We start from the raw sequence: 57,671 nt of genomic DNA, 5'->3' as shown, positions 1-57,671 counted from the left end.
GCATCGCGCTCGGTTAGCTCCGCGGCGGCCGGCCACCGCGCGCATCGCGGCTCGGTCGGCTCCGCGGCGGCCGGCCCGTCCGGCGCCCGGGTCCGGGGCCGGGCCAGGGCCGTCACCGGGCGGCGCCCCCGGAACGGGCCGCCCGGTCACTTCCGCAGTGCCGCGACGGCCGCCTCGGTACTGGGGTGGAAGGTGAAGACCTGGTCGAGGCCCACGACGCTGAAGACGCGCATCTGGTCCGGGTTGACCCCGGCCAGGCTGAGCGGGGCACCGGTGCGCTGCGACCTCTGGTAGGCGCCGACCAGCACGGTGATGCCGGTGGAGTCGCAGTAGGTCAGGCCGGACAGGTCCATGATCACGCCGGCGGCGTCGAAGGCGGCGTCGTCGACCGCCCGGGCCAGCAGCCGGGCGGTGTGGTGGTCCAGCTCACCCGTGACCCGCAGGACGAGGGGTCCCGAGGGGATCTGGTGCGGGGTGACGGCCAGCAGGTGTTCGTTCTCGATCACCGGTTCTCCAGAGTACGGGGCGCGGGGGGTACGGGTACGGAGAGGGCGAGCAGAGCGGTGTCGTCACTGACGCCGTCGCCGAGCCGCCGCAACAGTCCCTCGACCGAGTGCAGCAGCTCGTGCGCCGTGCGGGGGGCCGTGGCTGCCAGGTGACGCGTGAGACCGTCCTCTCCCAGCATGGTGCCCTCGGCGGTCCGCGCTTCCGTGAGGCCGTCCGTGTACAGCAGCAGGCTCTCGCCGGGTCGCAGCAGGGTGGTGGTCCGCACGAAGTGCGGGTCGGGCAGCATGCCGATGAGCTGGCCGCCCGCCGTGGAGATGGGCTCCACCGAACCGTCCGTCCGCAGGGCCAGGGCGGAGGGGTGCCCGCCGCCGGCCAGGGTGATGGCGTGGGAACCGTCGGGCAGGGACCGCAGGACACCGAAGACGGCCGTGCAGTAGCGGGGGTCGCTGCCCTGGTACTCGCCTTTGAGGACCGCGTCCAGGTTGGCCAGGGCGGCGCACGGGTCCGGGTCGTAGATGGCGGCGGCGCGCAGGGTGTAGCGGGTGAGCGAGGTCAGCGCGGCGGCGTCCGCGCCCTTGCCGCACACGTCGCCCAGGAAGAACGCCCAGCGGCCGTCGTCCAGGGGGAACAGGTCGTAGAAGTCCCCGCCCACCTCGTCCGCGGAGGCCGTGTGGTAGGCCGCCGCGGCGTGCAGGCCGGGCACCTCGGGCAGGGCGGGCGGGAGCAGGGTGCGCTGCAGGACCCGGGCGAGGCGTTCGGCCTCGGCGCGTCGCTCCCGTTCGGCCGCGACCGTGCGCATGGCGGACAGGCGCAGTTCCAGCTCGTCCATGACCAGGGCGGCCAGGTCCTGGAGGGCTTCGAGCTGGCTGTCGGTGGGGTGGCGGGGCCGGGTGTCCAGGACGTCGACGGTTCCCAGGCGCTGCCCGTCGGCCGTGGTGATCGGCGCCGCGGCGTAGAAACGGACCCCCGGCTCGCCCCGGACCAGGGGGTCGGCGAGGGCGCGCTCGTCGGTGCCGGTGTCGGTCACCACGTAGGGCTCGCCGTGGAGGATGGCGGAGGCGGACAGACCCGGTCCGCGGTCGATCTCGGTGACACCGTGGAGGCCGTGGGCGGCTTTGAACCACACCCGGTCCGTGTCGACGATCGCCACCGTCGCCATGGGCGCGTCGAAGACACGCGCGGCCAGGGAGGCGATCCGGTCGAAGGCGCCGTCGGGCGGCGTGTCCAGTATCCGGTAACGGCGGACGGCGGCCAGCCGCGCCTCCTCGGCGACGGACCGTTCCGAGGCGGTCCGCACGGGGCTCGCCGTCATCATCTCCCCCTGCGTCATCGTTCCGCGCTCTCCCCTGCCGTCGGCGAGCACCGCCGACTGGCCTATCCTACGGAGTCGTCGCAAGTGGCGGGCGGTCCCCCCGGGGTCCCGGGCCGCGACAGGGGCAGGGGCAGCGGCGGCCCGTGGGGTTCCTCCGCGGCGTTGTTCCGGAAGGCGGTGCGGGCACTCGAGAAGCCGGTCGGCGGGCGACCGCTGTCGCGGCTGCCCGCTCGGACGGTGCGAGGAAGAGGGTGTCCAGTGGGGCGTTCGGAAGACGCCGCGCACGAGATCGTGCCGGCGCCCGGGGCAGGCGTGTTCACCACCGACCAGGAGGTCGGCCCGGACCTCGCCCGGGTGGACTGGGCGGCGACCGGGCTGGGCCCGCCGCAGCAGTGGCCGCAGAGCCTGCGCACGGCGGTGAGCATCCTGCTGTCCTCCCGGTTCTCGATGTGGATGGCGTGGGGACCGGAGCTGACGTTCTTCTGCAACGCCGCCTACCGGCGCGACACCCTGGGCGCCAAGTACCCCTGGGCGCTGGGGCGGCCGGCCCGCCAGGTGTGGGCGGAGATCTGGAACGACATCGGCCCGCGCATCGACACGGTGATGAGCACGGGTGAGGCCACCTGGGACGAGGGTCTGCTGCTGTTCCTGGAACGGTCCGGCTACACGGAGGAGAGCTACCACACCTTCTCCTACAGTCCGCTGCGCGACGACGACGGCACCGTGGTCGGCATGCTCTGCGTGGTCAGCGAGGACACCGAGCGCGTCCTGGGCGAGCGCCGGATGACGACCCTGCGCGACCTCGGCTCCGACCCCAGCGTGGTCCGCACCGAGCAGGAGTGGCTCGCCTTCGCCAACCAGCAGCTGGCCCGGAACAGGCGGGACCTGCCCTTCACGCTGACGTACCTCCTGGAGGCCGACGGCAGTGCCCGGCTGGCGGACGCCACCGGACTGGCCGCGGGCCACCCGGCCGCCCCGCCGACGCTGCCGGCCGACGGCTCCGGCGTCTGGCCCGTGGCGCCGCTGGCGCGCGGCGAGTCCGTCCTGGTGCCGCTCGACGACGCCCCCTTCGCCGGCCACCTCCCGGCCGGTGACTGGCCGCTGCCCCCCGCGCGGGCGCTGGTGCTGCCGCTGCTGCAGCAGGGCGGCGCGCCCTACGGGTTCCTGGTGGCCGGGCTCAACCGCTACCGGGCCCTGGACGACGCCTACCGCGGGTTCGTCGAGCTGACCGCGGGCCATGTCGCCGCGGGGATCGCCAGTGCCCGCAGCCACGAGGCCCAGCAACGGCGGGCCGAGGAACTCGCGGAGCTGGACCGGGCCAAGACCGCCTTCTTCTCCAACATCAGCCACGAGTTCCGCACCCCCCTGACCCTGATCATGGGGCCGGTGGAGGAACTGCGCTCCCGGCTGGCCGGCGCCGATACCCGGGTACGGGAGGAACTGGAGGTCATCCACCGCAACGGACTGCGCCTGGGCAAGCTGGTCAACTCCCTGCTGGACTTCTCCCGCATCGAGGCCGGCCGGATGCAGGCCCGCTACGAACCGGTCGACCTGTCCGTGGTCACGGCCGACCTGGCCAGTGTGTTCCGGTCCGCCATCGACAAGGCCGGCCTGGACTTCCAAATCGACTGCGACCGGCTGCCCGAGCCGGTGTACGTCGACCGCGGCATGTGGGAGAAGGTGGTCCTGAACCTGCTGAGCAACGCGCTGAAGTTCACCTTCGACGGCTCGATCCGCGTCACCGTGCGCGCCGAGGACGCGCGGGCCGTGGTGACGGTCGCCGACACCGGCATCGGCGTGCCGGCGGCGGAGATACCGCGGCTGTTCGAGCGGTTCCACCGGATCGAGAACGCCCGCTCCCGCTCCAACGAGGGCAGCGGCATCGGACTGGCCCTGGTGAAGGAGCTGGTGGCGCTGCACGGCGGCACGATCACCGCCGACAGCGTCGAGGGGGAGGGCACCTCCTTCACCGTCCGCCTGCCGTTCGGCTCGGCCCACCTGCCCTCCGACGCCCTGGCCCCGGCCGAGGACGGCCGGGGGGCGTCGACCGCCGACCCCTTCGTGCAGGAGGCGCTGCGCTGGCTCCCGGACGAGATCACCGCGGAGGCGCGCGCGACGGCGACGGCGGCCGACCCGTCGGGTTACGCCACCGCCCCCGCCGTCGCGGCGCGGGTACTGGTCGCCGACGACAACGCCGACATGCGCGAGTACCTGACGCGGCTCCTGGACGGCGCCGGATACCGGGTGGACACCGTCGACGACGGCCTGGCGGCCCTGGAAGCCGTCCGTGCCGACGCCCCCGACCTGGTGATAAGCGACGTCATGATGCCGGGTCTGGACGGCCTCGGGCTCGTGGCGGCGCTGCGCACCGACCCGCGCACCATGTCGGTGCCGGTGGTGCTGCTGTCCGCCCGGGCCGGTCAGGAGGCGTCCATCGAGGGGCTGCGGGCCGGAGCCGACGACTACCTCGTCAAGCCGTTCGCCGCGGCGGAGCTCCTGGCCCGGGTGCGGGCCAACATCGAGCTGGCGCGGCTGCGCAACCACCAGGCGCGCTGGCGCAAGGCGCTGGTGGACTCCCTCCAGGAGGCGTTCTTCGTCTGCGACGAGGAGGGTGCCGTCGTCGAGATCAACACGGCCTTCGCCGACACCCTCGGCTACGGTCCCGACGGCCTGCCCTACCCGCCGGTCCACCCCTGGTGGCCGGATGCCGAGACCGATCCGGAGGGGCACCGCGAGGTCGGCGACGCCTTCGCGCAGCTGCTGAACGACCCCAAGGGCTCGTACACCATTCCCGTGACGCACCGGGACGGGCACCGGCTGTGGGTGACGGCCACGTTCAACCGGGCGCAGGACCCGGACACCGGACGCCAGGTGACCGTCGGGACCTTCCGTGACGTCACCGCCGAGCACTACGCGGTGCAGCGCAAGAGCGCCCAGGCCGCGCTGAGCATGCGGCTGACCCAGGCGACCAGTCTGCCGGAGGCCCTCGCGGGCTCGCTGGCGGAGCTGAAGGAGCTGTGGCGTGCCGAGCGCGTGCTGGCCGCCGTCGCGACCGCCGGCCAGGAGGTGTCGGTGACGGCGACCGACGCGGGCCTGCGCTGGCAGGACCTGCCCGCCGAGCGCCGGGAGCGGCTGTCCGCCTGGCTGGAGCAGCCGCTGCTGACGCCCGTCGAGGACGGCACCGGGGCGGGCATCACGGTCGGCCACCCCGAGGGCACCATGGTGGTGTGGCTCGACCTCGGCGGCCACCGGCCCTTCACCGGTGAGGACCAGCTGCTGCTGTCCCTGCTCGCCGGGCAGCTCTCCCAGGGGCTGTCCCGGGCCCACCAGATCGACCAGCAGCGCGAGACCGCCATCGCCCTGCAACGCTCCATCCTCGGTCCGGCCGACCTGCCCGACGGCTTCGCCGTCCGCTACGAACCCGCCACCCAGCCGCTGGAGGTGGGCGGGGACTGGTACGACACCGTCCGGCTCCAGGACGGCCGCATCGGCATCGTCGTCGGCGACTGCGTCGGACGCGGACTCGAGGCCGCCACCGTGATGGGCCAGCTGCGCAGCGCCTGCCGGGCCCTGCTGCTCCAGGACTCCAGCCCCGGGCAGACCCTGATGGCCCTGGACCGCTTCGCCGCCGGTGTCCCCGGCGCGATGTGCACCACCGTCTTCTGCGGCGTCCTCGACCCCGCCACCGGCTCCCTGACCTACTCCAGTGCCGGACACCCGCCGGGCATCCTCACCCACCCCGACGGCACCACCGTCCTCCTCGACCAGGGACGCTCCGTGCCGCTGGCCGTGCGCCCCGGCCGGCACCGGCCCGAGGGCACCTGTACCGTGCCCGCCCGCGCCACCCTGCTGCTGTACACCGACGGCCTCGTGGAACGCCGCCGCCGTCCGCTGACGGCCGGCATCGACCAGGCGGGTGAGGCCGTGCAGGCCGGCCGGGACGCCGCGGTCGACGAGCTCGCCACCCAGGTCATGACGCGGCTGGCCCCGGCCGGCGGCTACGACGACGACGTGGCGCTGCTGCTGTACCGGCACCCGGCCCCGCTCGACATGGCCTTCCCCGCGGAGTCCGCGCAGCTGGCGCCGGTCCGCAAGGCCCTGCGCAGCTGGCTCACCCAGTGCGAACTTCCCCCGCACACGGTCCAGAACGTCCTGGTGGCCGTGGGTGAGGCCTGTGCCAACGCCATCGAGCACGGCCACCGGGACGCCCCCGGCGACACCGTCCGCCTCCGTGCCGAGGCGCTCGTCGACGACCTGCGCCTCACCGTCGCCGACACCGGCCGCTGGAAGACCCCCCGGCCCGAGGCCAACGCCCACCGTGGCCGTGGCGTGGCGTTGATGCGGGCGCTGATGCAACAGGTCACCATCACCTCCGGCGCCGCCGGCACCACCGTCGACATGCACACGAGGATCGCCTGATGACCACGCTTCTGACCCTGACCTCCAGTCGTCGGCCTGACGGCGTCACCGAGCTGACGGCCGTCGGTGAGATCGACATGAGCAACACGGAGGCGTTCGCCACCGCGATCGAGACCGCGCAGGGCCCGCTGGTCATCGACCTGACCGGGATCGAGTACCTGGACAGCGCCGGCCTGAGCATCCTCTTCCGCCACGCCGACCGCATCGAGCTGATCGCCACCCCGCTCCTGGCGCCCGTGCTGGAGGTGTCCGGACTGGCCGACCTGACCACCGTGCACGGCGTGGGCGGCGCCTGAGACCACCGGCGGCACGGCCGCGGCGGCGCTCCCCCGTCGCCCGTGCCCCGGCCGAGGAGGACGGGGCCTGCCCGGCACCGCGCGCCGCAGGACGTCGCCGGGGAGGCCGCCGGCCACGGCGGCCACGGGCACCGGGAGGCAGGGGCCGACGAGGCGCTGCCGGTCCCGCCCGGGGTGGCGGGCCCCGCCCTGGGCGGCGGGCCCCGCGTCCGCCGCGGGGGAGGACGCCCCGGGGAAGCCCGCCACGGCGGTGCACCACCACGTGGCGGGTGCACCACTACGTGGCGGGTGCACACGACCACGTGGCGGGTGCGGCGGCGTCGAGACCGTACGCGCACGGGCGGCGCCGGCGGGTACCGGACACCCGGCCGTCCCGCCCGGAGTCCCGGCCGGGGCGGGGCTACTCGTCGCCGGGCGTGCGCAGTGCCAGCATGGCGATGTCGTCGTCACTGCCGCTGGGCCGGACTTCCTCCAGCAGGACGTCGCAGAAGGAATCCAGCGGGCGGTGGACGAGGGAGGCCGCGTGCCGGCGCAGCCGGTCCAGTCCCTCGTCGATGGAGTGGCGCGGGGACTCGATCAGGCCGTCGGTGTAGAGCAGGACGGTGGTGCGCGGCGGCAGGACGGTCATGGCGTCGGGACGGGGCCTGCCGGCTCCGGTCCCGAGCAGGATGCCGTGCCCGTCGGTGAGGTAGCGGGTCCGGCCGTCGTGGCTGACCAGCAACGGCGGCGGGTGGCCGGCGTTGGTCCAGCGCAGCCGCCACGCCGCGTCGTCCCCGAGGGCGAGCGTGGCCAGGATCACGGTCGCCATGGGCACCTCGGCGATGTGCTTCACGGCCTCGTCGAGCTGGTTGACGATGTCGCTGGTGGTGGCCTCGGGCCGGGACCACGCGAAGGCCCGGAGCATGTTGCGCACCTGCGCCATCCCGGCCGCCGCGTCGAGATCGTGCCCCACGACGTCCCCGATGACCAGGGCGTGCCCGCGGTCGCCGGTCAGGGCGAAGGCGTCGTACCAGTCACCGCCGACGGACGAGGCGTGCGGCGCGGGCACGTACCGCGCCCTCATCTCCACTCCGGGCACGGTGGGGAGCTGGGGCAGCAGGTGGCGCTGCATGGTCTCGGCGACCTTGCGCTGGCGCTGGTACAGACGCGCGTTGTCCAGCGCCAGGCCCGCCCGGCGCGTGATGTCCTCCAGCAGGGGCAGGTCGCCGGTGGTGAACGCGGCGGGGCGCTTCGCACGTCCCAGGGTCAGCGCGCCGAGCACGTCGCGCAGGCCCCGGATGGGCGCGATGACGGCGGAGTGCATGCCGGTCTCGGCGAACAGCCGGCGCTGCTCCACCGCGATCCCCGAGTCGGGCGGCCCCTGGTAGATGGCGGGACCGGCCAGGGAGGAGGCGGCGCCGCGCAGCGCCCGCGACAGCGGCATCGGGGACTCCTGCGGCACGGGCGGCATGGGGCCCTGCAGGTCCTCCCGCTCGACCAGGAGGCCGTTCCTGCACTCCATCACCAGGGCACGCCGCACCTCGTCCCGTTCGGTGATCAGGTCGATCACCGCCCAGTCCGCGAGCCGGGGCACCGTCAGGGCCGTCAGCCGGCGCAGCGCCTCCTCCGTGTCGAGGGTGGACGTCAGCTGGGTGGTCGTCTCCGCCAGCAGGGCCAGGCGGTCCAGCTCCGTGAGCGAAGCCGGGGCGTGCCCCGGCTCCTCGTCCGGTGCTCCCCCGTCCGGTCCGTACAGCAGCACCAGGGCGCCGTCCTGTCCCGAGGCGGACGCGTACGGCGTCACCAGCCAGGACAGCTGGAGCAGCGTGCCGTCCGCGCGGGTGAACCAGTCCGTGCCGCCGTGCTCGGTCCTCCGGGCGAGCAGCGCCTTGCGCAGGCGGCAGCGGGTGCGCGGCACGGCGTGCCCGTGGCTGTCACGGTGCAGCAGGTCGTGCGAGTCCTGCCCGAGGAGTTCCTCGTACGTATGGCCGAGCACACGCAGCGCCGGGCCGTTGGCCCCGACGACGAGGCCGTCGGCGTCGACGACGAGCGCGGCCTCCCGCAGCTCCTGCGCCGCCGCGCCGTACGGAGGGCCGGGCACCGTCTCGTGACCGGGCTCGGGCCGGTCTCCCGTGCCGGAACCGGTCACGTCCATGCCTCTCCTCCGCGGTAGCGAACCCCACCGTGTCTCCCAGGAAAATACCCACGTCCGCAGGCCGCCGCAGGAACGGTACCCCCGTCGACGGCGGTGAACGCGCGTGTTCCGGATCACCAACACCCGTCTCATCACGCTCGGGGGCGCTCCGGGCGGGGGTGTCCACGGCGCCGGGACGGTCTCGGGGCCGGTGCTCCTCAGGACGGCCCGTACGGACACGTCGGAGGTGCGCCGGCCGCGACCGCGGACGTGCGGCGGACCGCTGTCCGGGGGTCACCGGCCGCGGCCAAGCGCGGCCGAGCCGCCGGACCACACCGGCCCCGGCTGGTTCCCGACGGGCGTCCGGCCGGCGAGGTGGCCGGCCGTGAGGCCGGCCCTCGGACGGCTCGGGACGCCCGGGGCGGCGGCCCGCCGGCCGCCCTCGCGGCCGAGGCCCGTGGCCTGCGCGCGCCCGGTCGCGGAACCCTGTTCCGCTCCGGTTCCCGCGGCCGGCCGGTCCCCGGTGGGGCGTCGTCCGCCTCGGTCACCGCTTCGGCCCCGGTGCCCGGGCCGAGGAAGTACTCCTCCGTGGTCCTGGACGGCTCCGGGACGTCCGGGTTCGTCATGGAGCGGCGATCGCGGCCCTTTGACCGCACCGGGAACCCACCGTCGCCATACACGTTGACAGCGTCAACGGACACCTGACATCCTCGCCAACTGGCAACGGTATACGCTCCCTACGGGATGTACCTGCCAGGTATACGACGGGTGAAGGGGGAGGGCCGGTGGGGCTGGACACGGTCGACGGGCGGTTCCGGATCGTGGGGATCCTGGGACGCGGGAACATGGGCGAGGTGCACCGGGCCGAGGACCTGCGCGCCGCCGCGGACTCCCCGCACCGGGAGGTCGCGCTCAAGACCGTGCTGCGCGGCCGGACGGGTGTCGCCGTCGCCGCCTCAGGGGCCGGCAAGGAGATCGACCGCTTCCGCCGCGAAGTGCGGATCATGCGGATGCTCTCCCAGGGCCACCCGAACCTCACCCTGCTGATCGACGGCGGCGTGGACCCCGCACCGGGCGGCAGCGGCCTGCCCTACCTGGCCATGGAACTGCTGGACGGTCATCCGCTCGCGGACCTCATCGACGAGGAACCGCAACTGCCGGTCTCCTGGGTCGCCGCCATCGGAGCTCAGATCGCCGCCGGGCTCACCGCCGCGCACACCGCCGGGGTCGTCCACCGCGACCTGAAGCCGGCGAACGTGATGCTGACCGGTGACGGCACCGTCAAGATCCTCGACTTCGGCATGGGCTCGGTCGTGGACGACCCCGACCAGACGCGGCTGACGAGCACGGGCGTCAGCGTCGGTACGGCCCGTTACATGGCGCCCGAGCAGTTCCGCGCCGAACGGATCTCGGCCTCCGCCGACCTCTACGCGCTCGGCTGCATCCTGTACGAGTTGCTGATCGGACGGCCGCCGTTCTCCGCCCGGACCCCCTACGAGCTGTCTGAACAGCACCAGCACCAGAGACCCCCGCAGCTGAGCCTGGTCCGCCCGGACCTGCCCGCCGAGCTGGTCCGGCTGGTGGACCGGCTCCTGGAGAAGGACGCCGAACACCGCCCCGAGCACGCCGCCCTCGTCCGTGAGGCGCTGCTCCCGCTCGCGTCGGCGCCGGACGACACGGCCGCCCTGCTGGCCCCGCACTGGCAGGCGACGGACCCGGTGGCACGGCTGCGTGCCCTGCTTCCCGCGCCCACCGCGGCGGCGCCCGCGCCCGCACCGCGCAGGGAGCCGCGGCTGCCCGAGGCGATGGACGTCTTCGGCATCCACGCCGACCTGATCAGTGAGTACGAGAGTTTCACCAAGAGCGCCACGGTGATCCGGGACGCGCGTATCGCCGGCTTCGTCGAGGACGACCTGGCGGCGAAGTCGCAGTGGCCCGACCCGTGGCTGTCGCTGAACCCGTTCTTCGCCGACGGCGGCCAGGTCACCGACCTGGTGCGGGACGGAGTGCTGCACCCGAGATGCGCGGAGATCTTCCAGGCCGGCAAGACGCAGACGTCACCGCGCCCGGACGGCCGCCCCCTGACCTTCCACCTCCACCAGCGGCAGGCGATCGAGGCCGCGCAGGCCGGCGACTCCTACGTCCTCACCACCGGTACCGGCTCCGGCAAGTCCCTGTCGTACATCGTCCCGATCGTCGACCGGGTGCTGAAGGAGCGCCAGGCGGCGGGCCCGAAGGCGGGCAGCCGGGTGCGGGCGATCGTCGTCTACCCCATGAACGCGCTGGCCAACTCCCAGCTGGGTGAGCTGGAGAAGTACCTGCGGTACGGGTTCGGGGCGGGCCGTGAGCCGGTCACCTTCGCCCGGTACACCGGCCAGGAGTCCGAGGAGGACCGCAAGAAGCTGCGCAAGGACCCGCCGGACATCCTGCTGACCAACTACGTGATGCTGGAGCTGATGCTGACCCGGCCGGACGACCGGGACAGCCTGATCCAGATGGCCGAGGGGCTGCGGTTCCTCGTCTTCGACGAGCTGCACACCTACCGGGGCCGGCAGGGCGCGGACGTGGCGTTCCTGATCCGCCGGGTCCGGGAGGCGTGCCGGGCCTCGGCGACCCTGCAGTGCATCGGCACCTCGGCGACCATGTCCACCGAGGGCTCCTGGGAGGACCAGCGGCGCGAGGTGGCCAAGGTGGCCGGCCGGCTGTTCGGTACGACGGTGCTGCCGAAGCGGGTCATCGGCGAGACCCTGGTGCGGGCGACCGGGGAGGCGCCGAAGACCGTGCCCGCCGAGCGGCTGCGGGTGCCGTCAGCGCCCCGCTCGTACGAGGCGCTGACGAAGGACCCGCTGGCCCGCTGGGTGGAGGCCCGGTTCGGACTGGAGCGCGAGGAGGGCACGGGACGGCTGCGCCGCTGTGCGCCGGACACCATCGAGAAGGCCGCCGCCGAGCTGGCCGCCGAGTCCGGGGTGGCCGAGGAGAGTGTGCGGGAGGCGATCCGCACGACCCTGGAGGCGGGTGCGCAGGCCAAGCACCCGGTGACGGAGCGGCCGTTGTTCGCGTTCCGCCTGCACCAGTTCCTCTCCAAGGGCGACACCGTGTACACGACCCTGGAGGATCCGCTCGCCAGGCCGCTCACCCGCGTCTACCAGCTGGAGCAGCCGGACAGCGACGGCAAGCCGCTGTTCCCGCTGGCGTTCTGCCGTGAGTGCGGCCAGGAGTACCTGACCGTCTGGCGCACCGAGGAGGGCGGTACGTTCCGGTACGAACCGCGCCGGGACACCTCCGCGTCCGGCGGCCGTGCGGGCGAGGGGTACCTGTACGTGGGCGTGCCCGGGGAGGACTACGAGTGGCCGGCCGACCCGCAGATCGCGGTGGACGACCGGCGGCTGCCCGAGTCGTGGCTGGAGCAGGACGCCCAGGGCCTGACGGTCGTCAAGAAGTCCTACCGGCCCCGGGTGCCCAAGCGCGTCGTCGTGGACGCCCGTGGCGACGAGTCGGGCGAGGGCCTGGTGGCGGCGTTCGTCCCGGCGCCCTTCCTCTTCTGCCTGCACTGCCAGGTCTCCTACGAGCAGACCCGCGGTCGGGACTTCGCCAAGCTGGCCACGCTGGACCAGGAGGGCCGTTCGTCGGCGACCTCGCTGATCTCCGCGTCGATCGTGAAGTCCCTGCGGGCGGTGCCGAAGGAGAGCCTGGGCAAGGAGGCGCGCAAGCTCCTCACCTTCGTCGACAACCGGCAGGACGCCTCGCTGCAGGCCGGGCACTTCAACGACTTCGCCCAGGTGACCCAGTTGCGCGGCGCGCTGTACCGGGCCGCGGTGGACGCCGGTGAGGAGGGACTGCGGCACGACGACCTCGCCGAGGCCGTCACCACGGTGATGGGGCTGAGCCCGCGCGAGTACGCGACCGGCGCGGATCTGCCGCCGTCCCTGGAGCGCCGGGCCGTCAAGGTGTTCCGGGACGTCGTCGGCTACCGCCTCTACCGCGACCTGGAGCGCGGCTGGCGCGTCACGATGCCGAACCTGGAGCAGACGGGGCTGCTGCGAATCGACTACGAGGACCTGGACTGGGTCGCCGCCCACCCCGAGCGGTGGCGGTCCGCGCACGCCGTGCTGCGCGACGCCGACCCGGCGCTGCGCGCGGAGGTCTCCCGTACGCTGCTCGACTTCATGCGGCGCGCGCTCGCCATCGACGTGCAGTACTTCCGCGACGACTTCGACACCCTCCAGCGGGCCAGCGAGGAGCGTCTGACCGGACCGTGGGTGCTGGGTGAGAGCGACCGGCCGGCCGTCGGCACCGCCTACCCGTACGGTTCCCGGCCCGGCATGGAGCGCTCCGCGCTGTTCCTGTCGGCCCGTGGCAAGTTCGGCAAGTACCTGCGGCGGAACATGCCCGAACTGCGCGAGCCCAAGGGCTCCCTGGAGGACGTCCAGGCCGTCATCGACGATCTGCTGAAGGTGCTGCGCGACGCGGAGCTGGTGCGTGAGGTGGACGCGGCGCCGGAGCACTCCGGTCCGGCCTTCCGCCGCCGTGCGGGGCAGAGGCGCACCGGCTACCGGGTGTCGGCCGCCGCCCTGGTCTGGCGGGCCGGAACCGGTGAGCGGGGCGCGGTCGACCCGCTGGCACGGACCTACAGCAGCGGCGAGGGGCCGCGCGTCAACCCGTTCTTCCGCGACCTGTACCGGAGCGCCGCCGCGGAGCTGGCCGGCCTGTACGCGCGGGAGCACACCGCGCAGGTCCTGCCGGAGGACCGGCTGGAGCGGGAGAGGGAGTTCCGCACGGCGGACCTTCCCCTGCTGTACTGCTCGCCGACCATGGAACTGGGCGTGGACATCTCCTCGCTCAACGCCGTCATGATGCGCAACGTGCCGCCGACCCCGGCGAACTACGCGCAGCGCTCGGGCCGGGCCGGCCGTTCCGGTCAGCCCGCGCTGGTCACCACGTACTGCGCGACGGGCAACAGCCACGACCAGTACTACTTCCGCAAGTCCCAGGACATGGTGTCGGGGCAGGTGGCCCCGCCGCGCCTGGACCTCGCCAACGAGGACCTGGTCCGCTCCCACCTGCAGGCCATCTGGCTGGCGGAGACCGGGATGAAGCTCGGCACGGCGATTCCCGAGGTCATCGACGTCGCCTACGACCCGGACGGCGGCGACCGGCCCGACCCGCGGATGCCGCTGCCGCTCCTGGCCCACATCGGTGACAGGTGCTGGGACGAGGACGCCCGCTCCCGCGCGGTCGTCACCGCCCGCACCGTCCTCGCCCCGCTGATCGCCGACTTCGAGTCGACCACCTGGTGGTACGACGAGTGGATCGAGGACCGGGTCGAGCGGGCCCCGGGCGAGTTCGACGCCGCCTTCGACCGCTGGCGGGAGCTGTTCCGGGCGGCCGTCATCGATCAGTACGAGCAGAACCGGCGCGTCGTCGACCACACCCTGTCGCAGGGTGAGCAGACCCGGGCGCGCACCCGCCGCCGGGAGGCGGAGACCCAGACCAACCTGCTGCTGAACCGCTCGGTCGACAGCAAGTCGGTGATGAGCGACTTCAACCCGTACCGCTATCTGGCGTCCGAGGGCTTCCTGCCCGGCTACAGCTTCCCGAGGCTGCCGCTGGCGGCCTACATCCCGCGCTCCGGCAACCGCCGCAACGCCGACGGCGACTACCTGCAGCGCCCCCGCTTCCTGGCGATCCGCGAGTTCGGCCCCGGCGCGCTGATCTACCACGAGGGTGCCCGCTACCAGGTCACCCGGGTCCAGCTGCCGCCGGACGCCTCGGGCGAGCTGGCGACGGCGGAGGCCCGGCGCTGCGCCGGCTGCGGCTACCACTACGCGGTCAAGCCGGGCTCCGACAGGTGCGCGATGTGCGGGGAGGAACTGCGTGCCAAGCGCACCGGCCTGCTCCACCTGCACACCGTGTACACCACGCCGCGCGAGCGGATCTCCTCCGACGAGGAGGAGCGCCGCCGGGCCGGTTTCCGGCTGGAGACGTCGTACGCCTTCCAGGACCACGGGGTCCGCAAGGGCCGCCTCACCTCGCACGTCACCGACGCCGAGGACGCGCCCGTGCTCGACCTGGACTACGGCGACTCGGCGACCGTCCGCATCACCAACCTCGGCCGGGTCCGCGACAAGGAGGGCGAGCCGGACGGCTACTGGCTGGACCTGGGCGACGGCCGCTGGCTCAACGACCGGGCCGCCGCCGACGCCATCGAGGGCACCGGCATGCCGGTGGTCGACGAGGACGGCAACGAGAAGCGGCGCAAGAAGCGGGTCCTGCCCTACGTCGAGGACCGCCGCAACATCCTCGTGGTCACCCTGGACGAGCCGCAGCCCGAGCCGGTGGCGCTGTCGTTCCTGTACGCGCTGGAGCGGGGCATCGAGGCGGCGTTCGAGCTGGAGGACTCCGAGCTGACCGCGGAGCTGCTGCCCCCCGACGACGGACCGCGCCGCCGTCTGCTGTTCACGGAGGCCGCCGAGGGCGGCGCGGGTGTGCTGCGCCGCGTCCAGCACGACAGGGACGCCCTCGCCGAGGCCGCCCGGACCGCCCTGGAGATCTGCCACTTCGACCCGGTCACGGGCGAGGACCGGGGCGGCCCGGACGAGGACGAGAAGTGTGCCCGCGGCTGCTACGCCTGTCTGCTGACCTACGCCAACCAGACGCACCACCGCCAGCTGAGCCGGCACGCCGCCCGCCCGCTGCTGCTGCGGCTGGCCGGTGCCCAAACCGTCCGGGAGGACCGCGGCGAGTCCCGCAGCGAGCGGTTCCGCAGGCTGGCCCCGGCGGTGGGGAGCGCGTCCGCCGGCTCCGGCGGTGCGCCGGCAAAGAGCGCGGCCGGCGGCCCGGCGGCCGCGAGCGCGCCCACCGGTACGCCGCCCTCCTCGCCCACCCCCGTGGAGGCGGACCTGGCCGCTCTCGTGGCGCGGGGCGACCTGCTCGGGTGGCTGCGGGCCAAGGGGTACCGGCTGCCGGACGAGGCGGGCGTGCTCGTCCCGGAGGCGGAGGCCCGCCCCGACCTCGTCTTCCACCTGGACGGCGCCGACCTGGCCGTCTTCGTCGACGTGCCCGGCCGTCCGGCCGACTCCACCCGCGACGTCGAGGCCGGCTACCGGCTGGAGGACGCCGGATGGGACGTCCTGCGCTTCCCCGCGGACGCCGACTGGGACGCCATCACCGACCACAACGCGGCCTACTTCCACCTGCGCTGACGACCGGCCGCCCCCGATCGCCCCTACCTAGGAACCGAGAGATCTCATGAGCCTCACTTATCCAGCCGGCTCGCTGGTCGCCGCCCGTGGCCGGGAGTGGGTCGTCCTGCCGGAGAGCGCCCCCGACATGCTGGTGCTGCGCCCGCTGGGCGGCAGCGAGGACGACGTCGCGGCCGTCTTCCCCGCGTTCGAGGACGTGCGCTCGGCCGAGTTCGCGGCGCCGAGCCCGGCCGACCTGGGCGACCAGCGCGCCGCCGGCCTGCTGCGCACGGCGCTGCGCATCGGGTTCCGGTCGGGCGCGGGCCCGTTCCGCTCCCTGGCGTCGATCGCCGTGGAGCCGCGCGCCTACCAGCTGGTGCCGCTGCTGATGGCGCTGCGGCAGCGCACCGTGCGCCTGCTGATCTCGGACGACGTGGGCATCGGCAAGACGGTCGAGGCGGGTCTGATCGCCAAGGAGCTGCTCGCGCAGGGCGAGGCGGCCCGGCTGGCCGTGCTGTGCTCCCCGGCCCTCGCCGAGCAGTGGCAGTCCGAGCTGCGGGAGAAGTTCGGCATCGACGCCGAACTGGTCCTGGCCTCCACGGTGTCGCGTCTGGAAAGGGGCCTGCAGCTGGGCGAGTCGCTGTTCGACAAGCACCCGTTCACGATCATCTCGACGGACTTCATCAAGTCCACCCGGCACCGTGAGGACTTCGTCAAGCACTGCCCCGACCTGGTGATCGTCGACGAGGCCCACGCGTGCGTGGCCGCCGACGACGCCGGGCAGCACGGCGCGTCGTCGGCCTCGAACCAGCTCCGGTACGAACTGCTGCGCCGGATCTCCGCCGACGCCGACCGTCACCTGCTGCTGCTGACGGCGACCCCGCACTCCGGCAAGGAGTCCGCGTTCCGCAACCTGCTCGGCCTGGTGCGGCCCGAACTGGCGACGCTGGACCTGGAGACGGCGGCCGGGCGGGCGAGGCTCGCCGAGCACTTCGTGGCCCGCAAGCGCGCCGACGTCCGCGACTACCTCACCAAGGAGGACGGTCTCGCCGACGACTCCCTGGCCGAGCGGACCGCCTTCCCGTCCGACCGCTGGACCAAGGACGAGCCGTACAAGCTGTCCCCCGCCTACCGGGCGCTGCTCGACGACGCCATCGCCTACGCCCGGGACCGGGTCGCGGCGGCGGACGAGCAGGGCAAGCGGGAGGCCCGTATCGCCTGGTGGTCGGTGATCGCGCTGCTGCGTTCGATGGTGTCCTCGCCGGCCGCCGCCGCGCAGACCCTGAGGACCCGTTCGGAGTCGGCCGCCGCCCGCACCGCGCTCGAAGCGGACGTGCTGGGCGCTCCGGTGGCGGCCGACTCGGCGGAGAACGACCGGCTGGAGGGCATGGACGTCGCACCGGGCGCCGCCGAGTCGGAGGAGGCGGGCGCCCGGCTGCTGGAGCTGGCCGAGCGGGCGGAGGCGCTCGTCGGTCCGGCCGAGGACGCCAAGCTGAAGGCCCTCACCCGGCACCTGAAGAACCTGATCGCCGACGGGTACCACCCGATCGTCTTCTGCCGCTACATCCCCACGGCCGAGTACCTCGCCGAGCAGCTCGACGGCAAGCTCGGCAAGAAGACGAAGCTCGCCGCCGTGACCGGCACCCTGTCGCCGCAGCAGCGCCTGGCGCGCATCGAGCAGCTGGCCGCCGAGGCCGCCGGGGAGGACGGCGACCCGGCCGTGCGCCGGGTGCTGATCGCCACCGACTGCCTCTCCGAGGGCGTCAACCTCCAGCACCACTTCGACGCCGTCGTCCACTACGACCTGGCCTGGAACCCGACCCGGCACGACCAGCGCGAGGGCCGCGTCGACCGCTACGGCCAAAAGCGCGACCAGGTCCGGGTCATCACCATGTACGGCGAGGACAACGGCATCGACGGCAAGGTCCTGGAGGTGCTGTTCAAGAAGCACCGGCAGATCAAGAAGGACCTGGGCATCTCCGTCTCCGTCCCCGACGAGACCGCGTCCGGGGTCACCGACGCCGTCGTGGAGTGGCTGCTGCTGCACGGGCGGCAGGGCAGCCAGGAGAGCCTGTTCGACCTCGACACCCGGCAGGAGTCCTTCGACCGGATCGAGCGGGAGTGGACGTCGGCGGCCGAGCGGGAGAGGACGTCCCGTTCCAAGTACGCCCAGCGGGCCATCCACCCCGAGGAGGTGGCCCGGGAGGTCGCCGCCGTACGGGCCGCGCTCGGCAGCGCCGACGAGGTCCGCGACTTCGCCCTGGAGGCGCTGCGCGACCTGGACGCCGTGGTCCGCGACCCGCGCGACGGCACCGGCGACTTCACCGCCCAGGTCGGCGGCACCCCGGCCGGTCTGCGGGACGCGCTCGCCGCCGCGCTGGGCAGCCGGCCCGTGGAGGAGGACCGCGCGATCCCGTTCCGCACCACGCCGGCCACCGCCCGCGGCGAGGTCGCCCTGGTCCGCACCGACCCGGCGATCGGCGCCGTCGCCTCGTACGTCCTCGACGCGGCGCTGGACGCCGACGCCCTCGGCCCGCGCCCGGCCCGCCGCTGCGGTGTGGTGACCACGGACGCGGTGACGAGGCTGACGACCCTGCTGCTGGTCCGCTACCGCTTCCATCTGACGCTGCCCTCCCGCAGCGGGGAGAGGCAGATCGTCGCCGAGGACGCCCGGCTGCTCGCCTTCGAGGGCATGCCGGCCCGCGCCCGCTGGCTGGACGACGACGCGGCGGCCGCGCTGCTGTCGGCGCGGGCCACCGCGAACACGCACGAGCAGCGGGTCCGCAACCAGATCGGCCGCACCCTGGCCGGCCTGCCGGAGCTGTCCGCGCACCTCACCGAGTACGGCACCCGGCTCGCCGCCGAGCTGGACGCCTCGCACCGCCGGGTCCGCAAGGCCAACGAGGAGATCGTCCGCGGCCTGAAAGTCGTCCCGCAGGAGCCCGCCGACGTCCTCGGCGTCTACGTCTACCTGCCGCCCGCCGCCTCTACCGCCTCCGGAGCCGAAGCCTGATGTCCGCCGCCCCTCGCACCGCCCTGGCCTTCACCGCCGTCACCACGGTCGGCGGCCTCCTGCCCCCGGACATGCTGCTGCGCGTCGCCGAGGCACGGAACCTGCCGGGCACCAGGTCCGCCGACTACGGCCTGCCCGCCTCCGTCGCCGTCCGCGACGAGGCCGAGCGCGCCTGGGAGTACCTCAAGCCGCTCTGGCGCGACCTGCGCACCGCCCTGCCCTCCGACCCGACGACCGGCGCCCCCGCCGCCGACCCCACCGGCCGGGCCGGCACCGACTGGCTCGCCCAGCTCTTCCGCAAGCTGGACTTCGGCACGCTGACGGAGGTCGGCCCGGCGGGCGTCCCCGCCGACTCCGACCCGGACAAGTGCTTCCCGGTCTCCCACCGCCACGGTCCCGCCCTCCTCCACCTCGTCCCGTGGAACCAGGAGCTGGACAAGCGTCCCGCCCCCGGCCAGGTCCCGCCCCAGTCCATGCTCCAGGACTGCCTCAACCGCACCGAGGCCCACCTGTGGGCCGCCCTCACCAACGGCCGCCGCCTGCGCCTGCTGCGCGACTCGTCGTCCTTCGCCACCGCCGCCTACGTCGAGTTCGACCTGGAGGCGATCTTCGACGGCGAGCTGTTCAGCGAGTTCGTGCTGCTGTACTGCGTGCTGCACGCGTCGCGGTTCGAGGTGGCGGAGGGGACGGCGCCCTCGGGGTGCTGGCTGGAGAAGTGGCGGACGGTCGCCATCGAGTCCGGCAGCCGGGCACTGGACCACTTCCGCGACGGCGTCCAGGCGGCCCTCACCGTCCTGGGCACGGGCTTCCTGAGCCACCCGCGGAACACCCACCTCCGCGAGAACCTGGACGTCCACGCCTTCCAGACGGCCCTGCTCCGGCTCGTCTACCGCATGATCTTCCTCTTCGTCGCCGAGGACCGGAACGCCCTCCTCGACCCCGACGCGGACGACCTGACCCGCGACCGCTTCGCCCGCTACTTCTCCACCGCCCGGCTGCGCCGCCACGCCCTGCGCCGCCTGGGCACCGCCCACGACGACCGCTACCGCGCCCTGGAACTCCTCATCGAGGCGCTGGGCTCGGAGCAGGGCCGCCCCGAGCTGGGCCTGAAGGGACTCGGCGGCCTCTTCAACGACACCCCCGCCGACCGTCCCCTGCGCGGCGCGCGGCTGGCCAACCGCCACCTGTTCGAGGCCGTCAAGCACCTGGCCCGGGTCCGCGACGCGGGCTCGGCCCGCTGGCGCCCCGTCGACTACCTGCGCATGGGCGCCGAGGAACTCGGTTCGGTCTACGAGGCACTGCTGGAGCTGGTGCCCAAGCACAGCGCCGCCGACCGCACCTTCGAACTGGTCGACCGCATCGGCAACGACCGCAAGAAGACCGGCAGTTACTACACCCCGACCGCGCTCACCGAGACCCTCCTCGACTCCACGCTGAACCCGGTGATAGACGACGCCGTCAAGCGCGGGGAGCAGCGCGCGAGCGCCGAGGGCCGCGTCGACCCCGCCGACACGATCGTCGAGGAACTCCTCTCCCTCACGGTCTGCGACCCCGCCTGCGGCTCGGGCCACTTCCTGGTGGCGGCGGCCCGCCGGATCGCCAAGCGGGTGGCGGCGGTGCGCGAACGCAACCCCGAGCCCACGGCGGACGCGGTGGCGGACGCCCTCCGGGAGGTCGTCGCCCGCTGCCTGTACGGCGTGGACCTCAACCCCATGGCCGTCGAACTGGCCAAGGTGTCGCTGTGGCTGGAGGCCATGAAGGCCGGCCGCCCCCTCGGTTTCCTCGACTCCCACATCAAGCACGGCAACGGTCTGATCGGGGCGACCCCGGCCCTGATGCGGGACGGCATCCCGGACCGGGCGTTCAAGAAGACCGAGGGCGACGACGAAGGCTGGGCCCGGCAGCTGATGGCCCGCAACACGGAGGAACGCCGGGGCCAGGGCGGCCTGTTCGAGATCGAGACGGAGACCAGGGTCGCCAACGCGTCCTTCGCCCAGGGGCTGCGCCGGATCACCGACGCCCCGGACGGCGACCTCGCCGCCGTCCGCCGCAAGGAGGCCGACTTCCGGAAGTGGTCCGGCTCGGCCGAGTACCGGCACGCCCTGCACGTGGCGGACGCGTGGTGCGCGGCCTTCGTCTGGCACAAGCGGGAGGACGCCCCGCCGGCCATCACCCACAAGACGTTCCGGGGGCTGGAGGACCCGGAGGGCAACGCGGCACCCGAGTCGACCCACGTCGAGATCGAGCGGCTGCGGGACCAGTACGCCTTCTTCCACTGGCACCTGGAGTTCCCCGAGGTGTTCACGGTCCCGGAGGACGGCGGCGCGTCGACGGGTACGGGGGCGGTCGATCCGGTGACGGGGTGGGCCGGTGGGTTCTCGTGCGTGGTCGGGAATCCGCCGTGGGACAAGGTCGACTTCGAGGACAAGAAGTACTTCAGCGTCGTCAACCCCGACATCGCGGAGATCGCCGGCACGGCCCGGCGCACCCGCATCGCCGAGTGGGAGCAGGAGTACCCGGAGGCCGGGAAGCGGTACCGGGAGGCGCGGCGCGCGGTCAAGGGGACGTTCCATTTCGCGGGGGACTCGGGGGTGTTCCCGCTGTGCGCGAAGGGGCTGACGGTCAAGGGGGTCACCATGATCCAGACCGACACCCTGTTCGCCGAGCGGATGGCGACCGTGGTCGCACCCGAGGGACGGTTCGGTGTGATCCTGCCGACGGCGATCGCCACAGGTGCCGGGTCTCAGCATCTGTTCGGTGACTTCACGCGGCGGGGGGTTCTGGCCTCGCTGTACGACTTCGAGAACCGGCGACCGAAGTCACCCGCGCTACCCAAGGGCGGCAAGTGGTTCGAGAGCGTGGACTCCCGCTACAAGTTCTGCCTGCTCACCCTCACCGGCCGGGCCGCGCAGGCGGACGCCAGTCGCATCGGCTTCTTCCTGTCCGACGTCACGGACTTGGAGGACCCGAAGCGGGTCTTCGCCCTCGACCCGGAGGACCTCGCCAGGATCAATCCCAACACGGGCACGCTGCCGGTGTTCCGGACCCAGCGCGACGCGGACATCACTGCTGGCGTGTACAGGCGGGTGCCGGTGCTGTGGCACGAGGGTCGCCGGGACGGAAACCCGTGGTGCATGGCGTTCAAGGCGACCTTCTTCCACATGACCGACGACTCCGACCTCTTCCGCAGCCGCGAAAGGCTTGAGGACGAGGGGTGGGAGCTGCGGGGCAACGTCTTCGAGCGGGGTGAGGAGCGGATGCTGCCGTTGTACGAGGGCAAGATGGCCCATATTTTCGACCACCGCTGGAACTCCTACACCGGCACCGGCAACGAAGAACGCCGCCGCATCAACGCCTCTGAGAAAGCCGATCCCGCGGCATACGCTGATCCCCGGTACTGGGTCCTCGAAAATGGCCCCATCCCCACAGTGCGCAAGGGGAAGGACACTGAGGAACGCGGCATCGATGAGCGCCTGGCCGAGATGCACTGGCCGCACGGGTGGCTGCTCGGCTGGCGCGACGTGTGCCGAACGACGGATGAGCGAACGGCCATCCCCGCCTTCTTGCCGCGCACAGCCGTCGGACACACGTACCCTCTGATGCTGCCCCGCGTCGCCTCTCCGCTCGTCGCGGCTCTGATCGCCACCCAGTCCTCCCTGGTCTTCGACTTCGTGAGTCGTCAGAAGGTCAGCGACGCCCACATGAAGCTCTTCATCTGGAAGCAGCTCCCCGTCCCCACCCCTACCACCCTCGAACCCCACCTTCCCTTCCTCCTCCCCCGCGTCCTCGAACTCGTCTACACGGCGTACGACATGACCCCCCTCGCCCGCGACTTGGGCGACGAGGGCGAACCGTTCCAGTGGGACGAGACCCGCCGCGCCCAGCTGCGCGCCGAGCTGGACGCCTACTTCTTCCACCTCTATGGGATCTCCCGCGAGGACACCGACTACGTCCTGGAGTCCTTCCAGTCACCGACTGGCGGCCTCAAGAACAACGAGATCGCCAAGTTCGGCGAGTACCGCACCAAGCGGCTCGTCCTCGCCGAGTACGACCGCATGGCCGACGCCGGTCTGTCCCTGGAGAAGCCGCTCACCGACGCCGACGCCTACCGCTCCCCGCTCACCCCGCCCCCCGGCCAAGGCCCCCGGCACGGGTAAGGAGGGCGGCTGAAGATGGTTCGCAGAAGCCAGTCCAGTAACCCGCGCTCGGTCGTCGTCCTGACCTCGGGCGCGGACTGGGGTACCCGTGCGGCCGGGCAACGGCGCGGCAGTGGGGCCGAGTCGCCGATCCCCCGGCGCCAGCCCGCGAAGATCAAGGCGTTGCAGCGGACCATCGGGGTCGCGCGTGCGGCGATCAACAACAAGCGGTGGCATCAGGCGCGTTACGCGCTCAGCCGGGCCCGTGCTCTCGTCAACGCCCTTCCCGCCGGCGTGACCGTCCAGGAGCGCGAGCAGCTCTCGGCGCTCCGCAAGAAGTACGCGGCACGCAACACCCCGGCCGCGAAGAATGCCAAGCAACCGAAGCCGACACCAGGCGGACGTGCGAGGGGAAAGAAGCCCGTCCCGAAGAAGTCCACGGCGAAAAGCACGGCGCAAAAGCCCAAACCCGTTCCAGTACGCAACCTCGGCGACCGCTTCATCAACCGTGCGGCCCTCGGTTACGAACCGACCGACAAGGCGTGAGACAGCGGTGAAGCCGCCCGCCCCGAACCCCGAACTGCTCCACCCCGATCCCAGCGAGGAGCGCTCATGGAACCACGCGGCTACCGCATGGTGGTCTCGACCGAACTCAACTACGTCAAGGCATGCGGCATAGCGGAGCGCCAACTGCTCGACTGGATCCGCGGCAAGGGGTACGACCCGTCCGGGCTGGACGAGGGCCGGACCGAGATCGCGCCGCACGCCACCCTCGACCGTGACTCGGAAGGCGGCCGCAAGGGCGCCTACAGCCGGTGGCGCATGCGCGAGACACCCTCCGCGACCTCGGGTACCTGGCAGTCCACGCTCATCGTGCGCTCCGGTCTTGAGGAGGACGCGGGCCGTACGTGGGTGCAGGTCGACATCGAGCACCAGCCGCCCCGTGAGGGAGTCGCCCCCAAGCGCGCCAACACACCGAACATCGTCCGTTCTCTCCTGGACGCGCTGGAGGCACGGGACGCACAGGCCGATGTCACTGCCGCGCCCACCTTCATCGAGGTCGAGGACGTCGACGACGTCATCGAGGAGCTGTGTGACAGCAACCGGCGGATGCCCGTCGTCATCGCCACGGTGCCGTACGGGAAGGACCCCGACGACTGGTCGCGGACGGTCGTCGAACCACTCTTCCGTTATCTGCACGGACTGGCCGTACTGTACGTGCTCACGCCGGAAGCACAGGCCAAGTTCAACGCCGCGCTGGAGTACCACCCCGTGTTCGGCGGTGGCGTCCGCACCTACCTGCCGGGGCTTGACCCGGCCTGGAAGCCCGACGCGCAACGCCACCCCGTCATGTCGCGCCGCACCATCGAAGCCGACCCTCGCCGCGCCGCTTCCACACTCGCGGCCCTCCCCCAGCGCCTGTCCTCGCGGCAGCCGCTTCCCCCGGCGCTGCTCAGCATTCCGCGCCACCGCACTCGCCCCCGCTCGTCCTCGGACGGCACGGACATCGTTCAGCTCCGCTCCGACAACGCGGCGCTGACCGCCTTGCTGGACGAGGCGGAACGCGCGGAGGCCATCCGGGTCGACGAGATCAACGACCTGTACGCGGAACTGGCGAAGGCGGACCAGGCCAGCAACGAACTGCGCGGTGAGAACGAGGAACTGTACGACAAGGTCCAGGAGTCCCAGCGGCTCATACGCTTCCTGCGTGACCGACTCCAGGAGGCGGGGCAGTTCGCCGACTCCCACACGCCGGCTGTCGCCGCGGACATCACCTACCCGACGACCTTCTCCGAACTGCTGGAACGCCTGGGCGAACTGCCCGGCATCTCCTTCACCGGAAACCCCAAGATCACCCGGTCCCTCGACAGTCAGTCGGTGGACAACTGGCTGTACGTCGCCTGGGACGGGCTACTGGCCCTGGATCACTTCGCCCGGTCCTCCGCGGACGGCACGACCTCCGGTGACTTCCTGAGCTGGTGCAAGTCCGACGCCTCCAGCGCTTTTCCCTTCCCGGCGGCCAAGGTGGCCATGCGCGAGTCGGACACCGTCGCCCGCAAAGCGAAACTGCGCGTCGAGCGCGTCCTCCCGGTTCCGAAGGCGGTGGACCCCGACGGCCGGGTCTTCATGCAGGCCCACCTGAAGATCGGAGGAGGCAACACCATCGCCCCACGCCTGCACTTCTACGACGACTGCCCTCGCTCCGGGAAGGTCTACGTCGGCTACCTCGGCCCGCACCTGCGCAACACCCTCACCTGACGCGAGCGTAGAGGAGTTGCCGCCCGCCCACCGGACCCCCGGTGCGGCGGGCGGCACATCAGAGGCTCAGCTACCCGACACGAACCGCACGAAGGGCGCCCACTCCTCGCGCCCCACCGCGAACGCCGGGCGGGTGGTGTCCTTGGAGTCCCGTATGTGCACGGCCTGCTCAGCGATGGCGATCTCCACGCAGCTGTCGCCCTGGGTGCCGCTGTAGGTGGACTTGAACCAGGCGAGTTCCGTCGTACCGCTGTTCATAGGTCTCCTCGAAGTCGCTCCAGCAGGTCCCGGGATTCCTTGGGATTCAGGGCCTGCGAGCGCAGTGTGTCATAGCGGCGGCAGAGCAGACTCACCTCTTTCGGGTCGGAGATCAGCCGGCCGTTCTGCTGCCCCTCGGAGTAACCGAGCCTCTTGCCCTCCTTGGTCTCCAACACCTGCACAGGCCCGTCCAAGCACCCATGGAACTCCAACTCCAGCGGCACGACCTGAAGTGTCACATTGCGCGGCGCCGTGATGTCGAGCACCAGGTCGAGCATGCTGCGCTGCACCTGCGCGCCGCCCAGTCGCCGCCGGAACACCGACTCCTCCACGATGAAGCTGAACGGCACGGTCGACTGTTCCCGCATCATCGCCTGCCGCTTCATCCGGGCAGCGAGCTGGATCTCCGTCTGTTCCTCGGTCAGCAGCGGGATGCTGTTGTCGAACACCGCCCGCGCATACGCCTCCGACTGCAACAGCCCCGGCACCAGCCGGCACTCGTACGTGCACAGGCTCACCGCCTCCCGCTCCAGCCGGGCCCACTCCCGGAACCACGCCGCGAGCCCCTGCCCGCCCCGGCTGAGATGCCGTGCGGCCTTCCGCAACGCGCCCGTGTTGCCGAGGGCCGTGTCCGCGCGGTCCACGAAGATCTCGTCCGGCATCCGGCGGCCCAGTTCCACCGAGGCGACGGTGTGCTTCGAGTACTGGATCAGCGCGGCCAGCTCGGCCCGGCTGAGCCCCTGGAACTCGCGCAGGGCCTGGAGGAACGCGCCGAACGTGCGCAGACTCCCCGACCGGTGGGGCTCCCGCCCGCACTCCCCCGCCGCGACCGCCCGCTCGTCCTCGGCGCCGGCTCCGTCGATGATGTCCATACGCCACCCCTTTGACCATCCCTCGTCACGGCGATCTCACCGACCGCCTCCACTCACTCACCCAGGGTGACGCGCCATCCGCCGCACCGTCCGCTCCTTTCATTAATATGCTTACCCTCCGCATTGAACTCGCCAGTCGCACCCGCACGCTTGTGATGCGTTGACGTCGCCAACAGACTTCTCTACGGTGGCTGTTGCAGTGTCAGTTCTCAGGGGGGAGACGACAGACCGTGCGGGTGGACGACACCGGCGCTACCGGCCGGACCGTCACGGCGGATCTCCTGCTGGACACTGCCGAGCAAGCCTTTCTGCGGGCCGAGTTCGACGTCGTACGGCCGGTTCTCCGTCGCGTGCAGGACGAGTTCGGTACGCCCTCCGTCCCCAGGGACGCTGTGCGGTACCGCGCGTTGCGCGCCGCGCTGGCCGCGCGGGTCGGGAACTGGGACGAGGCCGTGCGGCAGTGTCCGGACCTCGGTGATCTGGACGCGGCGGAGACCGGAGTCGTGCACGCCCTCGCGCTGGCCGCCCTGCGTGCGCTCGGTGAGGAGGAGGGGAGCGGCGCCGGGCCCGGGACCGCGGCACTGGCGATCGTGCTGTGGGCTTACCTCCTGGACGAGGAGGACCCGGGGGACTTCCGCGCGGTGCTCACCGAACGGCGCGGCACCCCCGTGCCCGACGACCTCTGGGACGACGCGCGCCGCCAGCTGCTCGGACGCGTCACCGATCTGCTGCACGCCCTGGACGTCCGGGCCGGCCGGGACGTCCTCGCCGCCTGGGAGACGGCCTGGGAAGCCGAGTGCGACGCCCCTGCGGTCGATCCCACGGACGCGGGACCCGACGGCCTCCTCCCGGTCGAACGAGCCGCCTGGCAGCTCGTCGACCAGGGGCGTCACCTCGACCTTCTCCACGCCTACGCCACACGCCACCCCGACGTCGAGGCCTGGACCGCCGACTCTGTCGAACACCGCGCGTGCGCCAAGGCGCTGGGCCGGGCCCTGGCCGAGCGGGGCACCGCCCGTGTGCGGGCCCGCGAGTGGAGCCAGGCCCTCGCGGACATCGACCGGGCGGTACGGCTCGGGCACGCCCTCGGCGCCGGGGAGCGGGCGGACGTACTCAAGGCGGGAAACGAGGTGGGGCGGAGCCGCAACGGGTACGGCTACTCCCCCGTCACGCGGATCCAGGGCCTGGAGCTGGCCCACGCGCTGGTGCCGGAGGACCGCTCGCTGGCCGCCGAACTCACCGCCGAGCTGGTGCGGCAGGGCACCAAGGTCCTTGAGAGCAATCCCCAGGAGAGCCGGAACCGTTACCGCCGCGCCCTCGAACTGGCCCCCCGGGACCGGGACGCCCGGTCAGGTCTCGACAAACACCTGAAGGCGGACCTGGACCGGGCGCTCGACGGGACGCTGCGTGGGGAGAAGCCGCGCGTCAGCGACGTACAGGGTCTGCTCAGGCGCCACCCGGACCACGAACCGGCCCGGAGATGGCTCGTCGACCACTACATGACGCGCGCCGTGACCGCCGCGTCCCGGGGACGTGCCTCCACGGCGCGGTCCGCCGCACGCAAGGTGCTCCAGTACGAGGGCTACGACGGCCCGCACGCGGAGAGCCACGTCGACCAGGTGCTCGTCGACCTACTGGTCGACGCGGCCCGGCGCTCCGGTGCCGAGGAGACCCGGACCGGCCTGGAGCGCTGCGTCGACCTGCTGCGCACGGCCGTGACGTTCACCGAGCCGGTCCGCGGCGACGTCAGGAGAAGGCTCGACGCGGCGGTCCTCCGTCTGGCCGAGCACCTGGAGGCCACCGCGTCCCCTTCGGACGTCATCGCACTGTTCCTGCGGGACCTGATCCGCATCGGTGCGGGCGCGCGCTTCGACCGGACCGTGGAAGCCGCCTACCTGCGCCGCGCCCGGGCCCGGGAGGAAGCGGGGGACCTCGGCGGGGCGCGGCAGGATCGCGCGTGCGCGGAACGGATCGGGGCCGGGCTCCCGGACCAGGGCCTGCTGTTCGGCCCCGCCCCGAAGCGGCAGAACCTCGACGACACCGGACAGGAAGCCCTCTTTTGACCACCGACACGCCCGACGCGTCCACGCCTCGGGGCGAGGAAGCCGTACCGCTCCCGCTGCCCTGGTTCGGCCCCACGCTGTACGAACTCGTCCCGGGCCTCGCCCTCGGTGCGCGGTCCCCGGTGCTCCACACCACGGCGGCCCGGGCCATCGCCTCCGCCCGGCACGATCCGGTCCGGCGGGAGCACCTCCACCGTGCCGACCAGGCCTCGCACGGTGCCGTCGCCGCCCTGGTCGCCGAAATGCTCACCCCTCCACTGCCCCGCCCCGACACCGAGGACCGCCCGTGAACGGTGCCCATCCGGCGAGCCCCGCCGGTCCGCCCTCCGAACTCGACAGACTGCGGCGCAGGGTCGAGGCCCTGTCCCGCAAACGCGACGAGGCCGAGGACCGGCTGCGCGCCCTCCTGACGTCCCTGCTGCCGCTGGACGACCTGCTCGCCGACACCCGGCGCCGGGCGGGCGGCCTGCACGAGGCGCGCTCCGCCCGGGAGACGGCCTCGGTGGCCGTGGCGCTGGGCGAGCAGATCGAGGCGGCGCGGGTGATGCTGCGCGGCGAGTTGGCCCGGCACGACGTGGTTCCGATGGAGGTGGTGGGCAGGGCGGCCGATCCGGCTCAGATGCGGGTGGTCGACGCCGAGCCCCACCCGACCGTCCCGGACGGCACCGTGCTGAGGGAGAAGGCGACCGGTTTCCGTCTGGGCGCCTCCGTCCTGCGGCCCGCGCAGGTGGTCGTCGCGGTCCCGGGCCCCGCGCCGGAGTCAGGGCCGGACACCCCGGCGACAGGTGACGGCACGGAACCGGCGGCACCCGAGACCCCCCGCCCCACTCGCGGCGAGCGGACGCAGCCACGCCGTACCCCGCGCTCCCGGCGGGGTCTGCCCCGCAAGCCCTCCGCCCGCCGCAAGCGGCGCCCCCGGCGCGGCTGACGAGGCGGCGGCACCCGCACCGGCTCCGCCCGTTCCACGCCCACGCCCACTCACACTTCCACGACGATCGGGAAGCACCCTCCATGCACCGGACCCTCGGCATCGACCTCGGCACCACCAACTCCGTCACCGCCTGGCTGCACGACGGTATTCCCGTCGTCCTGCCCAACCGGTACGGCGAACAGGCCACCCCCTCGGCCCTCGGGGTCGGCTCCCACAACGCCCTGCTGGTCGGGCGGGAAGCCCTCAACTGGCGTGACGCGGCGCCCGCTTCCGTGATCACGGAGGTCAAGCGGCTGATCGGACGGCGTTGGGAGGACGAGTCGGTGCAGGAGGCGCTGAAGGCGCGTCCCGCCGACGCGCCGCCCGTCCGGGAGGGCGCCGGAGGCTCGGTGGAGATCCGGCTCGGTGCGCACTACCTCTCCCCGGTGCAGGTCTCCGCCATCCTGCTGCGGCGGCTCAAGCAGGACGCCGAGAGTGCCGCGGGCGTCCCGTTCGGCCGTGCCGTGATCACCGTGCCGGCGTACTTCGCCGAACCGCAGTTCGCCGCCGTACGGGAGGCCGGGCGGCTGGCCGGACTCCATGTCGCGCGGATCGTGGAGGAACCAACCGCCGCCGCCCACGCCTTCGGGGTCACGCCCGGTACGGGGGGCGCCGAGGACTACGCCACCGTGCTCGTCTTCGACCTGGGCGGTGGCACCTTCGACGTGTCGCTCCTGTGGATGGGTCCGGGCTACTTCAGGGTGGGCAAGCTGGGCGGCGACAACCTCCTCGGCGGCACCGATTTCGACGCGCTGCTCGACCGCCACCTGCGCGAGCGGCTCGGCGGACGGGACCACGGCGGCGAGGGCGACGCCTCCCGCATCCGGGCCGCCGCCGAGCGCGCGAAGATCGAACTTTCGGCGCGGGACGTTTCCGAGGTGACGCTCGCCCCACTCGGGCGCCGAGGAGGATCCTGGTCCGGTGTCGTGCGCCGCGAGGACTTCGAGCGCCTTCTCGCCACGCACCTGCGCCGGATGCGGGGGGAGGTCGAGTCGGTGCTGAAGGACGGCGACGCGCTGCCCGAGGACATCAGGCACGTGCTGCTGGTGGGCGGTTCCACTCGTGTCCCCGCCGTGCGGCAGGGCCTGGCGGAACTGTTCGGCGCGGACAAGGTGTCGCACGCGGTGGACCCCATGACAGCCGTCGCCCAGGGCGCCGCCGTGGAGGCCGGGCTCCTGAGCACCCTCGGCTGCCCCTCCGAGACCTGCACCGTCGAGGGCATCCCCGTCGCCGCCGACGCCTGCCCGTCCTGCGCCACCCCGCTCCTCGGGACGGCCACCGTGGACTGCCCGGTCTGCCACGTTCCCGCCCCCGAGCTGACCGCCGCCTGCCCCGTGTGCGCCACGGACCTGTCCGGCCTGCGCGCGGCGGCTCCGACGGCCGGACACGCGGAGTGCCCGGAGTGCGGCCGGGACGACAACCCCGCCTCGGCGGCGGTCTGCCTCGACTGCGACGCGCCGCTGGCCCCGGACGGGCTGAAGTGCCCCGGCTGCGGCATGACCAACGCCGCCGGTCTCGACTCCTGCTCGTTCTGCGGCGGACACTTCGGCACCGCCGTGCCCCAGCAGGTCACCGCGCAGCACATCGGACTCCAGCTCACGGACGGCACCGTGCACGTGCTCTTCCCCAGCGGCACGCCGTACCCGACCGAGCGGCACCGGGTGGACGACCTCGCGGTGCGGGACGACAGCGGCGGCCACGTGTGGTTCCGCCTCTGGGAGGGCCCGCACCTGCGCTCGGCGGAGCGCAACGAGTTCTGCGGCGGCTTCGCCCACGAGCGCACCGACGGTCTCCGTGGTGACGTACCGCTCACCCTTCGGGTGCGGCTCGACGCCGACCGGACCCTCGACTTGCAGTACCGGCTGGGTTCCGGCGACTGGGAGAAGGCCCGGCTGCGCCGCAGCACCGTCCCCGCCGCCGTCACGCGCAAGGCGTCCGAGCTCCACGCCGCGTACCTCGCGTACCTCAAGGAGTGGGAACGGGAGGTCACTCCCGCCGAGCTGGACGTCCTCACGGAGATCGGGACGGACCTGGCGGCGCTCACCAGAGGAGAGAACGTGGGCCGCTCCCTGGACGGACTGCTGGACGCGGCCCACGACACCCTGGACCTGTGTACCCGTGCCCGGGGCGCCGCCGCCCGGGCGGGCGTCGTCGCCGGGAGCGGACGCGGACTGCTGCCGCCGGGGCTGGTGGAGGACCTGCGGAAGGCCAGGGAAGCGGTCACGGACGCCCGCCGGGCCATGGGCATCGACGGACTGCGGGCCGCCACGGAACGGGCCGAGGAGCTGTGGACCGGGCTCGACCCGGCGGTCCGCACCTCGCTCATCACCGTCCGCCTGGCCGAGCAGGACTCCTACCCGGCGACGCTCCGCAAGGAGGTCCTGGCCGCCCGCGACGCGCTGCGGGACGCCGTGGAACGAGGTGACCAGGCCGCCCAAGACACCCAGTTGGTACGCCTCGGGCGCCTCGCCGAGCAGGGCCGCGGCCGGCTCGCGGAGGGGAGCGTTCCGTCCACCACCGGGAGCGTCCTGCCGTCGAAGCGCTGACCGGCGGCGTCCATGGCGCGGTGCAGGGCGTATGCGGTCCTGCACCGCCTTCGGTGACCCGTCTCCCGAGGAGGGGCGTGCTACGCGTCAGCCCCTGACCATGACTCCGGCGGCGGGCCGAACGCGCGACGGCCGGCCCGCACCGTCAAGGCGGCGAGTGCGGCGTTGCCACCGCCGCCGATCACGGCGCCAATGCCGAACGGTGCCACTCGGCCGAGAACGATGATGCCCTGCTTGGTCCCGTACTTGGTGATGAAGTTCTTCCCCAGGATCCCGTTGATCTGGCGCAACGTCTCGACAGGCACTTTGGCGACCACCTGTCGTCCCCAGTGCTGCCCCGTGCGCTCAGCGACCTTGCCGATGGTGGCGGAGCCGGACCCGCCGAGCATGACTCCCATCACGATCGTCCGGCGACGCTCCAGCTCGTCGAGGGGGACGCCGTGGACTTCGGCGAGCGAGAGGGCGAAGAGTGCGCTCAGTTCGAGGGACGAGAGGGTCTCGCCCGCCGACAGGGCCAGCGCCACTCCGGTGCCGACGCCCGGCGCGGCCGCGGCTCCGCCGACCGCCGCTCCCGTCCCGGTCAGGGCACTGACGTACATCCGTTCCAGGGTGCGGATCACCTGGGCCGGTGTCGCCTCGGGGTTGCGCTGACGGGCCCGGACGATGTTCTTGGTCACCAGCGGACTCTGGACGGCGATCGCCTTGTCCAGCAGGGCGAGGACTCGCTGCCCCCGCCCGGGCTCCGACTGCTCCGGCCCGTCAGTAGCACCTGTCGACATGCTTTGAACTCCTTGTGTGGTCATGTTCGGGTCATCACGTCGTGAAGGGGTCGCAGCGGGACACGCCCGCTGAAGGACTCGGTGGGCCTCACTCCGTCGCCACCCGGCCCCGTAGCCCTTCCAGGTGCCGCGGTAGCCTGCTGCCCTGCCACCCCAGCACCAGCCGCTCCCGGGCGCGGGTGATCATGACGTAGTACGCCATCCGCAGGCTCGCCGCCGTGGGGTCGGTGGCGGCGTCGGACTCCGCGTCGGGGATGACGACGGTGTCGAAGTCGAGGCCCTTGACGCTGGCGCGGTGGACGAGGACGACGCCGGGACGGGCCAGGTCGAGGTCGCGGTAACGGCCGGAGGAGGCCGCCGAGCTGTAGAGCTGGGGTTCGCGGGCGAGACCGGCGCGTTCCAGGCGGCGCATCAGGTCGGCCGACGTACGCAGCGAGTTGACGATGACGCCGACGCGGTCCCGTGGGTGGCGGGCCGCCAGGCCGGCGATGTCGTCGGTGAGGGCCTGGGCGCCGGAGTAGTGGCGGACGACGGGCAGTGTCCCGCCGCGGAAGGGCACGTCGGGGCGGGTGCCGCCCGTGCGGAAGTGCTCCGCGAGGGAGGCGATCTCGCGGCTGTTGCGGTGGTTCCCGGTGATCTCGATCCGGCCCGTGGAGCGGCCGAGGGCGCCGGTGATCTCGGTGAGGGTCGAGTTCGTCTCGGTGAGGCGCTGGCACTCGTCGGCGAAGACCGTGACGGAGGCGGCGGCGAGGCGGACCAGTCGGTAGAAGCCCGGTGACAGGTCCTGGCCCTCGTCGACGACGAGGTGGGGGGCGGTGGCCTCGTTCTCACCGAGGGTGGCGGCGGCCTGGTGGGTGAGGGCCGTCCAGTCGAACCAGCCGTCCTGGGTGCGCGGTGCGCCGTATCCGAAGTGGCGCAGGACCCAGCCGTGGACGGTGGCGGCCTCGACCGGTGTGCCGGGCACCGTGAGGCCCTGGAGCATGCCGCTCAGGAGCTGACGCAGGAGGTTGGAGCGGGACAGCAGCAGGGTGGGGCGGCCGGTGAGGGCGAGGTGGACGGCGCGGTGTGCGGCGAGCAGGCTCTTGCCGCTGCTGGGCGGGCCGCTGACGACATGGTGGCCCGTCAGCGGCAGTGCGTCCAGGCAGTCGCGTTGGGAGGGGGTGAGATCGGAGTGGAGCACAGGGGTGTTCTCGGTGGTCATGGATGTCACCCCTGGGCGATGACCGCGGCGGACTCGCGGCTCGCGGTGAGGACGTCGGTGAAGTAGCCGGGCACGCGGGCGGAGCCGACGACCAGGGCGCGGTCGAGCAGGGTGTTTCCGGTCTGGCAGCTGGTCTCGGGCAGCAGGGTGCAGGCGTGGCAGGCGGCCCGGTTGAGGTTGCCGAAGCCCTGCCCGGTGTGCTCCGCGCACAGCGGGTCGGCGGAGCACCAGGCGGCCGCCTCCAGCATCCGGATGAGCGTCTCGGCGAAGTGCGGTGCCTCGCCCTGCCGGACCAGGCCGCCGAGGGTGCCCTCCGCGTCACCGGCGGCCGTGTAGATCAGCAGTCCGCGCTGGCCGTACTCGGGGCGACCGTAGACGCGCTCGCGCAGGCTGGCGGTGGTGTAGCCGGAGTCGAAGGAGAGCTGGCGGATGAGGAGGTGGGCGACGGTGTGCAGGAGCAGGAAGCGGGGCGAGAGTTCGCTGCCGGTCGTCTCGGCGAGCTGTTCCTCGCGGAACGACGCGTCGAGGTCCGTACGGACACCGTGGACGTGGGCCCGCACGCGGGGGTCGTTCTCCCAGGCGGTGAGGCGCTGCTCGTCGAGGGTGAGGACGATGCCCTCGCCGTAGACCTCGGTCGCGGGCAGCCAGCGCAGGCGGCCGCTGGTGTCGGCGGGTACGAGGGTGCCACCCGGGGAGTGGCGACGGAAGCCGGTCAGCGCCCGCACCTCGCGGAGGCGGTCGGCGAGGACGACACCGCCGACGTGTGCGTCGAGGGCGGCCCAGGGCTCCTCCTGCTCACCGTCCAAACCGAGTCCACCGCGCCGGACCGCGAACTCGCGGGTGGGTTCCGGAAGGTACGTGGCGTCGAAGGCGTACCACTCGTCGCGGCTCAAGTCCGTCTTCTCGGGCTCTCCGGGCCCAGGCCGGTCGGGGGCCGACGGTACCGGGGCGCCCGTGGCCTCCGTGACGAGCTGGTCGATAAGGCTGTCGGAGGCGCCGGTGTCCTCCTTGATCATGCCGCGGAAGGTGTCGGCCCTGGGCGTGCCGAGTGCGTCGAGCAGGAGGGGCCAGAAACCGTGGCCCAGGACGGTCTCCGTCATGTTCCGCTCCGCGCGCGGGGCTTCGGCGGTCTGCGGGATGTCGAGGGCCGAGTAGACAGCCGGGTAGTAGACGTTCCCGGCGGTGCGCTGCACGATGTGCGCCTGCTGGCCGCAGGACGTCCTGGCGTCCCAGTGCTGCCAGGGGTTGCGGCCCGCGCAGTGTCCGCTCTGGGGGCCGAGGACGTCGAGCAGGTCGCGTTCGGCGCCGCAGGGCTTGCCGCCGTCCCTGGTCGCTCCGCAGCGCACCGAGAGCGCTTCGAGTCCGGAGGCGCGGTCGGCGACGCGGAAGCTGAGCCGGCGCGCCTTCCAGACGTGCTTCGACTCGGAACAGGACTGCCGCAGTTCGGGCGTGAGCTTCGAATGCGCCCAGTACCACCAGTCGACGTCGTCCAGGTGTCCGTCCGGGCAGATGCGGACGAACCTCATCGGGGTGAGACGGGGTGCGGCCGAGCAGGACGTGCAGACGGGCGGCTCACCCGGCTTCTCGTCTTCGCGCAGGAAGCGGACCATGGCCCGGCAGGAGCCGCAGAACAGCCAGCCGGGGAAGCGCACATAGGGGACGCCGGGGCGATCGGCGCTGTCGTAGCGGTCGTTGAGGGTGTGGGGAGCGGCGAAAAAGCCCTTGACGCCGAGGCGGGCGGCGAGCCGTTCGGAGGGGACGGGGGTCTTGAGGTCCGGCCACCTCTCGATGCCGGCGGCGGCGAAGGACTCGCCCTGGACGTCCAGTACCGCACCCACGCCGAACGGCAGCACGGTCTGCGCCTGACGGACGCGGAGTTTGCGCTTCACTTTCCTGCTCCCGTCACCGTGATCTGGCACTCGCGATCCACGCTGCGCATCGAATTGAGGGTCTCCCACAGGCCGTAGCGCTGCTCGAAGCCCTTGAGCAGGTTGTGCTGGCCCTTGCCCTGGCTGCGGTAGTAGAGGTCCTTGCCCTCGGCGGCGGCAATGCCGGCCTGCCGGTACCAGTCGTCCAGGAGGTAGCCGAGTTCCGCTCGTACGTCGGCGCGTACCGCCTCGGCGTCGGCTCCCGTGGCGCCGCGCTCGGCGGTCGCGGCACGCTCGGCGAGGGCGTCGGCGATCCGCGCCGCTTCCTTCTTGTGGCCGGTGATCCGTCCGGCGCTGTTCTCGGCGGCCAGGCCGAGCCGGTGGCGGACCAGGATGACGAGCGCGGCGTGCAGGGCACGGCGGCGAGCGGGCAGGGACCAGGGGGTGACGCTGGCGGGTTCGACGTAGCGGTAAAGCGCTCGGTGGTAGTCCATGAAGGTCTCGTAGTGGGACCGGTCGCGCGGACGCGTGGCGTTGAAGTAGGTGACGACGAGTCCGGGCACGTGGTGGCGGCCGACGCGGCTGGTGGCCTGGATGTACTCGGCGGTGGTCTTGGGCTGGCCCTGCATGAGCATGTACGCGAGCCGCTTCACGTCGACGCCGACGGAGAGCATGTTGGTGCACGGCAGGAACGACACCGACCGAGGGTCCGTCCAGGGCTTTTCGAGGCGGTCGAGGAGGATGGGCTGATCGGCGCGCTTCACACTGCTGTCGAGTTGCTGCACCTGCTCGCCGGCCAGTTCGCGGGTGCCGGCGCCCTCGTCGAGGCCGCGGAGCTGGGCGGGAATGTCGTCGCCGGCCGCGGTGACGGTACGGCCGAGTTCGCGCAGGCTGTGATGGTAGGCGACGAGGGTCCAGTAGTCATCGCGGTGTTCCTCGGGGAGCTGGTGGACGCCCTGGAGCATGGCCGCCGTCGTCGTGACGGCACCGCGGCCCGCGGTGTGGCCCTGTGCCATGACGCCGAGGTAGAGGCGGCCGGGGCGGCCGGTGTCGGGGACGGCGAAGAAGCTGTCACAGGCGTCGAGTCCGGACGGCGGAAAGAGCTGGACGTCCTGGTGGTGCAGGGCGCGGACCTGTTCGGCGGAGCGCCGGATGGTGGCCGTAGCGGCGACGATCTTGGGCGGGCGGCCGTCCGGGCCGGTGCACAGCTCCAGGACGGCCGCCTCGTAGAGGCCGACCGTGGTGCCGAGCGGACCGGTGAGCAGGTGCAGCTCGTCCTGGATGATCAGGGAGGGGGGCCGGTGGCCGGTGCCCGCGCCGAAGAGGCTGCCGGAGTCGGGCTCCCAGGCGAGCCGGGCGAACTTGTCGACGGTGCCCAGGACGAAGGTGGGCGGGTCCTGGTAGAGGTGCTGGTCGACGACGGCGACGGGCAGGAGGTCGTGGAAGGCGCACTCGTCGCGGGTGCAGTGGAAGGCGAACTCGTCCGCCCCGGCGCGGATTCCGTAGTCGGAGCGGACGCTGGACCAGGTGGGCGGCATGATGCGGGTGCCGCACCACGGGCAGCGGTCGAGGATGAAGACGTCCTCGGGGTGGCTGGCGTCGCGCTGCTCGTCGAAGGCGGTCTTGGCCGCCTGGAACTTGTTCGGGGTGGTGGTGTCGCCGACCCACAGGCCGATGGTGACGGGCTCACCGCCGAGGCCGAGTGCGGGTTCCGTGCGGCGAAGGTGTTCCAGGGCGCAGATCGTGGTGGCGGCGCGCTGGAACTGCTGGGTGGTGAGCAGACTGAGGGTGTAGCGGCTGAGCACGGTGGTGCCGCCGCCTTCGCCGCGGATCCGGCGCAGGGCGATGGTGAAGGCCGCCAGGAGCAGATACGCCTCGGTCTTGCCACCGCCGGTGGGGAACCAGATCAAGTCGGTGGTCTCCCGGTCGCGGTGTCCGGGATCGACGACGCCGTCGAGCGCGAGGAGGAAAAAGGCGAGCTGGAACGGGCGCCAGGTGGCCTTGGGGTCGACGGGCGGGTCGAGGGCCACGTCGATGTCGGAGCGAAGGCGCCGCTGTCCTGCCTGGTCGGGCGCGGAGTGCCGCATCTGGAGCAGCATGGCGCGCTGGGCGATGCGGAAGGCGTCGAGGAGTTCAGGGCGAGCGGGGTCGCACAGGGTACGGACGCCAACCTCGATGCGGGTGACTGCCTGGCGGACGCGGCCGAGGATGCGCTCCGCCGCTTCGCGGCCCCAGGGCGGCACCTCGACGGATTGCTGGCCCACGTACCAGGCGTGGTAGGAGGCGGCGAACTCGGCAAGTTCCTCTCGGAGTTGCTCCCGGTCGACGGCCGGGTCGGCCAGGTGGGAGAGCGTGAGCGCGGGGGCGTCGAGCGGGCCGCCGGCCCGGACGGCGGGCACCTCGGCGCGTGGCAGGACTTCACTGGCGAGGTGCTCGACACCGCCGTCCTCGCCGTGGTCCTCGCGGACGGCGCAGCCGTGGCCGACGGCGTGCGTGACGACGTGCCGGTACTGGAGGCGCAGTTCGCGTTCCTCGGGATCGCGACTGGCGAGCCGGACGCTGGGATACGGCAGCACGGCACCGCCAGCGGGGCGGACGCTGAGCCCGCACTGGAACAGCATGTCGTCCCAGTCCGGCGCCTTGTCGTGGGCGCCGTCGTGGTGCCTCTCGTTGACCAGGGCCACGGTGACGAGGGTGCCCGGGCCGTAGGAGCGGCGAGTCAGCTGGATCTTCGCGCGGCCGTCGAGGACGACCACCTCGTCCCGGTCGGGTCCGATGGTGTGTGTTTCCGGCGTGAGAGGGATGCGCTGCCAGCGCCGGCCGCGCCCGGGTTCGTTCCGCTGCGTCTCGTAGCGGGCGGCGGCGCAGCTGACCTGGACGTTCACGGCATCGGTGTAGAAGCTGATGCCGAGGGACGCGGGCAGCCAGCTGTTGGTCTCGGGCACGGGGTCGGCGGCCGGGGCCGCGTCGGGGGCGTCCTGCTCGGCGCCGGGAGCCTCGGGGTCGTCGGCTGCGAGGTCGAGCCGGCGCTGACGGTCCGCCTGTTGCGGGTAGAGCGTGCCCATCAGGTACTGCCGGTCCGGCGGCGCGTCGAGCACCTCGTGGTCACCGCCGACGGGGCCGACGAGCTGCCGGGTGAGGTAGTCGACCAGCTCCTGGCGCGGGTCCATGTGCGGGTTCCTTCGTATCAGGTGAGATGCGGCAGGTTCACTGGTGCGCCGGGATCATTCCGTGGCGGATCAGCTGGCCGCGGAACTTGGCCTTGGCCTTCGACTCGATCTGGCGGATGCGCTCGCGGGTGACACCGAAGACGACCCCGATGTCCTCCAGCGTGTCCGGCTCGTCACCGTCGAGTCCGGTGCGCCGGATCAGGACGTGCCGTTCACGCTCGGTGAGATGCTCCAGGACGTGGCGCAGGCGCGCTTGAAGTTCCTTGCGGAGCAGCACGGCCGGAGGCCCCGGCAGTCGGCTCGGCCCGATGATCAGATCGCCGAGGGTGGCGTCATCCCCGATGATCCGGTCCAGGGAGTCGGTAGGCCGGCTGATCCGGCGCACCTCCTCCACCTCTGCGAAGGTGAGGCCGGTCGCGTAGGCTACGTCGGCGACCGTTCTGGAGCGGCCTTCGTGCAGCAGCTTGCGCTCGGCCGTGGCGACCTTGCTGACTCTTTCGTGCATGTGTACGGGTATCCGGATCAGGGTGCCCTCGTCGGCGACAGCCCGGGTGATGGCCTGCCTAATCCACCACGTCGCGTAGGTCGAGAGCTTGTAGCCCTTGCCGACGTCGAATTTACGGATCGCGCGCATCAGTCCGATGGTTCCGTGCTGCACGAGGTCATCGGCGTCGAGTCCTCGGCCCTGATACCCCAGCGCGATTTTCCACACGAGCCGCTGGTTGTGCCGGACAAGACACTCGTAGGCACGCCACCGCTCACCGTCACGGGGCAACTTCGCGATCTCGTCCGCCGGGACATCGCGGCCGAGGCGGTCGGCGTCGTCGCGGAGGAGCAGGGCGAGGCCGACTTCCTCGTGCGCCGTAAGCAGTGTTCTGCCCGGGTCGCGGCGCCACCGGTCGGCTTCCAGAACGACCCGGGCCGCGCGGACGGCGTCCCGCAGTCCGTCATCCGTCACGGAAGCAGCGGAACGGGGCGCGCGCTTCTTGCCGGTCGGCGGCTTCGAGGACACCGACGAAGCGGGCGCGGAGGTCACAGAACGGCCCGACCGTGCATCGGTGCGCGTCCGGGCGGACGTGCGGGGTGACCGGGGACGGGTGATCGGGAAGTCCGCTGCCAGCTCCCGTGCTTCGGACGGGCCGAGCCCGTGGAGCCGTACGACGCCGTCGTGGGCAAGCTTGCCGACCGTGCCGTCGGCGTCGGCGTAACGGGCCAGCATCCGCCGGGCCCGGGCCAGGCGTCCGGCCGCTTCGCTGTGAGCGGGCGCGAGTTCGGGAGCGGAGTGCTGCCACCCGCCGGGGGGCGGCATGCTCCCTGCGGCTCGCGGAGCCGACACGGCGGCCGAATCCGCTTCGGAAGTCCGCAGTGCTTTCCCCCGCGAGGACCTCACCCGCAGGCCGACAGCGGCAAGCCCACTGCGGAGCCTCCGCTGCTGCTCGTCGCTCGTGAGCCCGAGCCGATTCGCCTCCAGGGCGAAGACCCGATGACTCACGGAACCCGAACGAGACGCGGAGCGCCTCAGCCTCTCGATGACCGACGGCAACTCCGCCTCAATCGTGCGCCGCCTGGCCTCGGCCGTCGGCTCCCCACCCATAGTGCCCCCCCACTTGAGCGTCCAGCACCCGGCCGCACCAGAAGGGCCAACCGGACACATCCGCACCATACGGCTGACACGTTTACGCCGTCAACAGGTTCACCATCGGTGTTCGAACGCCAATTGACAACGTCAACAGGTAAGGTACGGGGCGTTCGCGCCGACCTCACCGCACGGAAGGTCACCCATGCCGCAGCCCGACCGCCTCCCCGGCACGCCCGACTTCCACCTCAGGCTTCCCAAGGACGGCGGTGAGGCGCGCGGGCACCTGCTCGCCGAGTTCGGCGGCAACGGCACGTACAAGTTCCTCCTGCGGAAGGGTTCCGTGGTGGCCGCCGACGCGTGGCCCGGGCTCGGCGACCACGCCCGCCGCAACCGCGCGGACCTGCGTGCGAGCGGTGCCCTCGTCGAAGCCCCGGCCGATCCCGGCGTTCCGCAGGCGCCGCGCCGCCTGGTGGCCACCCGGGACATCGAGTGCAACTCCTCCTCGGCCGCCGCCGCGCTCGTGTACGGCTACGACGCCTCCGGCCCCGAGTCGTGGCGTACCGCGGAAGGCCATCCGCTCGCCGACTACCTCTCCACCGGCTGGCGCCCTCCGCGCAAGGCGTGGCTGGTACGCGGTTCCAACGTCTCCGGGCGCAACCTGGTGCGGCACCTGTGGCTGCGGGAGGGCTTCGTCTCGCTCGCGGCCGCGCATCTGCCGCCCCTGGAGGAGACCGATCCGACCAAGAGCGCGCTGCGCCGTTACGTCGAGGAGGGGTACGAGGGGGCGGCCTCGTACAACCAGAAGCGCGGCCTCGTCGACGAACTGCACGCCTTCCTCACGCAGATGCGCGTCGGCGACACCGTCGCCACCATCGGTGACGGACGGCTGCACGTCGGGCGGATCACCGGGAACGCCGTACAGACCTCGTCGCCGGACGGGCTGTCCAATGTGCGCAGGACCGTCGACTGGTTGCCGCGCAGCCACGCGTACGAGGACCTGCCGGAGGAAGTGCAGCAGAAGCTGTCCGTCCAGCACGACGTCGTCGACCTGACCGGAGTGCTGGAGGTGCTCGACGGACTCACCGGGCGGAACGAGCGCCCGGCTCCGGCGGAACCCGCCGCGGAGCGGTCGGCCCCGCGGGAGCTGTCGCTGCCGCACGTCACCGAGGCGCTCGCCGCCGACCTGCTCGTCCACGACCGCGCCTGGCTGGAGGAGATGCGCGAACTCCTCATCGACGAAAGGCAAATGGTTCTCTACGGTCCGCCGGGCACCGGCAAGACCTATCTGGCGATGAGGCTCGCCGAGTACTTCGGCGGCGGTCCGGAGCAGGTCAAGATCGTGCAGTTCCACCCCTCGTACGCCTACGAGGACTTCTTCGAGGGGTTCCGGCCCGTGGAGGACCCCGAGACGAGGGAGGTGGCCTTCCGGCTGACGGCGGGTCCGCTGCGGGAGCTGGCCGATCTCGCCTCGCGCGAGGGCAACCGGCACGTCCCGCACTTCCTGATCATCGACGAGATCAACCGCGCCAACCTGGCGAAGGTCTTCGGCGAGCTGTACTTCCTCCTGGAGTACCGGACGAAGTCGGTCCGCCTCACCTACTCCGGCGACGACTTCGCCCTGCCGCCCAACCTCTTCGTGATCGGCACGATGAACACCGCCGACCGGTCGATCGCCCTGGTGGACGCGGCGATGCGGCGCCGCTTCGCGTTCGTGGAGCTGTCCCCGCGTACCGAACCGACCGCCGGCCTGCTCGCGCGCTGGCTGGCGCGTGAGGGCAAGGACGCGGAGCCCGCCCGTCTCCTCGACGCCCTCAACGCCCGTGTCGACGACCCCGACTTCGCCATCGGACCGTCGTACCTGATGAAACCGGGCGTGTACCGCGACGGCGGCCTCGAACGGACCTGGCGCACCAAGATCCTGCCGCTGCTGGAGGAACACCACTACGGCGAAGGCCTCGACGTCACCGCGCGCTACGGTCTCGACGCGCTGCGCGAGCAGCACCCGTGACTGTGCCCGCGGCCGAGGTCACGCTGCACGAGTACGGGCCCGCCGTCTCCGTCCCGCTGGACGCCGCGGCCGGGCGGGCCCTGGCCGCCTCCGGCGTGCTCAGCGGCGCGGCCCCCGATCCCCACCGGAACGGGTACTGGCTGCTGCGCGCGGGCAGCCGGGTCGGCGCCGTACGCACGCCCGGCGGCCTGGTCGTACGGATCATGCCCAAGACGCCGGTGACCAGGCTGTTCTTCCTCCTCGGGTTCAGCCTCGACCCGGCCCGCGCTTGGCGTGACGGCGGGGAGGGGACGGTCGACACCGGCGCGTACGACGATGTCGTACCCGCACTCGCGCACGCGGTGGAGCGGCAGATCGACGCGGCGCTGCGGCTGGGAGTGCTCCAGGGCTACCGGGAAGCCGAAGAGTCGGCGCTCGTGGTGCGCGGCAGGGTGCGGGAAGCCGAGCAGATCCGGCGGCACTTCGGCCGTACGCCGCCCGTGGAGATCACCTACGACGCGTACACCGCCGACACCGCCGAGAACCGCATCCTGCGCACCGCCGTCGAGCGGCTGCTGCGGCTGCCGGACGTTCCCGGTCCCGTCCGGCGGCGTCTGGCTCGTCAGCGGGTGCGGCTGGCCGACGCGCTGCCGCTGACACGGGGCCGGGAACTGCCGCGTTGGCAGCCGTCCCGGCTCAACTCCCGCTACCAGCCCGCGCTGCGGCTCGCCGAAGCCGTACTGCGCGGCACCTCGCCGGAGCACCGGCCGGCCGGAGCCGAGCCACTGACCGTGGACGGCTTCCTCCTCGACATGAACAAGCTGTTCGAGGACTTCGTGACCGTCGGGCTGCGCGAGGCGCTCAGGGAGCACGGCCTGACCGCGCGTCTCCAGGACCCCCATTACCTCGACGTCGCGCGCCTCGTGGGCATGCGCCCCGACCTGGTCGTCCGCACGGGTGACGGCCGTACCCCGCTCGCCGTCGTCGACGCCAAGTACAAGGCCGGGAAGGCCGACGGACTCCCCAACGCCGACCTGTACCAGGCACTCGCGTACGCCACCGTGCTCGGTCTGCGCGAGGCACACCTGGTGTACGCGGCCGGAGGGCGGCCCGAGCGCTGCCACGAGGTGCGCGGGACGGCGGCGGGCCCGGATGGGCGGGGCGTGCGGATCCACCAGCACAGCCTCGACCTCTCCCATGAACCGGAACGGCTCCTCGCGGCTTTCCGGAAGATCACCGGGCGACTGGCGTCCGGGAGGAAGGCAGGGGCCTGATGCCTCCGGCCCGGCCTCGCCCAGAGCTTCCGGGCCGGCCACGCCACCCTGGGGAGGACCGGTTGGAGGCGCTCCAGCACCTCGCCGAGGGGTCCGGCCCGAAGGCGGTGTACCGGGGTGTCGTGGCCGTCCGCCGCCCCGTCCTCATTCCCCCGGTGCCAGGCCGCCCGTCGCGAGTCCGTCCCGGGCCACCTCGGCGAGCCGCCGGCTCAGCTCCTCGATCCCGCGCAGCTCCTCCTCGAACGTGAACAGGGCCCGGAAGGCCGAGCCGTAGCGGCGCTGGTCGCCGATGCCCATACGGGGGATGCGGGCACCCCTGCCGTCGAAGCGGTGGGTCCCGCTCGCGCTCGTGGACCTGCGGGCGTTGGCGGAGCTGCGCAGGAACCCCCGCAGGTAGTCCGTGTCGAGTTGCTCGCTGGCCGAGACCGGCTCCTGGCCGTCGTACGTCACGAGCCCGGCGCGGGCGAGATCCGCGACGCTGGTGGTGGCGCCGTCCAGCGAGCCCGGCCCGCCGCCCGCGGCCAGCTCGGGCAGGAGGGCGGCCAGCCGGCGGATCCGGTCCTCCAGTTCCCTGCGCAGGGCGGCGTACTCACCCGGGTGGTCGCGGTGTCGGGGACGGAGATGACTCCCGGGCGTCAGATCGACGGTGTCGTCGAGGAGTTCGATCGGCGACACGTCGGCGACCTGGTCCGGGCGCGGTTGCAGATCCCCGTCGGGACGGTTGTCCGTCAGGTCGACCATGCGCACGGTGCGGTGCGTGTCCGCACCCGCCGCGCTCTCGGGGCGCCGCAGGGACCACAGATGGACCGGCAGCGCGTGCGAGGTCGCCGTACCCGGCGGCAGGGCGACGACCTGACGCAGGATGCCGCGGCGTACGAGCTCCGCCCGGATACGACGGCCCGCCTTGCGGTAGGCGACCGAGGCCGGCATGACCATGAGCACGTGGCCGCCGGGCGCGGTGTGCGCGTAGGCGTGCTGGAGCCATGCGAGCTCGCCTTCGGCTTTGGAAGGGGTGCCGAGGTCCCAGCGGGAATCAAGCAGCAGTTCCTCCCGTCCCCACTCGGTCACGCCGGCCGGGGGGTCGCAGACGACCAGATCGGCCTTGAGGTCCGGCCATGCGTCCGCGCGCAGGGAGTCCCCCGCCACGACGCGTACGCCGGACCGGCCCAGGAGATCGGCACGGAGCTGTGCGAAACGGGCGCTGTCGGCGTCCATCTCCTGTCCCCGGCAACGCGTCCCGGCCGCCGGGGCGACGGACAGGAGCAGCACCCCGATCCCGCAGGCGGGGTCGAAGACAGTGGCGCCGGGCCGCAGTTCCGGAGCGAAGTGGCGTACGGCCCGCACCACGCGTTCGGGCGTCACCTGGTCGGAACCGGCGCGTCGGGCCGAGTCCATGAACCGCTCGGTCAGACCGTTCACCAGGTCGGCGGGCGATTCGGTCCGCAGCAGGTCCCGCACCCGGGAGGAGACGGCGTCCGGCACCTCGGCCCCGGCCTCTCCGGCCAGCGCCCCGGCGACCTGCGCCAGGCCCGCGATCATCTGCTCCCCGTGCACGGCGCGCAGCGCCTGCCACAACTCGACCTCGGGTGAGACCTCCTGGCCCTTGCGCTGCCTGTCCAGCCACGCCTGGACTTCCGCGAGCGCGTAGAGCGGACTGTTCGCGGCACCTCCGGCCGGCGCGGGGAAGTCGTCATGGCGCCGACGCCAGTTGGAGACGGCGGCCCGGGTGACTCCGGCCAGCCGGGCGATCTCGGCGCCGGTGACCAGGGGGCCGGCCGTTGAAGCGGCAGTGTCCGTCATAGCCCCAGCGTATACGGACGATCACTCCCCCTCCAGAGGACTGCCCGTTGGCGACGTACACATGTGGAGAGTGATGTTGAAGCGCACACGATTCGCTCACCGACCAGCGCTCACGACAACGCGTCGCGGCCCCGGCCCGCCCGTGGAGGCACTCCTCTTGGCACCGCTCACACCGGTACGCACCCTCTACTGTCCGTCCGGCGCCTCTTCCCCTGCGGAGGACATGCTCCGCGCCCTCGATCCCGCGCCACTGGAAGCACTCGACGCCGGGCCGCACGAACCCGAGGCGCGAAGGCCCTGACGGCACGCGGAGTGACGGTCGGGGCCGCCGGCGTCCCGGAAGGCCCGGTCGAAGGGCCCTCCCCGTCTTCGTGCGGCGCGGGGACGGGCGCGGACGTTCCCGGCGGACGGGTCCGGAGGACGCCCGGCGCCGCCTCCGGGACCTCGCTTCGGGCCGGGGGCCGGATGGTCGTCCACGTGCTCCGCGTCGCGCCCGTCCCCGCCCGGTGGGCCACCGGCGGCGCCTGAAGGCCGGCCCGTCCGGCTACCGCCCTGCCCGGTGCGGCCCCGGTCCGGGGTCCACCGCGTCCGCGGCTGCCTCCGGTATCTCCCGCGCCTCCTCGCGAGGCGGCCGGCGGCCGGGCAGGACCGCGAGGACGATCATCGCTCCGGCGGCCATGATGACGCCGCCGACGAGGCTGGTGTGGGCGACACCGTGGGCGAACGCCTCGTGCACCGCGGCCACCAGCGTCCGGGCCTGCTGGGCGCCGCCGGCCGGGTCCGCGGCGACCTGCTCGGCGACGGCCAGGCCGCTGCCCACCGAGTCCTGGGCCGCCTCCAGCGCCGCGGCCGGCAGCCGGCCGCCGACCAGGTCGCCCAGCTTGTCCCGGTACGCGGTGGCCAGCAGGGAACCGAGGACGGCGATGCCGAGGGAACCGCCCAGCTCCAGCGAGGTGTCGTTGGCGCCGCCGCCGACGCCCAGCTCGGACTCGGGGAAGGAGTCCATGATCGTGTCGGTGGCCGGGGAGACGCTGAGGCCGATCGCGAAGCCCAGCAGCAGGAGCGACGGCAGGAAGTCGCCGTACGTCGAGCCCGCGTCGATCCGGGTGAGCAGGAACACGGCCACGGTCCCGATCGCCATACCGGGCACGATCACGGCCCGCACCCCGAGCCTCGGGGTCAGCTGCCCGGTGGCCGCGGCGCCGGCGAACACGGCCCCGGCCAGCGGCAGCAGACGGACGCCGGTCTCCAGCGCGTCGTAGCCGAGCACGAACTGCAGGAACTGGGTGGCGTAGTAGATGGAGCCGAAGGTGCCGAAGAAGAAGAACAGCACCGCGAGCATCGAGCCGCTGAAGCCGCGCAGCCCGAACCTCCGCACGTCCAGCATCGGGTGCGGGTGCCGCAGCTCCCACAGGACGAAGGCGACGAAGCCGGCGCCCGCGACCACGGCCGCGGCGACCGGACCGGTGCCCCACCCGAAGTGCGGGCCCTCGATGATGGCGTAGACGAGCGTGCCGACGGAGGCGATCGACAGCAGACCGCCCACGTAGTCGATCCGGCCCATGCCCTCCGCCTTCGACGGCGGTACGAGGACGAAGGCGCCGACGACGGCGGCCACCGCGACGGGCACGTTGATCAGGAAGGTCGAGCCCCAGGCGTGCCGCTCCAGCAGCCAGCCGGCCACCACGGGGCCGACGGCGATGGCGAGACCGGAGGTCGCGGTCCAGGCGGTGATGGCCTTGGCTCGCTCGCCCTTGGGGAACATGGCCACCAGCAGGGAGAGCGTGGCGGGCATGACGACCGCGGCCCCCACCCCCATGACCGCGCGGGCGACGATGACCAGGTTCGTCTCGTCGACCACGCTGCCCAGCACGGAACCGGCGGCGAAGACCACCAGGCCCGTCACCAGGGCGCCGCGGCGGCTGTACTTGTCGCCGATCGCCCCGAGCACGAGCATCAGCGCGGCGTAGGGAACGGTGTAGCCGTCGATCACCCATTGCAGGTCACTGCTGCTCAGCCGCAGATCCCGGGTCATGTCGGGGGCGGCGACGATCAGGGACGTGTTGGCCATGACCACGATCAGCAGACTCAGGCACAGAACGCCCAGCGCCCACCAGCGCCGTGGGTAGGGCCCCGCCGTCCTGTCGGCAGGTGTGTTGGCCAGCAGAGGCACGGAGAACTCCCGAGGGGACGCGTTATTTGCACATTCATGAGCAGCGTAGTTGTCTGCACATCGGTGCGCAAATAACGTCGTCACATCTTGGTAATGGTCATGCGCATGACAAACAAGGCGGTGGCGCCGCCTGCTCGGCTCAGCCTTCGGCGACGGCCTGCGCGGCCATCAGGGAGACGGCCTCGTCGACCACCGCGCGCGCCCGCTCGTCCGGCACGCCGGCCGCGATCAGCGAGGCCGTGGTGGACCGGGTGCCGTCGTCCTCCAGCGTCCCCTTGTTGACGGCTTCGAGCAGCGCGACCGTGACCGCCTCCAGGCCGGCGCTCAGCGCCTCCGGCGGGAGATGCGTGTGGAAGACGCCGTCGCGCTGACCGCGCTCCAGGATGGCCGCGACCTCTTCCCGCGCGGGCCTGAGGATCTCGGCGACCCGCTCTTCGCCCAGGTCGCGACGGGCCAGCGCCAGGAGCATCCGGTAGCGGTCCCCCACCGGCCACAGTGACAACGTGAAGTACGCGAGGGCCAGTTCGGCACGGTCCGCCGGTCGCACACCGGCCGCCATGGCGTCGCGCAGGCTCTCGGTCGCCTCCTCGGCCAGCGCCTCCAACAGGGCCGCCCGGCCGGGGAAGTGACCGAACAGGGTGCGTCGTACGACACCGGACGCCCGCGCCAGCTCCTCGAGGGTGATGTCGGGGTTGCGCCCCAGTTCCTGCCGCGCCGTGGCCAGGATGCGCGCCCGGTTGGACCGCGCGTTGCGTCGCTGGGGAACGCGGGCGACGGGCTTGGGCACAGGGAGACCTCGATGGACGGCGGAACGGACGGCACGCCCATTTTGGCACGGCACGGGCACCGCGGCCCGGCGCGGAAAAGGGTTCCCGTCCCCCGCCGCGCCCGCCGGCCCGCCCCGTCACCGCCCCCGCCGGATCATTCGAGTGGACGCGGTGCGCGGAAGACGGTGTTCACCCGCGGGCGCGTCATGGCGGCAGCGGTCCGGCGGTGCCGCTCCCGCGCGGTCGTCCGCGCACGTGCGCGACCCGGCACCGGGTCGTACCGCTGCCGGGCGCGGCCGGTCACCCGGTGGTCCGCCCGGACCCGCGGGGTTGCGGCGCGTCCGACAAGCCGCCGACCGACGGGCGGCACGGTCCGTACTGCCGAGCGCGCTGTGGCCGGCTACCGCAGGCGCCGACAGACCGGAGACGGCAGACGGCAGGCCGACCGTTCGCGGTGCGGTGCGCGGCGCCGGTCCGTGACGCGGGTGCGCAGCACCGGCCCGCGACGCGGGTCCGCGGTACCGGATCGCCGTACCGCCCCGCAGTACCGGATCGCGGTGCGCGTCGGGGCGTCAGGCGTGCAGGACGACCTTTCCGGCGACGGTGCCGGACTCGGCCAGCCGCAGTGCCTCGGCGGCCCGGGTGAGGGGCAGCTCGGCGGCGATCCGGGCGGTGATGTCGCCGCGCCGGAGCGCTTCGAAGACCTCGGTGAGGTCGGCGCGCAACCGGGCCCGGAACCGGTCCTTGGACAGGGCACGGCCGGCCCAGACGTTGTAGAAGCAGGCGTGCCGGCGGTTGGGCAGGGCGTTCCACAGCCACACCCGGCCCAGCAGCTTGAGCACGGGCCACTGCTTGGAGCCCTCGTCGTCGCGGGTGGAGGCGGTGCCGTAGGAGACGAGCGTGCCGCCGGGCGCGAGCAGACGCCAGGAGTCGACGACGCCACGGCCGCCGACGTGGTCGAAGACGGCGTCCACGCCGCCCGGAGCCAGTTGGCGGACGCGGGCGGGGACGTCCTCGGTGCGGTAGTCGACCGGGGTCACTCCCCGTTCCCGCAGGGCGTCGTGGTGGCGCCCGGAAGCGGTGCCGATGACGTTCGCGCCCGCGGCGCGGGCGAGCTGGACCAGGACCGAGCCGACTCCCCCGTTGGCCCCGTGCACCAGGACGGTCTGCCCGGCGCGGACGCGGGCCTTGCGGTGCAGCATCTGCCAGGCCGTGACGCCGTTGATCACCAGGGTCTCCGCCTGCGCCGCGCCGATCCCGTCCGGCACCGGCACCACGTCGGCGGCGTCGACGACCACGTGGCTGGCCCAGCCGCCGACCTTCAGCAGCGCGGCCACCCGGGTGCCGACCAGGCTCGGGGCGACGCCGGCTCCGGCCGTGAGGACGGTGCCGACCAGGTCGTAGCCGGGGACGAAGGGGAACGGCGGCTGGTCGTAGTAGCGGCCCCGGCGCATCTGCTGCTCGGCGAAGGAGACACCGGTCGCCTCCATGCGGACGACGACCTGGCCCGGACCGGGGACCGGGACGGTTCCCCGCCGCACCCGCAGTCCTTCCGGCTCGACCTTGCCCGGCAGCACGATCTCGATCATTTCCCCGGTGTTCATGGCGGCTTCCCTCGACTCGTCACCATCGCCGGTTAGCGGCTAGTGCTTTCGTTAGAAGTTATAACGCCAACCCGTGTGACGGTCAAGAACTTTCGCTATAGGGTCTAACCATCAGCATGTACCGGACAGCTCGTACGGCCCCGGGAGCCGGTGAGCCGGTGATCCGACAGGGAAGGGACGAGCACATGACCGCCGTCGGCAAGGAGACCCCCCGCGAGCGCTACCGGGCCCAGCTCCGGGCCGAGATCAAGGAGCGCGCCTGGGAGCAGATCGCCGCCGCGGGGGCGCCGGGACTGTCACTGAACGCCATCGCCAAGCAGATGGGCATGAGCGGCCCCGCGCTCTACCGGTACTTCGCCGGCCGGGACGAGCTGATCACCGAACTGATCCGGGACGCGTACCGCAGCCTCGCCGACGCGATCCGCTCCGCCGCCGCCGCGCCGGACGCGGATCTGGCCGTACTGGGACACGCGCTGCGCGCCTGGGCACTGGACGACCCCCAGCGCTACTTCCTCGTCTACGGCACACCGGTCCCCGGCTACCGCGCGCCCGACGACACCACCGCGATCGCCGCGGAGATCATGGCCCCCCTCCTCGACGCCGCCCGGCGCGCGACCGGCACGGCCGCGGACACCCCGGCCGACGGCCACTCCGGCACCGGCTCCGGCACCGGCCTCGACGCCCGCCTGGAGGCCCACCTGGCCGAGCACCGGCACTGGGCCGCCGGCCACCCGGCGCCACCGGCCGCCCTGCGCCGCGCCCTGGTCTTCTGGACCCGCCTGCACGGCCTCCTCTCCCTGGAACTGGCGGGCCACTTCACCGGCATGGGATTCGACCCGGCCGAGCTGTACGAGAGCGAGCTGCGCCACCTGACCCGGTGAGCGCGCCCCAGGACGGGCACCGCACCCGCGGCCGGCCCGATCCGTCCCGGACCCGATCCGTCCCGAGTCCGATCCGTCCCGGACCGGTGTCGCGCCGAGCCGCCGCCGGAACGGACGGCTCGCTCCCGCGCCTCGGTGACAGGGGTGCCCGGTGCTCGACGGTGGCCGAACCCCACGGGCCGGCCGGGCCGGTCCCCGGTCAGCGCCGCACCAGGGTGACGTCCTGCCGCTGCCAGGCGTGGACGGCGGGCAGCGGGAGGAAGCCCAGGGTGCGCAGTTCCAGCACGGTCGCCTCGACCTGCGCCGGCCCCGGCTCCAGGGCCGGCGCAGCCGTTCCCGACGTGGGTCTGCCCGTGGCGGCCCAGGAATGCACCCGCCCGTCGCACACCGCGCGGGTGCCGCGAAGGCCGTACTGTACGGACCCGGCGTCCTGGCTGACCGAGGAGCCGATGAAGGTGGGGCCGCCGGTGGCGTCGCAGCGGTAGGTGCCGGAGACGGTGACGGTGCCGTCGGAGGTGATGCGGCCGGTCGGGTCGACCGTCACCGTGCCGCTGCCGGACGGGACGGTGACGGACGGGACGGTGACGGAGGGGGCGGAGGGGGCGGGGGCGGGGGCGGCCTGGGCCACGGGGGCGGCGGTCAGCAGGAGCAGGGCGGCGCACAGGGCGGGACGCGCCGGCGCGGACTTCGAGGACACGGGAACCTCCTGGAGGGTGGGTTCTCACTGGTACCCGCCGGGTGCGGCGCCCGGTACGGCCGTCACCCCTTCGGCGGCGCGTCCCGTGCGCGGGGCCCGCGTCGCCGGACCGTGCCGGTCGTGTCCCCGTGTTGTCACGGTCGGCCGCCGCCGGTTCCGGTGCGCGCGCGGCGCGGGCATCGTCTCCTCACAGGACGAGAACGGGCCCGGACGGACGGTCCCGTTCCTTCCTTCCGACGCGGAGGTGCGCCATGTGTTCCCACCGGTCCTCGTGCCCCGGCCCCGACACCCGTCCCGTGCACGTCGTCGCCGCCCGTCCCGAGCAGGGGTGGAGCCTGCTGTGCGACGGCACCATCGTCTTCGACGACAGCGGTGAACTGCTGCCCGACGGGCGGACCGTCGCCCCGCGCCGCGACTGCGCCGGCGCCGGCGTCCAGGCCGGCCGGCTGACGGTCGCGGCCTGAACCCCGTCCGCCCGGAAGGCGCTACGGCAGGACCGCGAACCCGTCCAGTTCCACCAGCGCCGTCTCGTCCCACAGCCGGGCGACCTCGACGACGGCCATCGCCGGGTAGGCGCGGCCCATCCGCTCGCGCCAGATTTGGCCCAGTACGGGGGCCTGGGCGCGGTAGGCGGCGACGTCGGTGGCGTAGACGGTGACCCGGGCCAGGTCGGCGGGGGTGCCGCCGGTCGCGCGCAGGGCCGTGAGCAGGTTGGCGAGCGCCGTGTCGAACTGCTCGGTCAGGGTCCGCCCGGTCACCTCCCCCGCCGTGTCCAGCGCGGTCTGGCCGGCCAGGAAGACCACGCGGGTACCGGTGGCGACGACGGCGTGCGAGAAGCCGGCGGGCGGGGCGAGGGCGGGTGGGTTCACGCGCTCGGCGCTCATGCGTCCCGCTCCGGTTCCGCGTACAGCTCGCGGGCGATGATGTCCCGTTGGACCTCGCTGGCGCCCTCGTAGACGCGGGGGGCGCGCACCTCGCGGTAGAGGTGTTCGAGGAGGTGGCCGCGGCGCAGGGCGCGGGCGCCGTGCAGTTGGACGGCGCGGTCGACGACGTACTGCGCGGTCTCCGTGGCCAGCAGTTTGGCCATCGCGGCGCGTTCGCGGACGTCCGGCGCCCCCGCGTCGTACGCCGTCGCCGCCGCGTACACCAGCAGGCGGGCCGCCTCCGTGCGCGCGGCCATCTCGGCGACCTGGTGGGAGACGGCCTGCAGGCCGCTGAGCGGGCCGCCGAAGGCGTCGCGGGCGCGGGTGTGGGCCACGGCGGCGTCCAGGGCGGCCCGTGCCATGCCGACGGCGAAGGCGCCGACGCTGGGGCGGAAGCGGTTCAGGGTGTCCATCGCCACGCGGAAGCCGCGGTCCGGCTCGCCCAGTACGTCGTCCTCCGTCACCGGTACGCCGTCGAAGGCGAGGGTGCCGACGGGGTGCGGGGAGAGCATCTCCAGGGGGGTGCCGGTGAGGCCGGGGCGGTCGGCGGGGACCAGGAAGGCGGTGACGCCCCGGGCGCCGGCGCCGGGGGTCGTCCGGGCGAAGACGGTGTAGAGGTCGGCCTCGGGGGCGTTGGAGATCCAGCACTTCTCGCCGCTCAGCCGCCAGCCGGCCGGGCCGTCCCGGTGGGCCGCCAGCGACAGCGCCGCCGCGTCCGAGCCGGCGCCCGGTTCGGTGAGGGCGAAGGCGGCGACCGCGCTGCCGTCGGCGACGCGCGGCAGCCAGTGGGCGCGCTGGGCCTCGGTGCCGTGCACGTGCACCGGATGGGCGCCCAGGCCCTGGAGGGCGAGGGCGGTCTCGGCCTCCGTGCAGGCGTAGGCGAGGGACTCGCGCATCAGGCACAGGTCGAGGGCCGGGGAGGTGAACAGGCGCGGGAGCAGGCCGAGGGAGCCGAGGGCGGCGACCAGGGGGCGGTTGACCCGGCCGGGCGTTCCCCGGTCGGCGAGCGGGCGCAGCCGTTCGGCGGCCAGGGCGCGCAACTCGGCGCACCAGGCGGCCTGTTCCGGCGCGAGCGCGAACGCCGTCATCGGCGGTCCCCCATCGGCGGTCTCCTCGTCTGTCTGCTCGTCTGTCTGCTCGTCTGTCTGCCGGACCCGTGGACTCCCAGGTTATCGCGGTGTATTGACCGCCGTCACCGAATCGATACGCTGCGAGGACGCGAGCCCACCACGAGCAGGGGGCGCACCGTCATGGATTCCCGGAGCACCGCCACCGCCCACGTCGACACCTTCGCCCGCGACCGGCTGCCACCGCCGGACCAGTGGCCCGAGCTCCGCTTCGACCTGCCGGAACTGCGCTACCCGGACCGGCTGAACGCCGCCCACGAACTGCTCGGCGGCGGCGAGGCCGGCCGCCCGGCCTTCCGCACCCCGTCCGGCGCCGTGTGGAGCTACGGCGAGCTGCGCGCCCGGGTGGACCGGCTCGCGCACCTGCTCACCGGTGACCTCGGTGTGGTCCCCGGCAACCGGGTGCTGCTGCGCGGCCCCACCACCCCCTGGCTGGCCGCCTGCTGGCTGGCGGTGCTCAAGGCGGGCGCGATCGCGGTGACCGTGCTGGCGCAGCAGCGGCCGTCCGAGCTGAGCCGGATGTGCGAGATCGCCCGCGTACGGCACGCCCTGTGCGACATACGGTGCGTGGACGACCTCGCCGGGGCGGGGGTCCCGGGGCTGCGGATCACGGCGTACGGCGGCGGTGCCCCCGACGACCTGCTGAACCGTCCGGCGCCCTTGACGCCGTACCCGGCCGTGGACACCGCCGCCGACGACGTGGCGCTGATCGCGTTCACCTCGGGCACCACCGGCCGCCCGAAGGGGTGCGCGCACCTGCACCGGGACGTGCTGGCGATCGCCGACACCTTCTCCCGGCACGTCCTGCGGCCCCGCGCGGACGACCTCTTCGCCGGCAGTCCGCCGCTCGGCTTCACCTTCGGTCTGGGCGGGCTGGTGGTCTTCCCGATGCGGGCCGGGGCCTGCTCCCTGCTGCTGGAGCGGGCCGGGCCGCGGGAGCTGCTGTCCGCGATCGCCGAGCACCGGGTGTCGGTGCTGTTCACCGCGCCGACCGCGTACCGCGCGATGCTCGCCGAACCGGGCGCCTACGACCTGTCGTCGCTGCGGCGCTGCGTCTCCGCCGGGGAGAACCTGCCCGCGGCCACCTGGCGGGCCTGGTACGAGCGCACCGGGCTGCGCCTGATCAACGGCATCGGCGCCACCGAACTGCTGCACATCTTCGTCTCCGCCGCCGACGAGCGGATCCGGCCCGGCACGACCGGCCTCCCGGTGCCGGGGTGGCGGGCCGAGGTGCAGGACGCGCACGGCCGCCCCGTGCCCGACGGGGAGCCCGGGCTGCTCGCGGTGCGCGGGCCCGTCGGGTGCCGCTACCTCGACGATCCGCGGCAGCGGGAGTACGTGCGCGGCGGCTGGAACATCACCGGGGACCTCTACGTCCGCGACCCCGACGGCTGGTTCCGGTACGTCGCCCGCGCCGACGACATGATCGTCTCGGCCGGGTACAACATCGCCGGGCCGGAGGTGGAGGAGGCGCTGTTGCGCCACCCGGACGTGGTCGAGGCGGCGGTGGTGGGGCGGCCGGACGCGCTGCGCGGACAGGTCGTGGTGGCCTTCGCCGTGCTGCGGGAGGGCGCCGAGCGGGACGCCGAGGCGCTGCGCGCCTTCGTGCGGGCGGAGCTGGCGCCGTACAAGTGCCCGCGCGAGATCGTGTTCCGCACCGCGCTGCCGCGCACGGCGACCGGCAAACTCCAGCGGTTCCGGCTGCCGCCCGGCACGGACGGCAGGGACACCGGGCCACCGCCCGGCACGGACGGCAGGGACACCAGGCCACCGCCCGGCACAGACACCGGGTCGCCATCCGGCACGGACACCGGATCGCTGTCCGGCGGGGAAACAGGGGGTGACCGGCGGTGATGTCGACGACCTAAGATGATCAACGTGTCCGACCAGCATGCACCACGGTCCCTGATCGTCACGCTCTACGGCGCGTACGGCCGCTTCGCACCGGGCCCGGTCCCCGTCGCCGAGCTGATCCGGCTGCTGGCGGCGGTCGGGGTGGACGCGCCGTCCGTGCGCTCGTCGGTGTCCCGCCTCAAACGGCGCGGCCTGCTGCTGCCCGCCCGCACCGCCCGGGGCGCGGCCGGATACGAACTGTCCGACGAGGCCCGGCAACTGCTCGACGACGGCGACCGGCGCATCTACGCCACCGATCCCCCGGCCGACGACGGCTGGGTGCTCGCCGTGTTCTCGGTGCCGGAGTCGGAGCGGCAGAAACGGCACGTACTGCGCTCGCGCCTCGCCGCCCTCGGCTTCGGCACCGCCGCCCCCGGGGTGTGGATCGCCCCGGCCCGGCTGTACGAGGAGGCCCGGCACGTCCTCGGCCGGCTGCGGCTGGACACCTACGTGGACTTCTTCCGCGGCGAGCACCTCGGGTTCGCGCCGACCGCCGAGGCGGTGGCCCGCTGGTGGGACCTGGCCACGATCGCCGAGCAGCACGAGGCGTTCCTCGACCGCCACGCGCGCGTGCTGCGCGACTGGGAGGAACGCCCGGACACCCCGCCCCAGGACGCCTACCGCGACTACCTGCTCGCCCTGGACTCCTGGCGCCGCCTGCCCTACTCCGATCCCGGCCTGCCCGCCCGCCTGCTGCCGGACGACTGGCCGGGCGTCCGCTCGGCCGCCGTCTTCCGGGCGCTGCACGAGCGGCTGCGGGACGCGGGGGCGGTCTTCGCGGACCTGTGACCCGGCCGCGTACTCCGGTGACCTGGCCGAATGCCTCCGTGACCTCTCGCACAACGCGCGTCACTCACGCAACCCTCAGGTTTCTCTGGGCCTCTTCTCAAGTTTCTTACCTACCGTCCGTGAGGTCGTCCACGGGGGCAGAGAACGAGAAGAGGACTGTTGCGCATGACCACCACGGCGAGACCTCTGGGAGCCACCGTCTGGCTCACCGGGCTGCCGAGCGCGGGCAAGACGACCATCGCCCGGCTGCTCGGTGACCGGCTGAAGGCGGAGGGCCGCCGGGTGGAGGTGCTCGACGGCGACGAGATCCGCCGTTTCCTCTCGGCGGGCCTCGGCTTCTCCCGCGAGGACCGCAACACCAATGTGCAGCGCATCGGCCTGGTCTCCGAGGTGCTCGCCCGCAACGGCGTGCTCTCGGTCGTCCCGGTGATCGCCCCGTACGCGGACAGCCGGGAGGCGGTCCGCAAGCGCCACGAGGCGAGCGGGACCCCGTACATCGAGGTGCACGTCGCCACGCCGGTCGAGGTGTGCAGCGAGCGCGACGTCAAGGGGCTCTACGCCCAGCAGGCCGCGGGCGAGCTGACCGGGCTGACCGGGGTCGACGACCCCTACGAGCCGCCGGCCGACCCCGCGCTGGTGCTGCGGACGCAGGAGCAGACGCCGGCGGAGTCGGCCGAGGCCGTGTACGCGGTGCTGGCGGAGCGGGGGCTGGTGTGAACGACTTCGCCCTCTCGCACCTGGACGCGCTGGAGTCCGAGGCGGTGCACATCTTCCGCGAGGTCGCGGGCGAGTTCGAACGGCCGGTGATCCTCTTCTCCGGCGGCAAGGACTCCATCGTCATGCTCCACCTGGCGCTGAAGGCCTTCACCCCCGCTCCGGTTCCCTTCTCGCTGCTGCACGTGGACACCGGACACAACTTCCCCGAGGTCCTCGAATACCGCGACCGCACCGTCGACAAGCACGGACTGCGCCTGCACGTCGCCTCCGTCCAGGACTACATCGACCGCGGCGTCCTCAAGGAACGCCCCGACGGCACCCGCAACCCCCTCCAGACCCTCCCGCTCACCGAGAAGATCCAGAGCGAGAGGTTCGACGCCGTCTTCGGCGGCGGACGGAGGGACGAGGAGAAGGCCCGCGCCAAGGAACGCGTCTTCTCCCTGCGCGACGAGTTCTCCCAGTGGGACCCCCGCCGCCAGCGGCCCGAACTGTGGAACCTC

Annotated in this window: 37 protein-coding genes (1 of these 37 running past the window's edge); 20 read left to right on the top strand and 17 right to left on the bottom strand. The window is 72.9% G+C overall.

The annotated features are described in order from the left end of the window. Window positions 1-17: the 3' portion of an ATP-binding protein gene (locus tag ACY1JF_RS20450; protein WP_462706610.1), read on the top strand. Its footprint begins 340 nt before the window's first position; only the last 17 of its 357 coding nucleotides appear in the window; its start codon lies off the left edge, out of view; the stop codon is at window positions 15-17. Between the two features lie 129 nt (window positions 18-146). Here the strand turns inward: ACY1JF_RS20450 and ACY1JF_RS20445 are convergent, their stop codons facing one another. Further along, the gene (locus tag ACY1JF_RS20445; protein ID WP_462706609.1) at window positions 147-506 is read right to left on the bottom strand and encodes an STAS domain-containing protein; all 360 of its coding nucleotides are present in this window, start codon (window positions 504-506) and stop codon (window positions 147-149) included. Beyond that, window positions 503-1,837, bottom strand: a complete 1,335-nt coding sequence (locus tag ACY1JF_RS20440; RefSeq protein ID WP_462706608.1) for a PP2C family protein-serine/threonine phosphatase — start codon at window positions 1,835-1,837, stop codon at window positions 503-505. The genes ACY1JF_RS20445 and ACY1JF_RS20440 overlap by 4 nt, the downstream gene beginning before the upstream one ends. 240 nt (window positions 1,838-2,077) lie before the next feature. Here ACY1JF_RS20440 and ACY1JF_RS20435 point away from each other — a divergent pair, with 240 nt between their 5' ends. Both ACY1JF_RS20435 and ACY1JF_RS20430 read left to right on the top strand, forming a co-directional pair. Then, the gene (locus ACY1JF_RS20435; protein WP_462706607.1) at window positions 2,078-6,238 is read left to right on the top strand and encodes a SpoIIE family protein phosphatase; all 4,161 of its coding nucleotides are present in this window, start codon (window positions 2,078-2,080) and stop codon (window positions 6,236-6,238) included. After that, window positions 6,238-6,534: an STAS domain-containing protein gene (locus tag ACY1JF_RS20430; RefSeq protein ID WP_462706606.1), complete on the top strand. Its 297-nt coding sequence runs from the start codon at window positions 6,238-6,240 to the stop codon at window positions 6,532-6,534. The genes ACY1JF_RS20435 and ACY1JF_RS20430 overlap by 1 nt, the downstream gene beginning before the upstream one ends. Window positions 6,535-6,934: 400 nt before the next feature. On the opposite strand, the gene ACY1JF_RS20425 is transcribed toward ACY1JF_RS20430, so the two are convergent. Next, window positions 6,935-8,665, bottom strand: coding sequence for a SpoIIE family protein phosphatase (locus tag ACY1JF_RS20425; protein ID WP_462706605.1), 1,731 nt, complete (start codon window positions 8,663-8,665; stop codon window positions 6,935-6,937). A 764-nt stretch (window positions 8,666-9,429) separates the two neighbouring features. Here ACY1JF_RS20425 and ACY1JF_RS20420 point away from each other — a divergent pair. From ACY1JF_RS20420 to ACY1JF_RS20400, 5 genes are all read left to right on the top strand, one after another. After that, window positions 9,430-15,846 carry a protein kinase domain-containing protein gene (locus tag ACY1JF_RS20420; RefSeq protein WP_462706604.1) on the top strand — a complete coding sequence of 2,139 codons (6,417 nt, stop codon included), beginning with the start codon at window positions 9,430-9,432 and terminating at the stop codon, window positions 15,844-15,846. Between the two features lie 46 nt (window positions 15,847-15,892). Continuing rightward, a complete protein-coding gene (locus ACY1JF_RS20415; RefSeq protein ID WP_462706603.1) occupies window positions 15,893-18,838 on the top strand; it encodes a helicase-related protein in 2,946 nt (981 codons plus the stop codon). Next, window positions 18,838-22,995 (top strand): Eco57I restriction-modification methylase domain-containing protein, encoded by a 4,158-nt coding sequence (locus ACY1JF_RS20410; protein ID WP_462706602.1) that lies wholly within the window; start codon window positions 18,838-18,840, stop codon window positions 22,993-22,995. Before ACY1JF_RS20415 ends, ACY1JF_RS20410 begins: the two co-directional genes overlap by 1 nt. A gap of 15 nt (window positions 22,996-23,010) precedes the next feature. Next, a complete protein-coding gene (locus ACY1JF_RS20405; protein ID WP_462706601.1) occupies window positions 23,011-23,520 on the top strand; it encodes a hypothetical protein in 510 nt (169 codons plus the stop codon). A 66-nt stretch (window positions 23,521-23,586) separates the two neighbouring features. Next, complete coding sequence (locus ACY1JF_RS20400) at window positions 23,587-25,233, top strand: hypothetical protein (protein WP_462706600.1); 1,647 nt, start codon at window positions 23,587-23,589, stop codon at window positions 25,231-25,233. A gap of 66 nt (window positions 25,234-25,299) precedes the next feature. Here the strand turns inward: ACY1JF_RS20400 and ACY1JF_RS20395 are convergent, their stop codons facing one another. Then, entirely contained in the window at window positions 25,300-25,491 is a 192-nt protein-coding gene (locus ACY1JF_RS20395) for a DUF397 domain-containing protein (RefSeq protein WP_462706599.1), read from the bottom strand. Then, entirely contained in the window at window positions 25,488-26,363 is an 876-nt protein-coding gene (locus ACY1JF_RS20390) for a helix-turn-helix domain-containing protein (protein WP_462706598.1), read from the bottom strand. Before ACY1JF_RS20390 ends, ACY1JF_RS20395 begins: the two co-directional genes overlap by 4 nt. Before the next feature lie 230 nt (window positions 26,364-26,593). Between ACY1JF_RS20390 and ACY1JF_RS20385 the strand changes: the two genes are divergently transcribed. The 4 genes from ACY1JF_RS20385 (at window position 26,594) to ACY1JF_RS20370 (ending at window position 31,942) form a co-directional block, all read left to right on the top strand. Further along, window positions 26,594-28,426, top strand: a complete 1,833-nt coding sequence (locus ACY1JF_RS20385; RefSeq protein ID WP_462706597.1) for a hypothetical protein — start codon at window positions 26,594-26,596, stop codon at window positions 28,424-28,426. Further along, on the top strand, window positions 28,423-28,716 hold the full coding sequence (locus ACY1JF_RS20380; RefSeq protein WP_462706596.1) for a hypothetical protein: 294 nt from the start codon (window positions 28,423-28,425) through the stop codon (window positions 28,714-28,716). The genes ACY1JF_RS20385 and ACY1JF_RS20380 overlap by 4 nt, the downstream gene beginning before the upstream one ends. Further along, the gene (locus tag ACY1JF_RS20375; RefSeq protein ID WP_462706594.1) at window positions 28,713-29,354 is read left to right on the top strand and encodes a nucleotide exchange factor GrpE; all 642 of its coding nucleotides are present in this window, start codon (window positions 28,713-28,715) and stop codon (window positions 29,352-29,354) included. Before ACY1JF_RS20380 ends, ACY1JF_RS20375 begins: the two co-directional genes overlap by 4 nt. An 83-nt stretch (window positions 29,355-29,437) precedes the next feature. Beyond that, window positions 29,438-31,942, top strand: coding sequence for an Hsp70 family protein (locus ACY1JF_RS20370; RefSeq protein ID WP_462706593.1), 2,505 nt, complete (start codon window positions 29,438-29,440; stop codon window positions 31,940-31,942). 80 nt (window positions 31,943-32,022) lie between these two features. On the opposite strand, the gene ACY1JF_RS20365 is transcribed toward ACY1JF_RS20370, so the two are convergent. The 5 genes from ACY1JF_RS20365 to ACY1JF_RS20345 form a co-directional block, all read right to left on the bottom strand. Then, on the bottom strand, window positions 32,023-32,619 hold the full coding sequence (locus ACY1JF_RS20365) for a hypothetical protein (RefSeq protein WP_462706592.1): 597 nt from the start codon (window positions 32,617-32,619) through the stop codon (window positions 32,023-32,025). 190 nt (window positions 32,620-32,809) lie between these two features. After that, window positions 32,810-33,922: a DEAD/DEAH box helicase gene (locus tag ACY1JF_RS20360; RefSeq protein ID WP_462706591.1), complete on the bottom strand. Its 1,113-nt coding sequence runs from the start codon at window positions 33,920-33,922 to the stop codon at window positions 32,810-32,812. Between the two features lie 5 nt (window positions 33,923-33,927). Next, window positions 33,928-35,811 carry a DrmB family protein gene (gene drmB, locus ACY1JF_RS20355; protein ID WP_462706590.1) on the bottom strand — a complete coding sequence of 628 codons (1,884 nt, stop codon included), beginning with the start codon at window positions 35,809-35,811 and terminating at the stop codon, window positions 33,928-33,930. Continuing rightward, window positions 35,808-38,960 carry a helicase-related protein gene (locus tag ACY1JF_RS20350; RefSeq protein ID WP_462706589.1) on the bottom strand — a complete coding sequence of 1,051 codons (3,153 nt, stop codon included), beginning with the start codon at window positions 38,958-38,960 and terminating at the stop codon, window positions 35,808-35,810. The genes drmB and ACY1JF_RS20350 overlap by 4 nt, the downstream gene beginning before the upstream one ends. 37 nt (window positions 38,961-38,997) lie before the next feature. Next, window positions 38,998-40,179: a sigma-70 family RNA polymerase sigma factor gene (locus ACY1JF_RS20345; protein WP_462706588.1), complete on the bottom strand. Its 1,182-nt coding sequence runs from the start codon at window positions 40,177-40,179 to the stop codon at window positions 38,998-39,000. 562 nt (window positions 40,180-40,741) lie between these two features. On the opposite strand from ACY1JF_RS20345, the gene ACY1JF_RS20340 reads away from it, so the two are divergent. Then, window positions 40,742-42,547 carry a DUF4357 domain-containing protein gene (locus ACY1JF_RS20340; RefSeq protein ID WP_462706587.1) on the top strand — a complete coding sequence of 602 codons (1,806 nt, stop codon included), beginning with the start codon at window positions 40,742-40,744 and terminating at the stop codon, window positions 42,545-42,547. After that, window positions 42,544-43,800 (top strand): McrC family protein, encoded by a 1,257-nt coding sequence (locus ACY1JF_RS20335; RefSeq protein WP_462706586.1) that lies wholly within the window; start codon window positions 42,544-42,546, stop codon window positions 43,798-43,800. Before ACY1JF_RS20340 ends, ACY1JF_RS20335 begins: the two co-directional genes overlap by 4 nt. 144 nt (window positions 43,801-43,944) lie before the next feature. On the opposite strand, the gene ACY1JF_RS20330 is transcribed toward ACY1JF_RS20335, so the two are convergent. From ACY1JF_RS20330 to ACY1JF_RS20315, 4 genes are all read right to left on the bottom strand, one after another. After that, a complete protein-coding gene (locus ACY1JF_RS20330; RefSeq protein ID WP_462706585.1) occupies window positions 43,945-45,600 on the bottom strand; it encodes an N-6 DNA methylase in 1,656 nt (551 codons plus the stop codon). Between the two features lie 544 nt (window positions 45,601-46,144). Further along, a complete protein-coding gene (locus ACY1JF_RS20325; RefSeq protein ID WP_462706584.1) occupies window positions 46,145-47,773 on the bottom strand; it encodes an MFS transporter in 1,629 nt (542 codons plus the stop codon). A gap of 139 nt (window positions 47,774-47,912) precedes the next feature. Next, window positions 47,913-48,560 carry a TetR/AcrR family transcriptional regulator gene (locus ACY1JF_RS20320; RefSeq protein ID WP_462706583.1) on the bottom strand — a complete coding sequence of 216 codons (648 nt, stop codon included), beginning with the start codon at window positions 48,558-48,560 and terminating at the stop codon, window positions 47,913-47,915. A gap of 552 nt (window positions 48,561-49,112) precedes the next feature. Beyond that, window positions 49,113-50,144, bottom strand: a complete 1,032-nt coding sequence (locus ACY1JF_RS20315) for a medium chain dehydrogenase/reductase family protein (protein ID WP_462706582.1) — start codon at window positions 50,142-50,144, stop codon at window positions 49,113-49,115. A gap of 185 nt (window positions 50,145-50,329) precedes the next feature. Here ACY1JF_RS20315 and ACY1JF_RS20310 point away from each other — a divergent pair, with 185 nt between their 5' ends. Beyond that, window positions 50,330-51,025 (top strand): TetR/AcrR family transcriptional regulator, encoded by a 696-nt coding sequence (locus tag ACY1JF_RS20310; RefSeq protein ID WP_462706649.1) that lies wholly within the window; start codon window positions 50,330-50,332, stop codon window positions 51,023-51,025. Window positions 51,026-51,224: 199 nt separating this feature from the next. On the opposite strand, the gene ACY1JF_RS20305 is transcribed toward ACY1JF_RS20310, so the two are convergent. Continuing rightward, complete coding sequence (locus tag ACY1JF_RS20305) at window positions 51,225-51,722, bottom strand: DUF6299 family protein (protein ID WP_462706581.1); 498 nt, start codon at window positions 51,720-51,722, stop codon at window positions 51,225-51,227. Window positions 51,723-51,973: 251 nt separating this feature from the next. On the opposite strand from ACY1JF_RS20305, the gene ACY1JF_RS20300 reads away from it, so the two are divergent. Beyond that, complete coding sequence (locus ACY1JF_RS20300) at window positions 51,974-52,186, top strand: DUF5999 family protein (RefSeq protein ID WP_462706580.1); 213 nt, start codon at window positions 51,974-51,976, stop codon at window positions 52,184-52,186. Between the two features lie 21 nt (window positions 52,187-52,207). Here the strand turns inward: ACY1JF_RS20300 and ACY1JF_RS20295 are convergent, their stop codons facing one another. Together ACY1JF_RS20295 and ACY1JF_RS20290 are read right to left on the bottom strand one after the other, a co-directional pair. Continuing rightward, window positions 52,208-52,606, bottom strand: a complete 399-nt coding sequence (locus tag ACY1JF_RS20295) for a RidA family protein (RefSeq protein WP_462706579.1) — start codon at window positions 52,604-52,606, stop codon at window positions 52,208-52,210. Next, complete coding sequence (locus ACY1JF_RS20290) at window positions 52,603-53,733, bottom strand: acyl-CoA dehydrogenase family protein (RefSeq protein WP_462706578.1); 1,131 nt, start codon at window positions 53,731-53,733, stop codon at window positions 52,603-52,605. Before ACY1JF_RS20290 ends, ACY1JF_RS20295 begins: the two co-directional genes overlap by 4 nt. Window positions 53,734-53,895: 162 nt before the next feature. Here ACY1JF_RS20290 and ACY1JF_RS20285 point away from each other — a divergent pair, with 162 nt between their 5' ends. The 4 genes from ACY1JF_RS20285 to cysD form a co-directional block, all read left to right on the top strand. After that, window positions 53,896-55,626 (top strand): AMP-binding protein, encoded by a 1,731-nt coding sequence (locus ACY1JF_RS20285; protein ID WP_462706577.1) that lies wholly within the window; start codon window positions 53,896-53,898, stop codon window positions 55,624-55,626. A 15-nt stretch (window positions 55,627-55,641) separates the two neighbouring features. Further along, window positions 55,642-56,454 carry a PaaX family transcriptional regulator gene (locus ACY1JF_RS20280; RefSeq protein ID WP_462706576.1) on the top strand — a complete coding sequence of 271 codons (813 nt, stop codon included), beginning with the start codon at window positions 55,642-55,644 and terminating at the stop codon, window positions 56,452-56,454. Window positions 56,455-56,619: 165 nt separating this feature from the next. Further along, window positions 56,620-57,171: an adenylyl-sulfate kinase gene (gene cysC, locus ACY1JF_RS20275; RefSeq protein ID WP_462706575.1), complete on the top strand. Its 552-nt coding sequence runs from the start codon at window positions 56,620-56,622 to the stop codon at window positions 57,169-57,171. Beyond that, window positions 57,168-57,671: sulfate adenylyltransferase subunit CysD (cysD, locus tag ACY1JF_RS20270; RefSeq protein ID WP_462706574.1), on the top strand; the 504-nt coding region annotated here is incomplete at its 3' end. The genes cysC and cysD, both read left to right, overlap by 4 nt.

The sequence above is a fragment of the Streptomyces sp. SYSU D01066-1 genome (assembly GCF_054956795.1).
This window is presented reverse-complemented; position numbering and strand designations above follow the sequence as displayed.

Excerpts from the sequence above, each read along its gene's own strand:
- ACY1JF_RS20440 (WP_462706608.1), bottom strand. The coding sequence starts at position 1,837 with ATGACGCAGGGGGAGATGATGACGGCGAGCCCCGTGCGGACCGCCTCG.
- ACY1JF_RS20430 (WP_462706606.1), top strand. The coding sequence starts at position 6,238 with ATGACCACGCTTCTGACCCTGACCTCCAGTCGTCGGCCTGACGGCGTC.
- ACY1JF_RS20425 (WP_462706605.1), bottom strand. The coding sequence starts at position 8,665 with ATGGACGTGACCGGTTCCGGCACGGGAGACCGGCCCGAGCCCGGTCAC.
- ACY1JF_RS20415 (WP_462706603.1), top strand. The coding sequence starts at position 15,893 with ATGAGCCTCACTTATCCAGCCGGCTCGCTGGTCGCCGCCCGTGGCCGG.
- ACY1JF_RS20410 (WP_462706602.1), top strand. The coding sequence starts at position 18,838 with ATGTCCGCCGCCCCTCGCACCGCCCTGGCCTTCACCGCCGTCACCACG.
- ACY1JF_RS20405 (WP_462706601.1), top strand. The coding sequence starts at position 23,011 with ATGGTTCGCAGAAGCCAGTCCAGTAACCCGCGCTCGGTCGTCGTCCTG.
- ACY1JF_RS20400 (WP_462706600.1), top strand. The coding sequence starts at position 23,587 with ATGGAACCACGCGGCTACCGCATGGTGGTCTCGACCGAACTCAACTAC.
- ACY1JF_RS20395 (WP_462706599.1), bottom strand. The coding sequence starts at position 25,491 with ATGAACAGCGGTACGACGGAACTCGCCTGGTTCAAGTCCACCTACAGC.
- ACY1JF_RS20390 (WP_462706598.1), bottom strand. The coding sequence starts at position 26,363 with ATGGACATCATCGACGGAGCCGGCGCCGAGGACGAGCGGGCGGTCGCG.
- ACY1JF_RS20370 (WP_462706593.1), top strand. The coding sequence starts at position 29,438 with ATGCACCGGACCCTCGGCATCGACCTCGGCACCACCAACTCCGTCACC.
- ACY1JF_RS20360 (WP_462706591.1), bottom strand. The coding sequence starts at position 33,922 with ATGACCACCGAGAACACCCCTGTGCTCCACTCCGATCTCACCCCCTCC.
- ACY1JF_RS20350 (WP_462706589.1), bottom strand. The coding sequence starts at position 38,960 with ATGGACCCGCGCCAGGAGCTGGTCGACTACCTCACCCGGCAGCTCGTC.
- ACY1JF_RS20345 (WP_462706588.1), bottom strand. The coding sequence starts at position 40,179 with ATGCTGGCCCGTTACGCCGACGCCGACGGCACGGTCGGCAAGCTTGCC.
- ACY1JF_RS20340 (WP_462706587.1), top strand. The coding sequence starts at position 40,742 with ATGCCGCAGCCCGACCGCCTCCCCGGCACGCCCGACTTCCACCTCAGG.
- ACY1JF_RS20330 (WP_462706585.1), bottom strand. The coding sequence starts at position 45,600 with ATGACGGACACTGCCGCTTCAACGGCCGGCCCCCTGGTCACCGGCGCC.
- ACY1JF_RS20315 (WP_462706582.1), bottom strand. The coding sequence starts at position 50,144 with ATGAACACCGGGGAAATGATCGAGATCGTGCTGCCGGGCAAGGTCGAG.
- ACY1JF_RS20310 (WP_462706649.1), top strand. The coding sequence starts at position 50,330 with ATGACCGCCGTCGGCAAGGAGACCCCCCGCGAGCGCTACCGGGCCCAG.
- ACY1JF_RS20300 (WP_462706580.1), top strand. The coding sequence starts at position 51,974 with ATGTGTTCCCACCGGTCCTCGTGCCCCGGCCCCGACACCCGTCCCGTG.
- ACY1JF_RS20295 (WP_462706579.1), bottom strand. The coding sequence starts at position 52,606 with ATGAGCGCCGAGCGCGTGAACCCACCCGCCCTCGCCCCGCCCGCCGGC.
- ACY1JF_RS20290 (WP_462706578.1), bottom strand. The coding sequence starts at position 53,733 with ATGACGGCGTTCGCGCTCGCGCCGGAACAGGCCGCCTGGTGCGCCGAG.
- ACY1JF_RS20285 (WP_462706577.1), top strand. The coding sequence starts at position 53,896 with ATGGATTCCCGGAGCACCGCCACCGCCCACGTCGACACCTTCGCCCGC.
- ACY1JF_RS20280 (WP_462706576.1), top strand. The coding sequence starts at position 55,642 with ATGATCAACGTGTCCGACCAGCATGCACCACGGTCCCTGATCGTCACG.
- cysC (WP_462706575.1), top strand. The coding sequence starts at position 56,620 with ATGACCACCACGGCGAGACCTCTGGGAGCCACCGTCTGGCTCACCGGG.